The 56,425-nt window shown below is 64.2% G+C and carries 56 protein-coding genes and 1 tRNA gene (1 of these 57 only partly in view); 32 read left to right on the forward strand and 25 right to left on the reverse strand.

The genetic code is table 11. The features are described 5' to 3' along the window. Positions 1-19: 19 nt before the first annotated feature. From O7B34_RS20300 to O7B34_RS20315, 4 genes are all read left to right on the forward strand, one after another. Complete coding sequence (locus O7B34_RS20300; RefSeq protein WP_337147734.1) at positions 20-1,537, forward strand: sugar ABC transporter ATP-binding protein; 1,518 nt, start codon at positions 20-22, stop codon at positions 1,535-1,537. Between the two features lie 16 nt (positions 1,538-1,553). After that, positions 1,554-2,519: an ABC transporter permease gene (locus O7B34_RS20305; RefSeq protein ID WP_337147794.1), complete on the forward strand. Its 966-nt coding sequence runs from the start codon at positions 1,554-1,556 to the stop codon at positions 2,517-2,519. 3 nt (positions 2,520-2,522) lie between these two features. Then, positions 2,523-3,470, forward strand: a complete 948-nt coding sequence (locus O7B34_RS20310; protein ID WP_337131210.1) for an ABC transporter permease — start codon at positions 2,523-2,525, stop codon at positions 3,468-3,470. A 121-nt stretch (positions 3,471-3,591) separates the two neighbouring features. Further along, complete coding sequence (locus O7B34_RS20315) at positions 3,592-5,673, forward strand: 3-hydroxyacyl-CoA dehydrogenase NAD-binding domain-containing protein (protein WP_337147736.1); 2,082 nt, start codon at positions 3,592-3,594, stop codon at positions 5,671-5,673. 8 nt (positions 5,674-5,681) lie between these two features. On the opposite strand, the gene O7B34_RS20320 is transcribed toward O7B34_RS20315, so the two are convergent. After that, positions 5,682-6,494 carry a response regulator transcription factor gene (locus O7B34_RS20320; RefSeq protein ID WP_337147737.1) on the reverse strand — a complete coding sequence of 271 codons (813 nt, stop codon included), beginning with the start codon at positions 6,492-6,494 and terminating at the stop codon, positions 5,682-5,684. A gap of 119 nt (positions 6,495-6,613) precedes the next feature. Here O7B34_RS20320 and O7B34_RS20325 point away from each other — a divergent pair, with 119 nt between their 5' ends. From O7B34_RS20325 to O7B34_RS20350, 6 genes are all read left to right on the forward strand, one after another. Then, positions 6,614-7,750, forward strand: coding sequence for an ABC transporter ATP-binding protein (locus O7B34_RS20325; protein WP_337147738.1), 1,137 nt, complete (start codon positions 6,614-6,616; stop codon positions 7,748-7,750). Next, positions 7,731-8,894: an ABC transporter substrate-binding protein gene (locus O7B34_RS20330; protein ID WP_337147740.1), complete on the forward strand. Its 1,164-nt coding sequence runs from the start codon at positions 7,731-7,733 to the stop codon at positions 8,892-8,894. The genes O7B34_RS20325 and O7B34_RS20330 overlap by 20 nt, the downstream gene beginning before the upstream one ends. A 63-nt stretch (positions 8,895-8,957) precedes the next feature. Beyond that, a complete protein-coding gene (locus tag O7B34_RS20335; RefSeq protein WP_027144578.1) occupies positions 8,958-9,821 on the forward strand; it encodes an ABC transporter permease in 864 nt (287 codons plus the stop codon). After that, positions 9,821-10,633, forward strand: a complete 813-nt coding sequence (locus O7B34_RS20340) for an ABC transporter permease (protein ID WP_337147741.1) — start codon at positions 9,821-9,823, stop codon at positions 10,631-10,633. The genes O7B34_RS20335 and O7B34_RS20340 overlap by 1 nt, the downstream gene beginning before the upstream one ends. 10 nt (positions 10,634-10,643) lie before the next feature. Then, positions 10,644-11,405, forward strand: coding sequence for an SDR family NAD(P)-dependent oxidoreductase (locus O7B34_RS20345; protein WP_337147742.1), 762 nt, complete (start codon positions 10,644-10,646; stop codon positions 11,403-11,405). Positions 11,406-11,691: 286 nt separating this feature from the next. Beyond that, positions 11,692-12,519 (forward strand): hypothetical protein, encoded by an 828-nt coding sequence (locus O7B34_RS20350; protein ID WP_337147744.1) that lies wholly within the window; start codon positions 11,692-11,694, stop codon positions 12,517-12,519. A 148-nt stretch (positions 12,520-12,667) separates the two neighbouring features. On the opposite strand, the gene O7B34_RS20355 is transcribed toward O7B34_RS20350, so the two are convergent. The 9 genes from O7B34_RS20355 to O7B34_RS20395 form a co-directional block, all read right to left on the reverse strand. Continuing rightward, positions 12,668-14,176 (reverse strand): aldehyde dehydrogenase family protein, encoded by a 1,509-nt coding sequence (locus O7B34_RS20355; protein ID WP_337147746.1) that lies wholly within the window; start codon positions 14,174-14,176, stop codon positions 12,668-12,670. A gap of 83 nt (positions 14,177-14,259) precedes the next feature. Continuing rightward, positions 14,260-14,604, reverse strand: coding sequence for a cupin domain-containing protein (locus O7B34_RS20360; protein WP_095774732.1), 345 nt, complete (start codon positions 14,602-14,604; stop codon positions 14,260-14,262). Positions 14,605-14,626: 22 nt separating this feature from the next. Beyond that, complete coding sequence (locus O7B34_RS20365; RefSeq protein ID WP_337147747.1) at positions 14,627-14,968, reverse strand: cupin domain-containing protein; 342 nt, start codon at positions 14,966-14,968, stop codon at positions 14,627-14,629. Positions 14,969-15,068: 100 nt separating this feature from the next. Next, positions 15,069-15,419, reverse strand: a complete 351-nt coding sequence (locus O7B34_RS20370; RefSeq protein WP_337147748.1) for a cupin domain-containing protein — start codon at positions 15,417-15,419, stop codon at positions 15,069-15,071. Between the two features lie 157 nt (positions 15,420-15,576). Further along, complete coding sequence (locus tag O7B34_RS20375) at positions 15,577-16,914, reverse strand: glycosyltransferase (protein ID WP_337147750.1); 1,338 nt, start codon at positions 16,912-16,914, stop codon at positions 15,577-15,579. Positions 16,915-16,930: 16 nt separating this feature from the next. After that, positions 16,931-18,004 (reverse strand): ABC transporter ATP-binding protein, encoded by a 1,074-nt coding sequence (locus tag O7B34_RS20380; RefSeq protein WP_337147751.1) that lies wholly within the window; start codon positions 18,002-18,004, stop codon positions 16,931-16,933. Then, positions 18,001-18,795: an ABC transporter permease gene (locus tag O7B34_RS20385; protein WP_337147752.1), complete on the reverse strand. Its 795-nt coding sequence runs from the start codon at positions 18,793-18,795 to the stop codon at positions 18,001-18,003. The genes O7B34_RS20380 and O7B34_RS20385 overlap by 4 nt, the downstream gene beginning before the upstream one ends. Next, positions 18,788-19,630 (reverse strand): ABC transporter permease, encoded by an 843-nt coding sequence (locus O7B34_RS20390; RefSeq protein ID WP_337147796.1) that lies wholly within the window; start codon positions 19,628-19,630, stop codon positions 18,788-18,790. Before O7B34_RS20390 ends, O7B34_RS20385 begins: the two co-directional genes overlap by 8 nt. A gap of 100 nt (positions 19,631-19,730) precedes the next feature. After that, on the reverse strand, positions 19,731-20,795 hold the full coding sequence (locus O7B34_RS20395) for a polyamine ABC transporter substrate-binding protein (protein WP_337147753.1): 1,065 nt from the start codon (positions 20,793-20,795) through the stop codon (positions 19,731-19,733). Between the two features lie 229 nt (positions 20,796-21,024). Here O7B34_RS20395 and O7B34_RS20400 point away from each other — a divergent pair, with 229 nt between their 5' ends. From O7B34_RS20400 to O7B34_RS20450, 11 genes are all read left to right on the forward strand, one after another. Continuing rightward, the gene (locus O7B34_RS20400; protein WP_337147755.1) at positions 21,025-21,963 is read left to right on the forward strand and encodes a GntR family transcriptional regulator; all 939 of its coding nucleotides are present in this window, start codon (positions 21,025-21,027) and stop codon (positions 21,961-21,963) included. A 10-nt stretch (positions 21,964-21,973) separates the two neighbouring features. Further along, a complete protein-coding gene (locus tag O7B34_RS20405; RefSeq protein WP_337147756.1) occupies positions 21,974-23,257 on the forward strand; it encodes a glycosyltransferase in 1,284 nt (427 codons plus the stop codon). A gap of 5 nt (positions 23,258-23,262) precedes the next feature. Then, positions 23,263-24,627 carry a glutamine synthetase family protein gene (locus O7B34_RS20410; RefSeq protein WP_337147797.1) on the forward strand — a complete coding sequence of 455 codons (1,365 nt, stop codon included), beginning with the start codon at positions 23,263-23,265 and terminating at the stop codon, positions 24,625-24,627. A gap of 2 nt (positions 24,628-24,629) precedes the next feature. After that, positions 24,630-25,928, forward strand: coding sequence for an NAD(P)/FAD-dependent oxidoreductase (locus O7B34_RS20415; protein ID WP_337147757.1), 1,299 nt, complete (start codon positions 24,630-24,632; stop codon positions 25,926-25,928). Between the two features lie 308 nt (positions 25,929-26,236). Then, complete coding sequence (locus tag O7B34_RS20420) at positions 26,237-27,094, forward strand: CoA transferase subunit A (RefSeq protein WP_027144565.1); 858 nt, start codon at positions 26,237-26,239, stop codon at positions 27,092-27,094. Next, on the forward strand, positions 27,091-27,885 hold the full coding sequence (locus tag O7B34_RS20425; protein ID WP_337147758.1) for a CoA-transferase subunit beta: 795 nt from the start codon (positions 27,091-27,093) through the stop codon (positions 27,883-27,885). The genes O7B34_RS20420 and O7B34_RS20425 overlap by 4 nt, the downstream gene beginning before the upstream one ends. 1 nt (position 27,886) lies before the next feature. Next, positions 27,887-29,092, forward strand: coding sequence for a 3-oxoadipyl-CoA thiolase (gene pcaF, locus O7B34_RS20430; RefSeq protein WP_337147798.1), 1,206 nt, complete (start codon positions 27,887-27,889; stop codon positions 29,090-29,092). 151 nt (positions 29,093-29,243) lie between these two features. After that, a complete protein-coding gene (locus O7B34_RS20435) occupies positions 29,244-30,275 on the forward strand; it encodes a BMP family protein (RefSeq protein ID WP_027144562.1) in 1,032 nt (343 codons plus the stop codon). Between the two features lie 295 nt (positions 30,276-30,570). Continuing rightward, positions 30,571-32,082 carry an ABC transporter ATP-binding protein gene (locus tag O7B34_RS20440; RefSeq protein ID WP_337147759.1) on the forward strand — a complete coding sequence of 504 codons (1,512 nt, stop codon included), beginning with the start codon at positions 30,571-30,573 and terminating at the stop codon, positions 32,080-32,082. After that, the gene (locus O7B34_RS20445; RefSeq protein ID WP_337147760.1) at positions 32,082-33,137 is read left to right on the forward strand and encodes an ABC transporter permease; all 1,056 of its coding nucleotides are present in this window, start codon (positions 32,082-32,084) and stop codon (positions 33,135-33,137) included. Before O7B34_RS20440 ends, O7B34_RS20445 begins: the two co-directional genes overlap by 1 nt. Continuing rightward, complete coding sequence (locus O7B34_RS20450; protein ID WP_027144559.1) at positions 33,134-34,078, forward strand: ABC transporter permease; 945 nt, start codon at positions 33,134-33,136, stop codon at positions 34,076-34,078. The genes O7B34_RS20445 and O7B34_RS20450 overlap by 4 nt, the downstream gene beginning before the upstream one ends. 97 nt (positions 34,079-34,175) lie before the next feature. Here O7B34_RS20450 and O7B34_RS20455 read toward each other — a convergent pair whose 3' ends face one another. Further along, complete coding sequence (locus tag O7B34_RS20455) at positions 34,176-34,943, reverse strand: SDR family NAD(P)-dependent oxidoreductase (RefSeq protein ID WP_337147761.1); 768 nt, start codon at positions 34,941-34,943, stop codon at positions 34,176-34,178. Positions 34,944-35,241: 298 nt separating this feature from the next. Here O7B34_RS20455 and O7B34_RS20460 point away from each other — a divergent pair, with 298 nt between their 5' ends. Then, complete coding sequence (locus O7B34_RS20460) at positions 35,242-35,397, forward strand: hypothetical protein (protein ID WP_337147762.1); 156 nt, start codon at positions 35,242-35,244, stop codon at positions 35,395-35,397. Positions 35,398-35,530: 133 nt separating this feature from the next. Beyond that, positions 35,531-36,472: an LLM class flavin-dependent oxidoreductase gene (locus O7B34_RS20465; RefSeq protein ID WP_337147763.1), complete on the forward strand. Its 942-nt coding sequence runs from the start codon at positions 35,531-35,533 to the stop codon at positions 36,470-36,472. 6 nt (positions 36,473-36,478) lie between these two features. On the opposite strand, the gene O7B34_RS20470 is transcribed toward O7B34_RS20465, so the two are convergent. Continuing rightward, positions 36,479-37,165, reverse strand: a complete 687-nt coding sequence (locus tag O7B34_RS20470; protein ID WP_337147764.1) for a cysteine hydrolase family protein — start codon at positions 37,163-37,165, stop codon at positions 36,479-36,481. 296 nt (positions 37,166-37,461) lie between these two features. Between O7B34_RS20470 and exbB the strand changes: the two genes are divergently transcribed. The 3 genes from exbB to O7B34_RS20485 are packed head-to-tail and all read left to right on the forward strand — an operon-like array spanning position 37,462 to position 39,824. Then, positions 37,462-38,403, forward strand: coding sequence for a tonB-system energizer ExbB (gene exbB / locus O7B34_RS20475; protein ID WP_337147765.1), 942 nt, complete (start codon positions 37,462-37,464; stop codon positions 38,401-38,403). Positions 38,404-38,415: 12 nt separating this feature from the next. Continuing rightward, entirely contained in the window at positions 38,416-38,883 is a 468-nt protein-coding gene (exbD, locus tag O7B34_RS20480; RefSeq protein ID WP_337147766.1) for a TonB system transport protein ExbD, read from the forward strand. Further along, positions 38,880-39,824 carry an energy transducer TonB family protein gene (locus tag O7B34_RS20485; RefSeq protein WP_337147767.1) on the forward strand — a complete coding sequence of 315 codons (945 nt, stop codon included), beginning with the start codon at positions 38,880-38,882 and terminating at the stop codon, positions 39,822-39,824. The genes exbD and O7B34_RS20485 overlap by 4 nt, the downstream gene beginning before the upstream one ends. Positions 39,825-39,849: 25 nt before the next feature. Here O7B34_RS20485 and O7B34_RS20490 read toward each other — a convergent pair whose 3' ends face one another. From O7B34_RS20490 to O7B34_RS20510, 5 genes are all read right to left on the reverse strand, one after another. Then, the gene (locus O7B34_RS20490) at positions 39,850-40,173 is read right to left on the reverse strand and encodes a hypothetical protein (protein ID WP_337147769.1); all 324 of its coding nucleotides are present in this window, start codon (positions 40,171-40,173) and stop codon (positions 39,850-39,852) included. A gap of 115 nt (positions 40,174-40,288) precedes the next feature. Next, entirely contained in the window at positions 40,289-40,540 is a 252-nt protein-coding gene (locus O7B34_RS20495) for a hypothetical protein (RefSeq protein ID WP_140510785.1), read from the reverse strand. Positions 40,541-40,607: 67 nt separating this feature from the next. Further along, entirely contained in the window at positions 40,608-41,666 is a 1,059-nt protein-coding gene (locus O7B34_RS20500; RefSeq protein ID WP_337147770.1) for a SagB/ThcOx family dehydrogenase, read from the reverse strand. 410 nt (positions 41,667-42,076) lie between these two features. Further along, positions 42,077-42,826, reverse strand: coding sequence for a helix-turn-helix transcriptional regulator (locus tag O7B34_RS20505; RefSeq protein WP_337105570.1), 750 nt, complete (start codon positions 42,824-42,826; stop codon positions 42,077-42,079). Between the two features lie 319 nt (positions 42,827-43,145). After that, a tRNA-Ala gene (locus O7B34_RS20510) sits at positions 43,146-43,221 on the reverse strand. Between the two features lie 147 nt (positions 43,222-43,368). On the opposite strand from O7B34_RS20510, the gene O7B34_RS20515 reads away from it, so the two are divergent. Both O7B34_RS20515 and O7B34_RS20520 read left to right on the forward strand, forming a co-directional pair. Further along, a complete protein-coding gene (locus O7B34_RS20515; protein WP_015315112.1) occupies positions 43,369-43,662 on the forward strand; it encodes a YggT family protein in 294 nt (97 codons plus the stop codon). A 7-nt stretch (positions 43,663-43,669) separates the two neighbouring features. Beyond that, positions 43,670-43,993: a DUF167 family protein gene (locus tag O7B34_RS20520; protein ID WP_337147771.1), complete on the forward strand. Its 324-nt coding sequence runs from the start codon at positions 43,670-43,672 to the stop codon at positions 43,991-43,993. 7 nt (positions 43,994-44,000) lie between these two features. Here O7B34_RS20520 and O7B34_RS20525 read toward each other — a convergent pair whose 3' ends face one another. The 3 genes from O7B34_RS20525 to O7B34_RS20535 are packed head-to-tail and all read right to left on the reverse strand — an operon-like array spanning position 44,001 to position 46,742. Beyond that, positions 44,001-44,882 carry a MurR/RpiR family transcriptional regulator gene (locus tag O7B34_RS20525; RefSeq protein ID WP_027144548.1) on the reverse strand — a complete coding sequence of 294 codons (882 nt, stop codon included), beginning with the start codon at positions 44,880-44,882 and terminating at the stop codon, positions 44,001-44,003. A 16-nt stretch (positions 44,883-44,898) separates the two neighbouring features. Further along, positions 44,899-45,969, reverse strand: a complete 1,071-nt coding sequence (locus tag O7B34_RS20530; RefSeq protein ID WP_337147772.1) for an ABC transporter ATP-binding protein — start codon at positions 45,967-45,969, stop codon at positions 44,899-44,901. A 2-nt stretch (positions 45,970-45,971) separates the two neighbouring features. After that, entirely contained in the window at positions 45,972-46,742 is a 771-nt protein-coding gene (locus O7B34_RS20535; protein ID WP_337131863.1) for an SDR family NAD(P)-dependent oxidoreductase, read from the reverse strand. 182 nt (positions 46,743-46,924) lie between these two features. Between O7B34_RS20535 and O7B34_RS20540 the strand changes: the two genes are divergently transcribed. The 4 genes from O7B34_RS20540 (at position 46,925) to O7B34_RS20555 (ending at position 51,619) form a co-directional block, all read left to right on the forward strand. Continuing rightward, the gene (locus O7B34_RS20540; RefSeq protein WP_337147774.1) at positions 46,925-48,151 is read left to right on the forward strand and encodes an ABC transporter substrate-binding protein; all 1,227 of its coding nucleotides are present in this window, start codon (positions 46,925-46,927) and stop codon (positions 48,149-48,151) included. Between the two features lie 139 nt (positions 48,152-48,290). Continuing rightward, positions 48,291-49,160 carry a carbohydrate ABC transporter permease gene (locus O7B34_RS20545; protein WP_337147776.1) on the forward strand — a complete coding sequence of 290 codons (870 nt, stop codon included), beginning with the start codon at positions 48,291-48,293 and terminating at the stop codon, positions 49,158-49,160. After that, positions 49,157-49,981 carry a carbohydrate ABC transporter permease gene (locus O7B34_RS20550; RefSeq protein WP_140811112.1) on the forward strand — a complete coding sequence of 275 codons (825 nt, stop codon included), beginning with the start codon at positions 49,157-49,159 and terminating at the stop codon, positions 49,979-49,981. Before O7B34_RS20545 ends, O7B34_RS20550 begins: the two co-directional genes overlap by 4 nt. A gap of 78 nt (positions 49,982-50,059) precedes the next feature. Next, positions 50,060-51,619 (forward strand): M81 family metallopeptidase, encoded by a 1,560-nt coding sequence (locus O7B34_RS20555; RefSeq protein ID WP_337147777.1) that lies wholly within the window; start codon positions 50,060-50,062, stop codon positions 51,617-51,619. A 116-nt stretch (positions 51,620-51,735) separates the two neighbouring features. On the opposite strand, the gene O7B34_RS20560 is transcribed toward O7B34_RS20555, so the two are convergent. The 5 genes from O7B34_RS20560 to pdxY form a co-directional block, all read right to left on the reverse strand. Continuing rightward, positions 51,736-53,790, reverse strand: coding sequence for a M3 family metallopeptidase (locus tag O7B34_RS20560; protein WP_337147778.1), 2,055 nt, complete (start codon positions 53,788-53,790; stop codon positions 51,736-51,738). A 90-nt stretch (positions 53,791-53,880) separates the two neighbouring features. Next, a complete protein-coding gene (locus tag O7B34_RS20565) occupies positions 53,881-54,315 on the reverse strand; it encodes a nuclear transport factor 2 family protein (RefSeq protein ID WP_337147779.1) in 435 nt (144 codons plus the stop codon). Then, positions 54,312-54,956 carry a carbonic anhydrase gene (locus O7B34_RS20570; protein WP_337131869.1) on the reverse strand — a complete coding sequence of 215 codons (645 nt, stop codon included), beginning with the start codon at positions 54,954-54,956 and terminating at the stop codon, positions 54,312-54,314. The genes O7B34_RS20565 and O7B34_RS20570 overlap by 4 nt, the downstream gene beginning before the upstream one ends. A 147-nt stretch (positions 54,957-55,103) precedes the next feature. Continuing rightward, complete coding sequence (locus tag O7B34_RS20575; RefSeq protein WP_337147780.1) at positions 55,104-55,895, reverse strand: DUF429 domain-containing protein; 792 nt, start codon at positions 55,893-55,895, stop codon at positions 55,104-55,106. After that, positions 55,892-56,425, reverse strand: partial view of a pyridoxal kinase PdxY gene (gene pdxY / locus O7B34_RS20580; RefSeq protein WP_337147782.1) — the 3' portion only. The gene runs 351 nt beyond the window's last position; 534 of the gene's 885 nt are visible here — the last part of the coding sequence; its start codon lies off the right edge, out of view — the gene reads right to left on this strand; it ends in the stop codon at positions 55,892-55,894. Before pdxY ends, O7B34_RS20575 begins: the two co-directional genes overlap by 4 nt.

The raw sequence follows: 56,425 nt of genomic DNA on the forward strand, positions 1-56,425 counted from the left end.
TGAGCGGATATCGTTGAGCATGGCTGCAGGCAATACGGACATCAGACTGAGCGGCGCCGAAAAACAATTCGGCGCCGCCAATACATTCATCGTAAGACTTGACGGTGCCGAAAAGCATTTCGGCGCCGTCAGGGCGCTGGGCGGGGTGGATTTCCATGTCGGACCCGGCGAATGCGTCGGCCTCGTCGGCCATAACGGCGCCGGCAAGTCGACGCTGATGCACATGGTGGCCGGCACCTCGACGCCCGACAGCGGGACGATCGGGGTGCATGGCGGCATCGAGGAGAACTACTCGGTATCGCGGGCGCAGCAGCTCGGCATACGCTGCGTGTTCCAGGAGCTCTCGCTCTGTCCCAATCTCAGCGTCGCCGAAAACACGCGCATCAACCATGCTTCGCTCTCCGGCTTCGGCTGGCGGCGCAGGGCGGCCGAGCTGATCGCCGCCAAGCTCGATGAGATCTTCCCGGACCATGGCATCTCGGCCTGGGACATTGTCGGCGATCTCTCGATCGGCCGGCGCCAGATGGTCGAGGTGGCGCGCGCCTTCACGGTGACACGGGACCGGCTCGACCTGGTCATCCTCGACGAGCCGACCTCGTCGCTCGACGCGCACACGGCCGGCCAGCTGCTGGCTTTCGTGCGCCGCTTCGTCGCCGGCGGCAAAAGCTGCATCCTGATCTCGCACGTGCTGGGTGAAGTGTTGCGGAACGCCGACCGCATCGTCGTGATGCGCGACGGCAAGGTGGTGGCGTCGGACGCGGCTGGTGCCTTCGATCGCAACCGGCTGGTGACGGTGATGGGCGGAGCCGAGGCGCGCGAGAAGATCGCCGCACAGGCGGCTGCCGCCAAGCCAGGCGCCAGTCCGCTGCGCGTCCGGGCGCGGCCCGCCGGGCAGACTGACGGCAAGGACCTTGTCGCCCGCGTGGGCGAGATCATCGGCCTTGCCGGGCTGGCCGGGCACGGACAGACCGACTTGCTGCTGCGGATCTTTAATGCCGCCGCACGCGCCAAGCCCGGCATCGAGGTCACGGCGCCGGTGGCGCTGGTGGCGGGCGACCGCCAGTCGGACGGTATTTTCCCGCAATGGTCGATTGCGCAGAATATCGGCATCCGCTCGCTGGCGCGTCTGCGCAACGGGTTGCTGATCTCGCCGCGGCGCGAGGCGGAGCTCGCCGATGCCTGGAAGAAGAAGATCGGCATCCGCACGCCTGACATGAATAACAACATCTTCTCGCTGTCGGGCGGCAACCAGCAGAAGGCCCTGTTTGCCCGCGCACTGGGCTCCGATGCCGAAATCGTGCTGATGGACGATCCGATGCGCGGCGTCGACATCGGCACGAAGCTGGAGGTCTACGACCTCGTGCGCGAAGAAGCGGGTCGCGGCCGCACCTTCCTCTGGTACACGACCGAAACCGAAGAGCTCGACAATTGCGACCACATCTATGTCTTCAAGAACGGCCGCATCGTCGCCAATCTGACGCGCGACGAGCTGACCGAAGAGAAGATCATCCAGTCCTCCTTCGGCGATGCGGCCTGAAATGACGGCGACGCCAATGGACAATGGCTTCAAGGGGTCGGCGGCACGCAATGCGGCGGCACGGGCGCGGCTGTTGCGTGGCCTGCTGCCGGCGCTGTCGCTGGCGCTGGTGTTGGCGGCAATCGCCTGGCTCAACCCGCGCGCCATCAGCTATTTCGGCTTCAGCCTGATGCTGAACCTGGCGATTCCGATCGCGCTGGCGACGATCGCGCAGATGTTCGTCATCGCCGGCAACGAGCTCGACCTCTCGATCGGCACTTTCGTCGGCTTTGTCGGCTGCGTCACCGCGACCTGGCTGAAGGACGCACCGCTCATCGGCGTCCTCATTCTCGTCGGGTCGATCGGCATTTATGCGCTGCTCGGCGCGCTGATCCACATGCGCAACCTGCCCTCGATCGTGGTGACGCTCGGCATGAGTTTCGTCTGGCAGGGGCTGGCCATCCTCGTCCTGCCCAAACCCGGCGGCAAGGCGCCGGAATGGTTGCTGGCGATCATGTCCTTCAAGCCGCCCTTCATTCCGTTCCCTATCATCGCCGCGCTGCTGATCGCCGCGGTCGTGCATTTTGGTTTGATGCGCACCTCCTACGGCGTGATCCTGCGCGGGTCCGGCGGCAATCCGGCGGCACTGCGGCGCGCCGGCTGGTCGCTGCTCAAGACCAAGATCGTGCTGTTCGCGCTGGCCGGCCTTTTCGGCGTGCTGTCGGGCATGGCGCTGATCGGGATCACCACCTCGGCGGATGCCAATATCGGCAATGGCTACACGCTGCTGGCCATCGCCGGCGTCATCCTCGGCGGCGGCGAGTTCGTCGGCGGCCGGGTCTCGCCGATCGGTGCTGTCATCGGCGCGCTGACGCTGGCGCTGGCCGCCTCGCCGCTGCTCACCTTCATGCACATTCCGCCCGACTGGCAGGTGGCCGCCAACGGCGCCATCCTGATCATCGTGCTGGCTGCGCGGGTGCTGATCAGCCGCAGGGAAAGGTGAGCGATGGCTTCGCTGAAAACGCTGCTCACAAGACCCTGGATCTGGTCGTTTGTCGGCGCGCTGCTGGTGTGGCTGGCGACGATCGCCTTCACCGGCGGCTATGGCGGCGGCGGCATGGTCACGGCCGCATTGTCGCTTGCCGTGTTCACCGTCATCGTCGGCGTCGGCCAGATGTTCGTCATCACGCTCGGGCCCGGCAATGTCGACCTGTCGCTGCCGGCCAATATCGGCTTGGCAAGCGCAGTTGCCATGAAGGTGATGGGCGGCAGCGATGCCATGATCGTGGTCGGATTGCTGGCGGCGCTCGCCTGTGGTGCCGCGATCGGCGTCATCAACTATCTGCTGATTTGGGCGCTGCGCATCCCGCCGATCATCGCGACGCTGTCGGCGAGCTTCATCATCCAGTCGGTCGACATCAGCTATGGGCGCGGGCTGCAGATCAAGCCGCCGCCTGGCTTCGCCGATTTCACCAACTGGCAGGTGCTGGGCATTCCCGTGCTGGCGATCCTCACCGTGCTGTTCACCATCGGTGCGGCCATCGCCTTGCAGCGCATGATCTACGGCCGCTCGGTGCTGGCGATCGGCCAGAACATCCGCGCCGCCTGGCTCGCCGGCGTCAAGGTCGGGCGCATCCGCTTCCTCACCTACACGCTTTCGGGGGCACTCGGCGGCATCGACGGCGCGCTGCTCGCCGGCTATTTCCGCGGCGCCAATGTCGATATCGGCAATGAATATTTGCTCGCCTCGATCGCCGTCGTCGTCATCGGCGGCACGTCGGTGGCCGGCGGCAAGGCCAATGTGCCCGGCGTATGGGGCGCGGCGCTGTTCCTGGTGCTGCTGCTCACCATGCTCAACACATTCGGGGTCAGCGCCGGCGTGCGGTTGCTGCTGACGGGGCTGATCATCGTAGGGGTGATCACGGCGGCGGGTGGCGAGAAGGCGGTGCGCTGACTGCAACGTCTACGGCGCAACCCGCAGCCTGTTGGGCCAACAATTGGACTAGCCGGTTCCCATTCGCGGCGTGGCCTAGTAAACCGGTCCCCGATCTCAGTCGGTCTCGGGAGGCCTCCGCTTGTCCAGTTCTGTCAGTGTCGCGAATGACGGTGGCGTCGCCATCCTCACCATCGACAATCCGCCAGTCAACGCGCTGAGTTTTCACGTCCGCGAGCCACTGATGCAGGCGCTGATCGCTTTGCGCGATGAAGCATCGGTCGTGGCGATCGTCATTGCCTGCGCCGGCCGGACCTTCGTTGCCGGCGCCGACATCACCGAATTCGGCAGGCCGGTGCAGCAGCCTGACCTGCGTGCCATCGTGGCGGCGCTTGAAGCCATCGCCAAGCCGACGGTGGCCGCCATTCACGGCACCGCGTTCGGCGGCGGGCTGGAACTGGTGCTAGGCTGCCATTTCCGCGTTGCCGATCAAGGCGCAAAACTCGGCCTGCCCGAAGTGAAGCTCGGCCTCCTGCCTGGTGGCGGCGGCACGGTGCGGCTGCCGCGTCTGGTGGGCGCCGCCAAGGCACTGAAGATGATCGTCTCAGGCACACCGATCGGCGCGGACGAGGCGCATGGCGCCGGCCTGGTGGATGCCGTTTTCGAAGGCGATCTGACCACCCACGCCGTGAATTTCGTTCGCGAAATGGCCCGCAAGGGGGGTCCCTTCACGCCGGTGCGTGATCGCGACGAGGGACTTAGGGAAACCGATCTGGCGGCCTTCGATGCCGAGGCGGCGGATTTGGTGGGGAAGGCGCGGGGCCTGGAAGCGCCGATCGCCTGTGCGCAGGCGGTGCGCAATGCCGTCACGCTGCCCTTCGACGAGGCGCTGGCGGCGGAGCGGGCGCTGTTCGTCAAGCTCGTCGCCAGCGACCAGTCGCGCGCGCAGCGGCATCTGTTTTTCGCGGAACGCGAGGCGGCCAAGCTTCCCGGCAATGTCGTCAAGCGCAGGATCGCCCGCGTCGGCGTTATCGGCGCCGGCACGATGGGCGGCGGCATCGCCATGGCTTTCGCCAATGGCGGCTTTCCCGTCACCTTGCTGGAAACCAGCCAGGAAGCGTTGCAGCGGGGGCTGGCGACGATCGAGAAGAATTACGCCGTCTCGGTCGCGCGCCGCTCCTTGAGCGAAGACGCCAAGCGGCAGCGGCTCGGTCAGTTCAAAGGCTCGATCGACCATGCCGATCTCGCCGATTGCGACCTGATTATCGAGGCGGCGTTCGAGGACATGGCGGTCAAGAAAGAAATCTTCGGCAAGCTCGACGCAGTGGCGAAACCTGGCGCTATCCTTGCCACCAACACCTCCTATCTCGACATCGACGAGATCGCCGCCTCGACCTCGCGGCCGCAGGATGTGCTCGGCCTGCATTTCTTCTCGCCGGCCAACGTCATGAAGCTTCTGGAGATCGTGCGGGCGCAAAAGACGGCGCCCGATGCGCTGGCGACCGTGGTCGACCTGGCGCGGAGGATCGGCAAGGCGGCTGTCGTCGTCGGCGTCTGCCATGGCTTCGTCGGCAACCGCATGCTGGCGGCGCGTGGCTCGGAATTGGAAGCGCTGCTGCTGGAGGGCGCGACTCCCAGCCGGATCGACAAGGCATTCATCGATTTCGGCTGGCCGATGGGGCCGTTCCAGATGGGCGACCTGGCCGGCCTCGACATCGGCTGGCGCAACCGCAAGGCGCGCGGCCTGACGGCCGTCATCGCCGACACGCTGTGCGAACAGGGCCGTTTCGGTCAGAAGACCGGCCGTGGCTTCTATCTCTACGAGAACGGTTCGCGCACGCCGGTACCCGATCCCGAGGTCGAGGCGCTGATCCGTGACAAGGCAGCCGAGAAGGGCATCGCGCCGCGCACGATAGGCGCCGACGAGATCATCGAGCGCACGCTCTATCCCCTGGTCAACGAGGGCGCCAAGATTCTGGAGGAAGGGATCGCTGCCCGCGCCTCCGACATCGACGTCGTCTGGGTCAATGGCTACGGCTTTCCCGTCGGCAAGGGCGGTCCGATGTTCTGGGCCAGCCTGGAAGGCGGAGCCAGGATCGTCGAGCGGCTCGAATATTGGCACGAGCGGACCGGCAAGGATGTTTTCAGGCCGGCGCCCTTGCTGAAGCGGATGGCAGAGACCGGCTCCTGGGAAGCCGGGTCAACAGCCGGGATCCGAGGGTAGTCAGCGGCTCATCGGATACGCGCGTCGATGATCTCGACGAAGCGGGCGAAAAGGCCGGCCTGCGACTTGATCTTGAGCTTGCGGTAGATGTTGCGGCGATGGACCTTCACGGTTCCCGGCACGATGCGCATGGCTCTGGCAATCGACTCGGTGGAGTGTCCCTGCAGCACCAGATCGACGACGTGTTTTTCGCGCGGCGTCAGCGACAGGCTTTTCCAGATATGGGCACGGTCGAACTCGTTGACCGCGGCGATTGTCTCGTCCTGTTTCGCCTCGGCCGGCTCGTCGGCGGGAAGGGCAGGCCAGCGCAATCGGATGAAGCTGATCACCGCCGGCGCCATGTCGCGCAGCAGCCTGGCATCGGCGGTGCCGAATGGGCCGGAAGCGCTGAGCCGCATCAGCGACAGCACCAGCGCGTCCTTGCCCGGCAGCGGCACGAAGAAGCCGACTTCCTCGGCCAGCCTGGTCTGGCTGTAGTAGGAGCGGAAATATTCGCTGGCGTAGAAACGATCAGGCGCGAGTTCCCGCATGCGCCAGAACCCTTCCTTGCGCTCGACCGCCGCGTGATGGAACGGGTCGAGCAGGTAGGGCCCTTCCTGATAGAGCGCGACGAAGACGTGGCTTTCGGCCGGTGTGAACGTCTCGAACAGCAGTGGCGGTCGTGAGGCGCCGCGATAGCCGAAGATCACGCAGTGGTCGAAGCCGACATGCTGCCGCAGCCAGTCGACCATCGCCTGGCCGAAAAGGTCGCCGCTCGTCTCCCGCGTCGCCGCGACAAGGGTGGCGAGCCGGCTGTATTCGTCGCTGCGGGATCCACTCAACCCATACCCCCTCAAACGAGAAAATAGATCAGATATACCACCCGCGAGGTATATACTAGCTGCCATTGGCTCTGGTAGCGTCTTGAAATCACATCGTCCTGTCGCTGGAGCCCGCAGCCTTGACCGCAGTGCCCGACATCGAATTTCGCGGCGTCACCAAGCGCTATGGCGCGGTGACCGCGGTCAGCGGCATCGACCTTGCCGTGCCACCCTCCGCCTTCGTTGCCCTGCTTGGACCGTCCGGGTGCGGCAAGACGACTTGCCTGCGCATGATCGGCGGCTTCGAGCAGCCGAGCGAAGGCCAGGTGTTTATCCGCGGCCAGGACATGGCCGGCACGCCGCCCTACCGGCGGCCGGTCAACATGGTGTTCCAGCAATATGCGCTGTTCCCGCATCTCGACGTGGAAGCCAACGTTTCCTATGGCCTGCGCCAAGCAAGGCCACGGCTGTCGTCGCGCGAGATCGGCGGGCGGGCCGGCGAAGCGCTCGAAATGGTGCGGCTCGCCGGCTATGGCGGCCGCAAGATCCACGAATTGTCCGGCGGCCAGCAGCAGCGTGTCGCGCTGGCGCGCGCGCTGGTCAACAAGCCGGCGGTGTTGTTGCTCGATGAGCCGCTGGCGGCGCTCGACAAAAAGCTACGCACCGACATGCAGATCGAGCTGCAGAACCTGCAGCGCGAGATCGGCATCACCTTCGTGCTGGTCACCCACGACCAGGAGGAAGCGCTGTCGATGAGCGATTTCGTCTGCGTCATGAATGGCGGGCGCATCGTCCAGCTCGGCCAGCCGAGCGAGATCTATGACGAGCCGGCCGACCTGTTCGTGGCCGATTTCGTCGGCAAGACCAATCTTCTTGCCGGCAAGGTTGCCGGTCATGCGGGTGATCTTGTCAGCGTGGCGCTGGCGGACGGCACCGTCATTGCGGCGCGCAAGCGCACCGCCCTGCAGCAAGGCGAGGCCGTCTCGGTCAGCCTGCGTCCTGAATCACTCAGCCTTGGCGGGCCGACAAGCGGTCCGCTCAAGGGCGTTGTCCGCAACCGGATTTTCCTGGGCTCGACGGCGGAATACGCGATCGAGGTCCAGGGCATCGGCACTTTGCTCGCCAAGGCTGATCACCTGATCGGCCAAGGCAATCTCTTCAAGCCGGGCGAACCCGTCGCCATCGGCTATGCCACCGGAACGCCGCTGGCGTTTCCGGAAACCAAGAACAACGGGACCAACCAGAGGGTAAACAAACATGTCGAAATCATATCGTGACGGACTGCCGATAAGCCCCGAGAATTTCGTCGACCAACTGATGCGCCTGAAGCGTGGCTCGATCGGCCGCCGCGACTTCCTCGGCCTCACCGGACTCGGCATCGCGACGGCGGTGATGGCGCGCGAGATCGGCATCATGCCGACGCCGGCTTTCGCCGCCGAAAGCCTTGGCGACCGTATGTCGATCGCCACCTGGCCGAACTACCATGACCCGCAGACCTTCGAGAACTTCAAGAAGGACACCGGCGTCGCCGTCGAGGTCAACGTGTTCGGCTCCAATGAGGAGATGCTGGCCAAGCTGCAGGCCGGGGCCTCGGGCTGGAGCCTGTTCGTGCCGACCAATTACACGATCTCGACCTACAAGAAGCTCGGCATCATCGAGCCGCTGGAGATGACGAAGCTGCCGAATTTCGACGGCACCCAGGAAGATCCGCGTTTCACCTCCGAGGGTACCATCGATGGCACTATTTACGCCGTGCCGAAGAACTGGGGCACGACGGGTTTTGCGGTGAACACCAAGAAGCTCACCAAGCCGATGACGAGCTGGAAGGAGTTCTGGGATACCGCCATGGCCGAGGGCGACGGCCGGACCATGGTGCATGACTACCAGCTCACGACTATCGGCAATGCGCTGAAATATTACGGCTATTCGTTCAATTCGCTGAAACAGGACGAGCTCGCCAAGGCGGAGGAGTTGCTGCTGAAGGTCAAGCCGCACCTGTTCGCCGTCTCGTCCGATTACCAGCCGAGCATGCGCGCGGGCGACGCCTGGATGACGATGTGCTGGACCAATGACGGCGCGCAGCTGCATCGCGACATTCCCGAGATCGCCTATGTGCTCGGCAAGGAAGGCGGCGAGATCTGGACCGATTTCTATGCCATCCCGAAGGACGCGCCGAACAAGCCCGCCGGTTATGCCTTGCTCAACTATCTGATGAACCCGCAGGTCGCGGTGAAGGAGCACCTGGCCAATGGCGCGCCTTCGACCGATGCGCGGGTCAACAAGCTGCTGCCCAAGGAGGTGCTCGACAATCCGATCCTCTATCCGGCGGCGGACCTGTTGACGCCGCTCGAATTCGGCGCGGCGGCGACGCTGACCGATCCGGGCCGTGCCGAACTGATGGCGCGCTTCAAATCGGCTTGAGACTGGCCTGGACAAAGACAATCGACCGGCGGGCCAATGTCCGCCGGTACCGGGGCGGTTTCAATGCACGGCAACAGATTTCGGCATAATTTCCTGACCGCCTTGCTGCTCGCGCCGGCGACGGCATGGCTGGTGGTGTTCCTGGTGCTGCCGTTCATCGCCATCGCCGTGTTCAGCGTCGGCGAGCGGGCGCCCGAGGGCGGCTATCAGGCAGCCTTCACGCTGGCGCAATACGCCAATCTTCCGGCGCGGGCGACCGCGTTCTGGAACACGATGGTGCTGGCGCCGGTGGGCGCGCTTGCCTGCCTGCTCGTTGCCTATCCGGTCGCCTATTACCTTGCCTTGCAGGCGCCGCAGCGCTGGCGGCTGATCCTGCTCGCGCTGGTCGTCATTCCATTCTGGACGAGCCTTTTGATGCGGACCTATGCCTGGATGTACATTCTGGGCGGACGCGGCATACCGGCGCTGCTCGCCTTTGCAGGCATCGAGGATGTCAGGCTGATCAACACGCCGGGCGCCGTCCTGCTCGGCATCGTCTACGGCTATCTGCCGCTGATGATCCTGCCGATCTATGTCAGCCTCGAGCGGCTCGACCGAAGGCTGCTGGAAGCCTCCGCCGATCTCGGCGCGACGCCATTATCGACCTTTCTGGGCGTGACCCTGAAACTGTCGCTACCGGGCGTGATGACCGGCTTCTCGCTGGTCATGATCCTGCTGCTTGGCGAATATTTGATCCCGACGTTGCTTGGCGGCGGCAAGGTGTTCTTCATCGGCAATGCGCTGGTCGATCTATTCCTGCAGTCGCGCAACTGGCCATTCGGGTCGGCTATCGCGATCACGCTGGTGCTGGTTTCGGTAGTGGTGCTGATTGCCGCCAACCGCATCTCGACTCGGGTCTCGGGCGCCCGCAGGGTGGACCTGATCTGATGCGCGCCTTCGTCATTGCCGTCTTCGCCTTCCTCTATCTGCCGATCGTGCTGGTGGTGCTGTTCTCCTTCAATGCCGGCCACCATGCCAGCGAGTTCACCGGTTTCTCCGTGCAATGGTACGGCAAGGCGCTGTCCAACCCGTTCCTGGTCGAAGCGCTGAAGAACAGCCTGTTCATCGCCAGCACCAGCGCCCTGCTGGCGGCGGTGTTCGGCACCGCGGCAGCCCTCGGCCTGGCGCGTGTCAGCGTCAGAACCCGCGCCGTCTTCGACGGATTGCTCGGCGCGGCGATCGTCGTTCCCGGCGTCGTCATCGGCATCTCGACGCTGGTCGCGCTCGTCCAACTGTTCGCGGTCGTCAATCCGTTCCTCGCCTCGGTCTGGCCCGGTGACCAGCCGCCGCGCCTGTCGCTCGGCTACGGCTCGATCATCGCCGCGCATGGCCTGTTCTCGATGGCGCTGGTGACGATGATTGTCGGCACGCGGCTGGGCAGCCTCGACCGCAATCTGGTCGAAGCGTCGAGCGACCTCTACGCCACGCCGCTGACGACGTTCCGCTCGATCGTCCTGCCGCAGATCATGCCGGCGGTGGTCGCCGGTTTCCTGCTCGCCTTCACCTTCTCCTTCGACGATTTCATCGTCGCCTTCTTCGTCGCCGGCGCGCAGACGACGCTGCCGATCTATGTCTTCGCCTCCATCAGGCGCGGCGTGACGCCGGAGATCAACGCCATCGCGACCATCGTGCTCGTCGCTTCCGTCCTGCTCGTGGTGCTTGCCCAATGGCAGCTGCGCCAGCGCAAGCCATCAAACTGAAAGCCGCTCCATGATCCTCAAAGACCGCATTGCCGTGGTGACCGGCGCCGGCTCCGGCATCGGACGTGCCGGCGCCATGATCATGGGCAGGGAAGGCGCCATGGTCGTCATCGCCGACAGGGATGAGGCCAATGGCGAGGCAACGGCCTCAGGCATTCGGGCAATGGGCGGCCGGGCCGAGGCTATCGCCACCGATGTCGGCGAGGACGCGGCTGTTGAGCAACTCATAACCCGTACGCTGGAAAAGCATGGGCGCATCGACATCCTGCACAATCATGCCGGCATCCAGGTCGGCGGCACGCTGACCGAGGTCGAGACCGCCGGCATGGATGCCTCCTGGCGGGTCAATGTGCGGGCGCAATTCCTGGCGGCCCGGATCGTCATGCCGTCGATGGTCGCGCAGGGTGGCGGCGTCATCCTCAACACGGCTTCGAATTCGGGCGTCTTCTACGACCGCGAGATGATCGCCTATGCGACCTCGAAACATGCCGTGGTGGCGATGACCAGGCAGATGTCACTCGACTATGCCAAGCACAATGTGCGCGTCAACGCACTTTGCCCGGGCTGGGTCGACACGCCCTTCAACGAACCATTCATCGCCCAGATGGGCGGACGCGCGGCGATCGAAACCTATGTCCGCACCAAAATCCCGATGGGGCGCTGGGCCGTGGCCGAAGAGATCGCCGAGGCGATCCTGTTTCTCGTCTCGGACCGATCATCCTTCATGACCGGCCAGGCGCTGGTGATCGATGGCGGCGAAAGCATCGGCTGAGACCTCTGCTTTTATCTATCGACCTACCTATTTCAGCCCCCTTTTTCCTGCGGTTTCGCGTTGCGCCGGACGGCACAAGACCAAGGTCTGGCTGGCATGGGACTTCAGTGCCATTGCAAGTCAAAGGCAGTGAATTCCGTTGCTTTTCAGTGGCTTACGTTTCCTGATCGGTGCCCGCTCTCGGATTGCGACCGCATTTGTTTAAAGTTTACCGGGTACAATTAGCGATTTCTCATACGCAGATGGTTCAGCGGTGGGCGAGAACGCGATTCCCGAGGAGATTACCATGACAAACCGGAAAACTCTGTTCGCGGCGCTGGCCGCATTGGCGCTTCTGGCGTCTCCGGCGCTCGCCGGCAATGGGCATGGCAACGGCGGCGGCAATGCTGGAGGCAATGGCGGCGGCAACGGCAATTCCGGGGGCAACGGCAATAGCGGCACCCACGGGAATAGTGGCGGCAACAGCGGCGCTTCGCACGGCAAGTCGTCGTCGGCACCGGGACGGGCAGCCAAGACGGAAACGGACATCACGGCCAGCACCACGGTCGATACGACCACAAAGGTCTCGTCCGTACCGAAGGACAAGAACATCCACGCCAAACTCGGCCGGCTGAACTCGCTGCAGCGCAACATCAACGCCTATATGAACTCCAAGAGCAAGAAGTTCGGTGCCATTCAGGCATTCGTGACGCAATCGGCGAAAGCCAAGAATGCGCAGGCCGCGGCTGCGGCGGCCGCCACCACGGCTGCCGCTGCCCAGGCCCAGCTGGATGCGCTGAATTCGCAGCTGAGCGCACTGACGTCGCTGTCGCAGGCCGAGATCGACGCCATGACACCCGAACAGCAGGCGGCCCTGCCTGGGCAGATATCGGCCTTGCAGGCCGATGTCACAGCTCAGCAGGTTGTGGTCGCCGCCGATAATGCGGCTGCCGACGAAGCCGCGGCCGCGGCAACCGCGGCAGAGGTCGGCACCGATGACGCATCGCTCGACGCGGCGCTGACGGACATGGCCAACAAGCCTGTCGACGCCGAGGTCACGGCTTGGGCCCAAGGCGTCCTTGCCGGCAAGATCGACCAGACGGCGGCCAAGCTTCAAGCGGGAACGACGCCGTAGCGGACCGTCACTGAAACGGCGGTAGCCAGTCAAAGAAGATGCCGCTGGGCTTCGCCCGGCGGCATTGTTTTTCCTGCTCGCGCGCGCTGGTCGAAGCGATCGAGGCACAAGGGCACAACAGCCGCGTGGTGTTGCCGGGCGCCATTCTTCATACGTGTTTGCGGCCGCCGGTCTCGCGGAACCAGCTGTCGGGATAGGGATACCACCAGTCCTGGATGGCCGGCCTGTGGTCGATGATGACCATCTTGGAACGGCGGAAGGCATCGAGACCTTGGCGGCCGAGTTCGCGGCCGAGACCGGAAGCCTTCCAGCCGCCGAAGGGCAGGGCGTCATTGTCGATCAAGGGGTTGTTGACCCAGACCATGCCGGCTTCGAGCCGTTCGGCCGCCTCATGCGCTTCGGCAAGATCCGTGGTGAACACCGAAGCGCCAAGCCCGAATGGGCTGTCATTGGCGAGCCGGATAGCCTCGTCGAAATCCTTCACCCGGCAGATCGCGGCGACCGGGCCGAAACATTCTTCGCGCACGATCGCCATATCCGGGGTGACGCCGGTCAGAATGGTCGGTTCGTAGAACCAGCCGGTATTGTGCGCCGGCGGAATGCGGCCGCCGGTGACGGCCTTGGCGCCGTTGCGAACAGCATCGTCGACCAGCCGCATGACCTTGGCCCGGGCCGCCTCGCTGACCAGCGGGCCGATCTCGGTTTTGTCCATGCCGTTGCCGATACGTAGCGCGCGCGTCTTTTCGGCAAACAATTCGACGAAGCGGTCATGCACGGCGTCGACCACGAAGAAGCGCTCCGCCGAGGTGCAGACCTGGCCGGTAAGATGGAAGGCGGCGGTGACGCTGCCGGCCGCGGCCACCTCAAGCGGGGCGTATCGGCTGATGATCAGCGGATCGCTGCCGCCGGCCTCGGTGACGCAGGGCTTCATGCGTTCGGCGCAGGCCACCGCGACCGCCTTGCCAGCGGCGACCGAGCCGGTGAAGGCAACCGCGTGCGTGCGGTCGGACGCAATCAACGCCTGCGCGGTGGCCGCTCCGCCGGGCAGGCAGGAGACCAAGCCTTCCGGCAGCGCGCGGAAGACGGTCATGTACTCCAGCGTCGACAGCGTCGTCGCTTCCGCGGGCTTGATGATGCAGGCATTGCCGGCGGCAAGCGAGGCGGCGACGGTCCAGCACATCAGCAGGATCGGAAAATTGTAGGGCATGATGTGGACGGAGACGCCATAGGGCTCATAGCGCGCGTACTGGAACGAGCCGGCCTGCGTCGTGCCGGCAATCTTGCCGGCATCGTCGCGTGCCATCTCGGCATAATAGCGGAAAATCGGCGCGCAATTGGCGATCTCGCCAATTGCTTCGGGATAGGGCTTGCCCATCTCGCGCACCATCAGTTCGGCGCAGCGCGTGAAATCCGCCGCCTCGATGGCGTTGGCGACGGCGTGCAGATGCTTTGCCCGGCTCTTGGCGTCGAGCTTTTTCCAGGCAAGCTGCGCCCTGGTCGCGGCGGTGAGCACGGCGTCGATCTCGCCGTCGCTGGCCGAAGCGACGGCGCCGACGGTTTCCAGCGTCGCCGGATCAACCACCGGTTTGGTCACACCGGTCATCGGCCGGTAGTCCGGATTGACGAAGAAAGTCGGCCGGTCGGGTAAAAAATGCATGGTCGCTCCCCTGTGGTCAGAGCCTTCTTGAGAGTTCGTCCTGCCGCGTCAGCTGGCCGGCAGAGTAGAATTATCGGGAACGCTCAGCGGATCATGTAGACCTTCTTGATAGTCTCATGGACCGTGCAGACGCCTTTCCAGTCCTGCGGGAAGAAGGCCGCCGTGTCCGGCTCGATCTCGATGACCTCACCGGACTCGTGCACATAGGTGCAGCGGCCCTCCAGGAAGTGGCAGAACTCGTCGCGGGTAACGTGGCAGTGCCACTTGCCTGGCGTGCAGACCCAGAGGCCGCATTCGGAACGGCCTTCCGGCCCCTTGTGGAGCAGCTTGCCCGACGTGTGGGATTGCCCCTCGATCATTGTCGGGATGATGCCCCAGTCGACGAGGTCCGTGACGGCAAGCGGCGATTGCATGATCGGCGTGGTCATATCGAACTCCCTGGTAAAGTGCTTACCGGCACATGAAGGCCTTGGTCAGCGTTTGCGTGATGATGGAGATGCCGGTCCAGCCAGCGGGGAAGAAGACGAGCGTACCGGCTCCAACCGGAATGTCTTCGCCATCGTCCCTGACATAGCTGCCGTGTCCCGAAAGGAAATAGCAGAACTCGTCGGCGTCAAAGCTGACCTTGCGGGTGCCCGGCGTGCAAGACCACAGGCCGCACTCGCTCGATCCGTCCGGATTTTTCGAGAGGATCTTGCCTGAGGCCCGCGGCGCGCCGGCGAGCGTATTGGCGCCCGAGCCCCAATCCTCCAGCTCCACGGTCGAGGCCTCAGGCCAATGCGGTGTCGACATATCTTGCTCCTATGCGGCTGATTGTTGCTTGAGCATGATCTCGGACAAAGGAGAACCGTTTGTCCGAGAAAACCGGTTTCCACTTTTCGGGATCATGCTCTCAGGCCAGCATGTAGACGTTGCGCATGGTCTCATGCACGGTGCATTCGCCCGTCCAGCCGGCGGGGAACATGACCACGCTTCCAGATGACACTTCTATCACCTCGCCGACATCCGACCGGTAGGTCGCGCGGCCGGAAACGAAGTGGCACAGTTCGTCGCGCGGGATCGAGAGCCGCCAGCGGCCTGGCGTGCAGACCCAGATGCCGGATTCCGGCTGATTGTTCGGCCCTTTGTGCACGAGCTTGCCGGTGGAGTGGGAGACGCCCGACAGGGCGTCGGGCTGGACGCCCCAGTCGACGAGGTCGGTGCGGATCGAGGTCTGGTGGAGGTGCGGGGCGGAGGAGGTCATGAGCGGGCTCCATAGTTATGACGCCCAACTTCGATTCGTTGACGCTCTACGAGGCCCCCCTCTGTCCTGCCGGACATCTCCCCCTCAAGGAGGGAGATTGGCAGCTTAGCGGCCGGTTCTCCCTTGGCGATCTTGGTGATTGGCGAAAGTCGGGACGCTATCCGATCTCCCCCCTTGAGGGGGAGATGTCCGGCAGGACAGAGGGGGGCGCCTGGGCTCGGCACAGCAGCGCCTCCAGCAAACCCGCAGCCTTCTCCGGCCCGTTGTGCGCCCGCATCTGTGCCGATGTCTTCGCGAGCTTCGCCTGCATTTTCGGATCGGTCAGGCAGGCTTCGATCTTCGCGATCAACTCTGCATCGGTCCAATCATAGCGCGGCATGCCGAAGCCGTGGCCGGTTTCCTCGACGCGGGTGGCGTTGTCGTGGCCGTCCCAGACATAGGGCATGACGATCGCGGGCTTGCCGAAATAGAGGCACTCGGTGAACGAGTTGTTGCCGCCATGGTGGATGACGGCATCGACCTGCGGGATGACCGAAGGCTGCGGGAACCAGCTGCCGACGATGACGTTGCCGGGCATGTCGGTGTACTGGTCCTTGTAGCCGCCGACATTGACCAGGGCGCGATAGCGGGTCTTGCCCAGTGTCGCGATGATACGCTTCAAAAGATCGACGTCGCCGGCCCCCAGACTGCCGAAGGAGACGTAGAGCAGCGGGCCGTCACTGTTCTTAGCGAAGGTCGGGACGGTGTAGGGCTTTTCCTGCCGCACGCAGCCTTCGAGGTACTGGAATTTCGCCGGATCGAGCGGATAGCGGCGCTTGAACTTTGCCGCCTCGGGATAGAGCAGCAGGTTCAGATAGGGCGAAGCCTCGAAGAACTGGCCGATCGGATAGGGCGCCTCGTTGTTGGCGATGAGGAACGTGTTGAAGTCGTCATGGATCGGCTTGATCACCGCATTGAAATGGTCGCGGTAGCGTTGGTGCCCGGCGTGGTCGTTCTCGCCGCAACCGGAAAGATGCGGCGGGATGCCTTCGTCCTCGATCTCGTTTTCCGAGCAGGAGATGACGCGCACCCAGGGCTTGCCGTATTGCTTGATCGCCGGGAACAGGATGACGTTGTCGACGCAGATCACGTCAGGCTTGATGGCGGTGAGCACGCCCGGCAGATCCTTCTGGGCCCACTTGGCGCTGTCGACGATCGCCGTCCAGCAATCCTTGACGTAATTGTCGATCTGGTCGTAGGGCGATTTGCGGAAGTTCGGGATGTGGCCGTTGATGAAGTCCTCCCAGAACTTGGCCATCTGCTCGGGCGGCATCGGTTCGGAAAGGTTCACCGGATGCGCCTCGAAGCCATAGCCCTTGTAGACATCGACGAAGCCCGGGTCGGACAGGAACACCGCTTTGTGTCCGCGCGCCCCGACGGCTTGCGCGATGCCGACGGAATTGAGCGCCGGGCCGTAGGCGGCTTCGGGGAAAAACGCGATCGTCTTCTGCGCCATCAGGCTACTCCTCTAATCATTCCGCGAAAATCCTGACATCGGCGGCGTCCCAGCCGAGTTCGACCTGGTCGCCCGATGCGACCGGCCGCCGGTCGGCATCGTCGGCGGTGACACGCACCAGGAACGGTTTTTGGGACAGCGGCGTTCGGACATGCAGTTGCAGGTCGAGCCCTTGATAGGCCAGCGCCTCGACCATTCCGGTGGTGCGATTGGCGGTTTGCGCCGCCGGGAACAGCCGGACGCGTTCGGGCCGCACCGACGCGACGGCAGCCGCCCCGGAAGAAAGCGCGGCGGGAACCTTGCCGGCGATGCGCGCGCCGTTCATGGCCACGACGCCATCGGCTGACGCCTTGCCCGGAACAAAGTTCATCACGCCGATGAAGTCGGCGACAAAACGGTCGGCCGGATGTTCGTAGACTGCGTGCGGCGTGTCGCATTGCAAGAGCTTGCCATCCCTGAGCACCGCCATGCGATCGGCCATGACAAGCGATTCCTCCTGGTCATGAGTGACGATGACGAAGGTGATGCCGACCTCGTGCTGCAGCCGTTTCAGTTCCAGCTGCATGGCGCCGCGCAGCTTCTTGTCGAGCGCGCCGAGCGGCTCGTCGAGCAGCAGCAGGCGCGGGCGCTTGACCAGCGCCCGGGCGAGTGCCACGCGCTGCTTCTGGCCTCCAGACAATTGCTCCGGCTTGCGATCGGCGAAGGGGACGAGCTCGGTTGTCGCCAGGATGGCATCGACGCGCGAGCGGATTTCCGTAGCCGGCAAACGCTCCATCTCCAGCCCATAGGAGACATTGGCCCGCACGCTCATATGCGGGAACAGCGCGTAGGACTGGAACATCAAATTGACCGGCCGCCTGTTGGGCGGCGTCGTAGCGATGTCCTTGCCGTCGAGCAGGATGCGCCCTTCGCTCGGCGTCTCGAAGCCGGCCAGCATGCGCAAGAGCGTGGTCTTGCCGCAGCCCGAGGGTCCGAGCAGCGCGAAGAACTCGTTCTCACGGATATCCAGCGAGATGCCGTCGACGGCGGTGACCCGGCCGAAATTCTTCGACACATGATCGATGGCCAGCAGCGTGCGCGGTTCGCTCATTGGCCGATCATTCCCCGGTTGAGCCGCTGCGACAGGGTCAGCGCGGTGACGGAGACCGCCATGACGATGGTGGCCAGGGCGTTGATCTCCGGCGTGATGCCGAAACGGATCATGGCGTAGATCTGCATCGGCAGCGTGGTCGAGGCGCGGCCGGCGCCTGCGGTGAAGAAGGCGATGATGAACTCGTCGACCGAGAGCGTGAAGGCAAGCAGCGCGCCGGCGATCACCGCCGGCAGGATCACCGGCAGTGTCACCCGCCGGAAGGTGGTGATGGCCGAGGCACCGAGGTCGGTGGAAGCCTCGACGATCGACCAGTCGAAGCTTTTCAACCGGGCACGCACCACCGAACAGACGAAGGCGAGATTGAACACGACATGGGCGAGGATGATGGTGTGCAGGCCCATGGTGAGGTTGAGCATCGAAAAGAACGACAGCAGCGCGATCGCCAGCACGATGTCGGGAATAATCATCGGCGCGAAGATCAGCGCCTCAAGCCCCTTGCCATATTGCCGGCGCATCTCGATGCCGATCGCCAGCAAGGTGCCGAGCAAGGTCGCGATGGCTGTGGAGACCAGTGCCACGATCAGCGTGTTGAGCGCTGCCGAGAGGATGGCAGAATTGCCGGCCAGCGAGACGTACCATTTCAAGGAAAAGCCCGACCATGCCGTCGGCAACCCGCCTTCGTTGAAGGACAGCGTCACCAGCACGGCGATCGGGATGTAGAGGAAGGCAAAGACGAGGGCGAGCACAAACCAGAGCGTGCGCCGCGTGGCAGGGGAGCGCTCAGCCATTGGCGTCGCTCCTGACTTCGGCGGCATGGCCAGAGGCGCGATTGGCGACCAACGCCTGCGCCATCAGCACCAAGAGCATGATGGCGATCAGCGCCATCGCCAAGGCCGCGCCGAACGGCCAGTCATTGGCGGTCAGGAACTGGTCATAGACAAGGTTGCCGATCATCTGGAAACGGCCGCCGCCGAGCAGCGCCGGAGTGACGAAATTGCCGATCGACAGCACGAAGACGAAGACGGCGCCGGCGGCGATGCCGGGCACGGTCAACGGCAGGATGACACGGCGAAACGTCGTCAAGGCGGACGCGCCGAGATCGCGCGAGGCTTCGGCCAGTTCCGGGTTGAGCCGCGACAGCGGCGCGTAGCAGGCGAGGATGACGAAGGGCAGATAGTTGTAGACCAGGCCGGCGATGACGGCGCCTTCGGTATAAAGCATCGAAGGCGGCTCACCGGCATAACCGAACCAGCGCAGGAGCTGGGTGACAAGCCCTTCGCGGTTGAGCAGCACGATCCAGGCGTAGGTCCGGATCAGGTAGTTGGACCAGAACGGCAGCACGGCGAAGAACAGGAACACCGGCTGCCGGCGGCGCGGGGCCGCCGCGATGGCATAGGCGGCGGCATAGCCGATCACCACCGCGATCAGCGTGACGGTGCTGGCAATGCGCGCCGAGTTGAGGAAGATGCCGGCGTAGAGCGGGTCGAAGACCAGCCCGAAATTCTCCAGCGTGAAAGTGTAGTCAATGCCGCCATAGATGCCGCGCCGGAAGAAGGCGAGCGCCAGCACCAGCGCGCACGGCACCACCATCAGCGCGGTCAGCCAGACCAGCGCCGGGGCCATCAGCAAGGAGGAGCGAAGTCGGGGCTGTGACAATCTTTAAGGCACCGTTCAGGGCCGGCGACGGAAGCGCCGTCGGCCGTGATCTCTGGTTTGGGGTCGCTTACTGCGCAGCCTTGATCTCGCTGACGATCTTGGAATAGTCGCGCTGGGCCTCGCCGACGTCGCGCAGCTGTTCGAATTTGACGAGGTCGGCCACCGGCATCGCCATGTTGGGGAATTTTGCCAGGAAGTCGGCCGGCAGGCTTTCCATGGCCGGCTTGTTCGGCACCTTGTAGTCGATGTTCTGGGCCGCCCAGGCGTGGTTCTTGGCGTCGAGCATGAAGTTGATGAACTGGAAGGCGGCGTCCTTATGCTCGGAGGCCTTCATCACCACCATCGTGTCGACCCAGAGATCCGACCCTTCCTTCGGGATGACGTATTTGATCTCGGGCTTGTCGGCGATACCGTAATTGCACCAGCCGTCCCAGGCCTGCACCATCAACGCTTCGCCCGAGACCAGCTTCGAATAGAAGGTGGTGTCGTCATAGGCGAGCAGGGTTTTCTTGGCCGAGATCAAGAGGTCCTTGACCTCCGCCATCTTGGCCGGGTCGGTTTCGTTGACGGAGAAACCCTTGTCGAGCTGGCCGGCGGCGAGCAGCCAGCGATCGGTCGCCAGCATGGTGGTCTTGCCCTTGAGCTCAGCGGACGGCGCCAGCAGGTCGCTCCAGCTCGTAGGGGCCGTCTTGACCAGGTCGGAGCGATAGCAGAGGCCGGTCGTGCCCCAGGTATAAGGCACGGAGAAAGTGTTGCCGACATCGTGCGGCAGCTTGGTCGCTTCCGGATAGAGGTTGGCGAGGTTGGGGATCCTGGCGTGGTCAATCGGCTCGGTCAGGCCGAGCTTGTCCAGCACCTCGGCGAAGGGCGAGGAGACGAAGACCACGTCGTAGCCCTTGCCGCCGGCGGCAATCAGCTTGCCCATGATCTCTTCATTGGTGGCGTGCACCACGACTTCGCCGGAGACGCCCGTCGCCGTCTTGAAAGACGCCATGGCGTCGGGCGCCATGTATCCGTCCCAGTTGGAAATGACGAGGTCGGCGGCCATCGCCTGCGCGGACAGCGCCATGGCAAACCCCAGGGCGATCGAAGGCATTCTCAGCGCACGGCGCCGCAGGCTGGTTGCAGTCATGGCGGACTCCCATTCCGGTTGCTTCGTCGAATTCATGCCGGACCCGCGACATGCGCCGCTGCATCGGTCCTGTTCCCTCGGTCTTTTATCGCCGATTGCATGGACAGTACTATTGCAGAAAAAAGTACGTCAATCCATAATTTGCCAACAGGCCGAGGAATCTGGCCGATTGCGCTGGAAAGGCCGATCGGTCAAACCAGTGCTGTCACGTCCGTTCACGAGCCCAGTCATGCAAACCGCAGCCCGACGACCTCGCACCAACCATCTCGATCTGGCCCAGCGTATCCTGGATGTGGCGCGGCAGCGCGGCTTCGCGCCCGGCGCGCGCCTGCCCGAGCAGCAGATCGCCTCGCTCTGCAATGTCTCACGCACCCCGGTGCGGGCGGCGCTCAGCCTGCTCACGGAACAGGGTGTCGTGCGCTGGGAAGCCGACACCGGTTATGTCCTGGCGATCGACCTCGCCGCGCAGCCGGCGATGTCAGCCGAATTGCCCGCCGCCGAGGAAGACGAGCTTGCCGAGGCCATCCTGCGTGACCGGTCGGCGCGGCGCCTGGACCAGACAGTGACCGTCGCCGGGCTGATGCGGCGCTACAGTGCTGAACGGAAGACGGTACTAAAAGCTCTTAACAGACTGACGGAAGAAAACTTTCTCGACCGTGCGCCGGGGCAATCCTGGCTGTTCCGCCGCGCGCCGGACGATCCGGAGGTGCAAGGCGAAAGCTACGAGTTCCGGCTTTTGCTGGAGCCGGCGGCGATCCTGATGCCGGGCTTCAGGCTGGACGGCGCGCGCGCCGCGATGTTGCGCCAGGCCATGGAGGCGCTTTCGGCGCTGCCCGACGCCGCCTTCGACACACGCGAATTCCAGCGGCTCGACATCGATTTCCACGGCATGATCGCCGAGGGCTGCGCCAACCGCTTCGTCGCCGACGCACTGGCCGATCACCTCAGGCTGCGCCGGCTGCCGGGCATCTATGCCGGCGTCAACGTCTTCCGGCTGAAGCAATCGCTGCGGGAGCACCTGAACATACTCGACCATCTCGAAAGCCGGCAGTATGAGGTGGCTGCCGATCTGCTTCGCATCCACCTGCGGCTCTCCCGCAGCCAGCGACCGCAAGCTGCCAGCCGCGGCGCGCCCGCACTGTTCGGAATGATCAGCCGGCCGGATTGAAGAGGATTAATTGACGCGTAAAGCGAGCCCGATTATCGCGCTGTTTCCCGAAGCCAGTTTCGGGGCGGCGTTGAATTGCGTCGGCATCGCGCAGGCGCTACGCGCGAAGGGCGCGCGGCCGGTTTTCATCTGCCATGCCGGGTTTTCCGGCGTCTTTGCCGACTACGGTTTCCAGGAATACCAGCTGCCGACCGAGGAGCCGCTGAGCGACAGCGAGCGCCAGAGCTACTGGCAGGCCTTCGTGCGCCGGCACCTGCCGCATTTCAAGCTGAGCCCGATCGACCAGCTCGAAACCTATGTCGCGCCGACCTGGCAGGCGATCGTCGACACGGCGGTCAATGCCGAGGCGCCGCTGCGCCAATTGCTGGCGCGGCTGAAGCCCGACGCCGTGGTGCTCGACAATGTCATCATGTTCCCGGCGATAGCCGCAGCCGGTTGCCCGTGGGTGCGCGTCGTTTCCTGCGCCGAGACGGAGCTGCCCGACGCCGAAGTGCCGCCCTATCTGTCCGGGCTTGCCTCCGATGACCCGCAACGCGGGGCCTTCGAGGCCCGCTATCTCCAGGCCTCGGCTCCGGCGCATGACCGCTTCAACCGTTTTCGCGCGGATTGCGGCGTGGCGCCGCTGCCCAAGGGCCTTTTTCTGGAAACCTCGCCCGATCTCAATCTGCTCCTGACGCCTTCGATCGTGCGCCGCGAACGCGCCGAGCCGCTCGATCCCGATCGCTTCGTCTATCTCGAAGGCTGCGTGCGTTCGGAGGGGCCCTTCGAGGTGCCGGTTTTCCCGCGCAATGGCGGGCCGCTGGTCTATGTCAGCTTCGGCAGTCTCGGCGCCATGGATGTCGGCCTGATCGAGCGCATGCTTGCCGTCTTCGACCGGCTGCCGGCGCGCTTCATCGTCAATGTCGGCGGCCTGCGTGACGCCTATCGGGCGGTGCCCGACAATGTCTATCTCGACGCCTGGTTTCCGCAGCCTTCCGTGGTGGCGAAGTCGGACCTGTTCATCCACCACGGCGGCAACAACAGCTTTTGCGAGGCGCTGCGTTTCGGCGTGCCGTCGCTGATCATGCCCTATTGCTGGGACGGACACGACAATGCGCAACGCGCCGGAGAGACCGGCGTCGGCGACCATATCGGCCGTGACGGCTGGACCGAAGGAGGATTGGAGAGAGCCATTCTCGGCCTGCTGGCCGATGACGCCATGCGCGCCCGCCTCAGGAACAATGCAGCCGAGATGGCGCTGAAACCCGGAACGGACGTGGCCGCGCAAGCCATTCTCTCCCTGATACGGACATGAACGAAATGCTCGATAAGAACTCCGCAATCAACGACCCCAAGGCCTGGCTCACGCAGCACGGCATCAACGAGGTCGAGTGCCTGGTGCCCGACATGAATGGCGTGCTGCGCGGCAAGGCGCTGCCGACGGCCAAATTCCTCAAGGCGCTGGAAGACCGCGCGCTCTATTTGCCGAGCAGCGCCTTCCTGGTCAGCATCGATGGCCGCTATTCCGGCTCTATCGACGAGGGTTTTGCCTATTCGGACCCCGACATGCGCATGGTGCCCGATGTCTCGACGCTGTGCCTGGCGCCGGGCGCTGGCGCTGGCAAGGCCTATGTCTTTGCCGACGCCTTCCACATGGACGGCAGGCCATGGATGGCCTCGCCACGCCATGTGCTGCGCGCCGTGCTCGATCTCTACCGCAAGCGCGGCTGGCGCGCGGTGGTGGCGCCGGAGCTCGAATTCTACCTCACCGCGCGCAATCCCGATCCGGACAGACCGCTGACCGCCCCGCTCGGCGCCAATGGCCGGGCCGAGGGCGTGCAGCATCCCTATGACATGGCGGCGCTCGAGGAGTTCGAGCCGGTGATCCGGCGTATCTATGACTATTCAGCGGCGGCCGGCCTGCCGCTCGACACGCTGATCCATGAATCGGGCACGGCGCAGCTCGAGATCAACCTGCTGCATGGCGACGCGCTGCCGCTGGCCGACCAGGTGCTTTTGTTCAAGCGGTTTACGCGCCAGGCCGCGCAGCAATGCGGCATGCATGCGACCTTCATGGCCAAGCCGATCGCGGCCCAGGCCGGCAGTTCGATGCACCTGCACATGTCCGTCGTCGACGAGGCCGGCAACGCGCTTTTCGCCAGCGCTGACGATGCCGACACCACGATGTTCGGCCACTTCATCGGCGGCCTGCAGAAACACATTCCCGAAATCATGCCACTGTTCGCGCCAAACGTGAACTCGTTCCGCCGCATCCGGCCCAACCACAGCGCGCCGGCCAACATCGAATGGTCGCATGACAACCGCTCCTGCGGGCTGCGTGTGCCGGCGGGAGGGCGCGCCGCAAGGCGGGTCGAGAACCGTCTGCCGGGTGCCGATTGCAACCCCTATCTGGCGATCGCCGGTTCGCTGCTTGCCGGCTATCTCGGCGTCGAGCAGAAGCTTTCGCGATCGGCCGAGGCCTCGGGCAATGCCTACAAGATCAGGAGCACGCTGCCGAAGACCATGGAGGAAGCGCTCGACCGCTTCACCGCTTGCGACCCGGTGCGGGAATTGCTCGGCGAGGACTTCTGCCAGACCTATCTGCGCGTCAAGAGTGTCGAGCTCGACCTGTTCCAGAGCGTGGTGACGAGCTGGGAGCGCGACCATCTGCTGCTGAAGGTGTGACCGTGGCATCTTCAACGGGTTTCAATTCCGGTCTCGATATCGGCAAATCCTACAACGTCGCCACCGCCAATCCGGCGCCGGACCATCCGGCGCTCGCCGGCGATGTCGATGCCGACCTGGTCGTCGTCGGCGGCGGCTGCACTGGCCTGTCGGCCGCCCTTCACGCCGCCGAGCGCGGCCTGAAGGTGGTGCTGCTCGAAGGCGGCAGGATCGGTTGGGGGGCGTCGGGGCGCAATGGCGGCCAGATGATCCCCGGCCTGCGCAAGGGCGCCAAGGGTTTGGTCAAGCTCTATGGGCCTGAGCGCGCCAAGGTGCTGTTCGACCTTGCCTTCGAGGCGCGCGGACTGGTGCTCGACATCATCGAGCGCAACGCCATCGATTGCGATCTCAGGCTGACCGGCCATCTGGTCGGTGCGGTTAACGGCTCCGACCTCAGGGATCTGGAAGAGGAGGCCAGGTGCCTCGAGAGCGTGATGAAATTCCGCGATGTCGAGATACTCTCGGCGGCGGAGGCGCGGGCCAAGGTCGACACGCCTTATCACGGCGCCATGTATGAGCCGCTCGGCGGCCACATGCATCCCTTGAACTACACGCTCGGCCTTGCCCGCGCGGCCGTAGCTGCCGGCGTCACCATCCACGAGAATTCAGTGGCCGTGAAGCTGGAGCGGGAGCCATCGATCCGGGTTTCGACGGCAAAGGGATCGGTCCGTGCCAGACATGTCGTGCTGGCGGGCGATGCGCTGCTCAACGGGCTGGAGCCACGCGTCAACAGCCGCATCATGCCGGTCGGCAACTACATCGTCGCCACCGAGCCGCTGGAGGGCACGCGCAACGTCATCCCGGCCAATGTCGCGGTGTCCGACACACGCTTCGTCGTCAACTATTACCGCATGTCGGCGGATGGGCGCCTGCTGTTCGGCGGCGGCGAACGCTATACGCCGTCACCGCCGGCCGACATTGCCGGCTTCGTGCGGCCGCACATGGAAAGCACCTTCCCGCAGTTGAAGGGATGCCGCATCGACCACGCCTGGGGCGGACTGGTGTCGGTGACAACGTCGCGGCTGCCGCATGTCGGGCACTATGGCGAGGTCTATTTCGCGCATGGCTATTCCGGCAAGGGCGTCATCCTGTCGACGCTGTCGGGCAAGCTGCTCGCCGAAGCGATCACCGGCGATGCGTCGCGGCTCGACCTGTTCTCGACGCTGACACCAATGCCGTTCCCAGGTGGGACGGCCTTGCGCGGGCCGCTCTATGTGCTGGGAATGCTGTGGTACGCGATGCGGGATAGGCTCAAGCATTGAGGGGCTAATGATCAGATGCTGGCGGGACAGTGCCCCCCTCTGTCCTGCCGGACATCTCCCCCTCAAGGGGGGAGATTGGCAGTTTTGACTTCAGCGCCTCTTCTTCGGCGGTGAAAATTGGCGAGGCGATCGCGACATCCGATCTCCCCCCTTGAGGGGAAGATGCCCGGCAGGGCAGAGGGGGGCACTGTCCCGCCGACTTCGGGAAGTTCAGGCCCCTTAGACCACAAAGAAATCCTGCTAGAAAATATCACATACGGTACCTTTGTTCGCAATGCGAACTTTGTTGCATCTTGAGGATCGCCGCGATGGTCAAGTTCCTGCCGCTCAAACAGTCCGTGGCCGAGAACCTCAGCAATGGCGACACGGTCGCCTTCGAAGGCTTCACCCATCTGATCCCGACAGCCGCCGCGCATGAGGCGATCCGCCAGGGCTTTCGCGACCTGACCCTGATCCGCATGACGCCCGACCTGATCTACGACCAGATGATCGGCATGGGCATGGCCAAGAAGATCGTCTTCTCCTATATCGGCAATCCCGGCGTCGGCCTGCTGCGGCGCGCCCGCGATGCGATCGAGAACGATTTTCCCCGGTCGATCGCGATCGAGGAACACAGCCACGCCGGCATGGCCAACGCCTATGAAGCGGGCGCGGCCGGACTGCCCTGTGCCGTGTTTCGCGGCTATCGCGGTGCGGGGCTGGCCGACGTCAATCCCAACATCAGGTCGGTCACCTGTCCGTTCACCGGCGAGGTGCTGGCGGCGGTGCCTTCGATCCGGCCCGACGTCACCTTCATCCATGCGCAGAAGGCCGACAGAAAAGGCAATGTGCTGGTCGAGGGCATCATCGGCATCCAGAAGGAAGCCGTGCTGGCGGCCAAACGCGCCGTGGTCACGGTGGAAGAAGTCGTCGACAATTTCGACGACCTGCACCCCAATTTGACCGTGCTGCCGCGCTGGATCATTTCGGCGATCTCGGTCGTGCCCGGCGGCTCGCATCCGTCCTATGCGCACGGCTACTACGTCAGGGACAATACCGCCTATCTCGAATGGGACGAGATTGCCGCCGACCGCGAAAAGTTCCAGGCGTGGATGCAGGCGAACGTCATAGAAAGAACCGCCGACGATTTCGCGGCCCGCGTCGAACATCTGAGGAAATCGGCATGAGCGAGGTTGCCTTTACCCCCAACGAGATGATGACGATCGCCGCCAGCCGGGCGTTGAAGAACGACGATGTCTGTTTCGTCGGCATCGGCGCGCCGTCGGCCGCCTGCAACGTCGCGCGGCTGACGCATGCGCCTGATATAACGCTGATCTATGAGAGCGGCACGATCGGCACCGCGCCCGACGTGTTGCCGCTTTCGATCGGCGACGGCGAATTGTGCGAAACCGCCGTCACCACCGTCGCGGTGCCGGAGATGTTCCGCTACTGGCTGCAGGGCGGCCGCATTTCCATAGGTTTCCTCGGTGCCGCTCAGCTCGACAAATTCGGCAACATCAACACCACCGTCATCGGCGACTATTTCCATCCCAAGACGCGTCTGCCCGGCGGCGGCGGCGCACCGGAGATCGCGACATCGTCGAAGGAGATCTACATAACCATGGCGCAGACCAAGCGCGGCATGGTCGAAAAGATCGACTTCTTCACCTCCTTCGGCCATGGCGAGGGTGGCGACCACCGCAAGCGGCTCGGCATCGGAACAGCTGGCCCGACATTGCTCATCACCGATCTCGCCATCTGGAAGCCGGATCCGGTGACCAAGGAATTCACGGTCGTTTCGCTGCATCCCGGTGTCACCCGCAAGCAGGTGCAGGAGAGCTGTGGCTGGGTGGTTAAGTTCGCCGAGGCGCTTGACGAAACACCGGCGCCAAGCGAACTCGAACTCAAGACATTGCGCGACCTGCAGGCCCGCACCAAGGCGGCGCATGAAGGAATCGGAAAAGGGAAGGCTGCCTGACATGGCCGAGGCCTATATCTGCGACTACATTCGCACGCCGATCGGCCGCTTCGGCGGTTCGCTATCTTCGGTGCGTGCCGATGACCTCGCCGCAATCCCGCTGAAGGCTTTGCTTGAGCGCAATCCCGGCATCGACTGGCAGGCGGTCAATGACGTCGTCTATGGCTGCGCCAACCAGGCCGGCGAGGACAACCGCAACGTCGCGCGCATGGCGCTACTGCTGGCCGGCCTGCCCAAGGAAGTCCCCGGCTCGACCGTCAATCGGCTGTGCGGCTCGGGCATGGATGCGCTGACCATCGCCGCGCGTGCCATCAAGGCCGGCGAAGCGGAGCTGATGATCGCGGGCGGAGTGGAATCGATGAGCCGTGCGCCTTTCGTCATGCCCAAGGCCGACGCTGCCTTCTCGCGCAATGCCGAGATTTACGACACCACCATCGGCTGGCGCTTCGTCAACCCGCTGATGAAGAGGCAGTATGGCGTCGATTCCATGCCGGAAACCGGCGAGAACGTGGCGGAAGACTTCGCTGTTTCCCGCGCGGACCAGGATGCCTTTGCCGTGCGCAGCCAGGACAAGGCGGTCGCGGCCCAAGCCAACGGCCGGCTGTCGAAGGAGATCACCCCGGTGACGATCCCGCAGCGCAAGGGCGATCCGGTCGTGGTCTCGAAGGATGAACATCCCCGCGCCGGCACCACGGTAGAGACGCTGGCCAAATTGCCGACGCCGTTCCGGCAAGGCGGCACGGTGACGGCGGGCAATGCCTCCGGCGTCAATGACGGCGCGGCGGCACTGATCGTTGCGTCGGAAGCAGCTGTCAGGAAATACCGGCTGACGCCGCTCGCCCGTATCCTTGGTGGGGCCGCCGCAGGAGTCGCGCCGCGCATCATGGGCATCGGCCCGGCGCCGGCGACGCAGAAGCTGTGCGCGCGGCTTGGCCTGACGCCGCAACAGTTCGATGTCATCGAGCTTAACGAAGCCTTCGCCTCGCAAGGCATCGCCGTGCTGCGCGAGCTCGGCATTGCCGAGGATGCGCCGCACGTCAATCCGAACGGCGGCGCCATCGCACTTGGCCATCCCCTGGGCATGTCGGGCGCCCGCATCTCTGGGACGGCCGCGCTTGAACTGCGCGAACGCGGTGGCCGCTACGCGCTGGCCACCATGTGCATCGGCGTCGGCCAAGGCATTGCCGTCGCGCTCGAACGGGCCTGATCATCGGTTCTCGGCTCGACAAGACCATGGCCAGATTCGGCGCTCCGCCAAATTTGACCATGTGGACAAAAGTGCTGACCCGTTCCATAGTTCCCCGTCTGATTTTTGGAACAGCCGGCTCGACACGGCTGTCGAACAGAGGGGCACTTCAATGGAAAACCGGAAGAACAAATCCCATTCGATGCGCGAAGGGCTGTCGCGGCGCAACGTGCTGGAGCTGGGCGCTCTTGGCCTGGCGGCGGCGATGCTGCCTGGCGCGGCCTTCGCGGCGGGCAAAAAACTGAAGGTGGCGGCGATCTTCGCCACGCCGATCGAGGAGCCTTGGGACAACCAGATCCACGTCGCCTTGCAGAAGGCCGAGAAGGAACTCGGTATCGAATACAAATGGTCCGAGAAGGTGCAGACCGCCGACTTCAGCCGCGTCATGCGCGAATATGCGCAAGGCGGTTACCAGCTGGTGCTGGGCGATGCCTTCGCCGCCGAGCGTGAATCACGCCGCACCGCCAAGCAGTTCCCGAAGACCGCCTGGCTGTTCGGCTCGGGTGCCGGGCCGGCCGAACCCAATTTCGGCGTGTTCGACAACTGGATCCATGAGCCGGCTTATCTCTCGGGCATGATCGCCGGCAAGATGTCGAAGTCGGGCACGGTCGGCGCGGTGGCGGCGATGGGCATTCCGGAAGTGAACCGGCTGGTCAACGCCTTCTTCGCCGGCGCCAAGGAAGTCAATCCGAACGTCAAGAAGAAGGTCGCCTTCATCGGCTCGTTCTTCGATCCGCCGAAGGCCAAGGAAGCGGCGGTGGCGCAGATCGATGCCGGCGTCGACGTCATCTATGCAGAACGCTTCGGCGTCATCGAGGCGGCGGTGGAGAAGAAGATCTTCGCCATTTCCAACATGTCCGACCAGTCGAGCCTCGGCCCCGACACGGTCATCACCGGCCCGGTCTGGGACATGTACCCGACGGTCGAGCAAGCGATCAAGCTGGTCAAGGCCGGCGTCTACACGGCGCAGGATTACGGCGATTTCTCGCGCATGGCCAAGGGCGGCTCCTATCTGGCGCCCTTGCACAAGTTCGACAAGACCTTGCCCGCCGAGGTCAAGGATCTGGTCGAGAAGAAGAAGGCCGAGATCCTCGAGGGCAATTTCCGGGTGGATGTGGACGAGAACACGCCGGTTTCGGATTGAGGGTTGGTTGCGAGGGGCCGGTGCGTGGCGCCCCCTCCGTCCTGCCGGACGCTGGTCACTCGGAAAGCCAAGCAATTGGCTTTCCGTCCGCTTCGCGGACCACTCCTCAACCTCTCTAGGGGGAGATCGGCGGTTTCTCCGGCAGTGCTTGTTCTTAGAGGTTGGAGTGGCGAAAGCCGAAATGACATCCCATCTCCCCCCTTGAGGGGGAGATGGGCGGCAGGTCAGAGGGGGGTGCAGCGCATCCCTCTCAATCAAAGCTGCCGTGGTAAAGCCAATCCTCTCAGGAGCGCCCTTGTCCGCCCCCCTCATCGAAATGCGCGGCATCACCAAGACCTTCGGCGCCCTCAAGGCGAACGAGGCCGTGGATCTCAGCGTGGCGCCGGGCGAAATCCTCGGTCTGCTCGGCGAGAACGGCGCCGGCAAGACGACATTGATGAACGTGCTGTTCGGCGCTTACGCGCCGGATGCCGGCGAGATCCTGATCCAGGGCCGGCCGGTACGGATCACGAGCTCGGCCGATGCGCTGGCCGCCGGCATCGGCATGGTGCACCAGCATTTCCATCTGGCGCCACGGCTGACGGTGCTGGAAAACCTGCTCATCGGTATTCCGGGCAAGTTGGGGCGGATCGATCGCGCCAGCGGGCTGGCCCGGCTTGCTGAAATCAGCAGCCAGCACGGGCTGACGCTTGATCCCGATCTGCCGGTCTCGGCGCTGGCGGTCGGCGAGCAGCAGCGGCTGGAAATCGTCAAGGCGCTGTTTCGCGGCGCCAGGCTCTTGATCCTCGACGAACCGACGGCAGTGCTGGCGCCCAGCGAGGTCGACGGGTTGTTTTCGGCGTTGCGGTCGATGGCGGCGCAAGGGCTCGGCATCATCTTCATCTCGCACAAGCTCAACGAGGTGCGGGCGCTGACGCATCGCTGCACCGTGCTGCGGCATGGCCGCGTCGCCGGCCGTGTCGACGATCCGGCCAACACGACGTCGGCCGAAATGGCGCAATTGATGTGCGGCCATGAGATCGTGCCGCCGGCGAGGGGGCCGTCGACGCCCGGCGCCGGTGTGCTGACGCTCGATGGCATTTCAACCTCGCGGCATTCCGGCACGGCGCTGCGCGATGTGTCGCTTGCGGTTCGTGCCGGCGAAATCCTCGGCATTGCCGGCGTCTCCGGCAATGGCCAGCGGGCACTGGCGGAGGTCATCTCGGGCGTGCGCGCGCCCGATGCCGGCCTGATGACCATCGCCGGCCAGACCGTATCGCGGTTCTCGCCGCGCGAGGTGCAGGCGCTGGGCCTTGGCCGCATCCCGGAGGACCGCATGACGACGGGGCTGGTCACCAATCTGCCGCTCGCCGATTCCATGGTGCTGCCGCGCATCGGCACATCGGCCTTCTCCGCCAGGGGGCTGCTCAAGCCGGATGCGATCCGCGCTTTCGCCGAAGAACAGATCAAGGCCTATGATATCAGATGTCCCGGGCCGATGACGCGCGCCGGCGCGCTGTCCGGCGGCAATCTGCAGAAGGCGCTGCTGGCGCGCGAGCTTGCCTTCGACCCAAAGGTGCTGATCGTGTCGCAGCCGACGCGTGGCCTCGACATTGGCGCCGCCCGTTTCATCCACGAAAAATTCCTCGACATGCGCACACGGGGGTGCGGCATCATCGTCATCGGCGAGGATCTGGAAGAACTGCTGGTGCTCTGCGACCGCATCGCGGTGATGTATGAAGGCCGCATCGCCGGCACGCTGGACAGCGCCGACGCGACCGTCGCGCGGCTCGGCCTGCTGATGACCGGCGCGGAGGGGCACGGCTGATGTTCCGCCTCGAAGTCCGCACCTCGACACCCGCCTGGTTCAACCTCGCCTTGCCGCTGCTGGCGATCGCCGCCACGCTCATCCTGTGCAGCGGGCTGATCGCGCTGGCCGGCGCGGGTGTCCTCGAATCCTACGGAGTTATGTTCACGGCTTCGCTCGGCGACAGCTATGCCATCACCGAAACGCTGGTGCGGGCCGCACCGATGATCTTCACCGGGCTGGCGGTGGCTGTCGCCTTTCGTGCCAAATTCTGGAACATCGGCGCCGAGGGGCAATTGCTTGCCGGCGCGGTGGCCAGCTGTTTTGTTGGCGCCATCCCCATGCCGGGGCCGCTCGCCATGCTGCTGATGGCGCTGGCGGGTGCCGCTGCCGGAGCCACGGTCGCGCTGGTGCCGGCGACGTTGCGCGTAAAATTCAAGGTCGATGATGTGGTGAGCTCCTTGTTGCTCAACTCGGTCATCTACTACGCCTTGATGGCGCTGATCGAAGGGCCGTGGAAGGATAGCTTCAGCGGCTACCCGATTTCGCCGCCGATCGAGGATTCGGCGAACTTTCCGGTGTTGATCGAAGGCACGCGGCTGCATCTCGGTGTCGTCGCGGCGCTGGTTGCGGCCCCATTGATCTGGTTCCTGATCGTGCGCACGACGCTCGGCTTCCGGATCAGGGTTACCGGCGAAAACCCGGAAGCGGCCAGATATGGCGGCATCCATGTCGAGCGAGTGCTGATCTCGACGGCGCTGCTGTCGGGCGCGCTGGCTGGTCTTGCCGGCGTCGGCGAGGTCGGCGGCGTGCACTTCCAGGTGATGAGCGACATCTCGCCGGGCTACGGCTATTCCGGCATCGTCGTCGCCATGCTGGCGCGGCTCAACCCGCTCGGCGTCGTGCCTGCGGCGATCTTCCTGGCCGCCGTGATGACCGGTGCGGAGGCGATGTCGCGGGCGACCGGCGTGCCGGCCTTCCTCAGCGACGTCATCCAGGGCACGGCGCTGCTCGCCATGCTGGTAGCGCTGCTGTTCACCGCCTATCGCATCCGCCGCGTCGGAGCCATCGGATGAGCGCGGTGTTCGAACAGATTTTTCAGGTCGGCTTTCTCGCCGCCATCATCCGCATCGCCACGCCGCTGGCCTTTGCCACGCTCGGCGAAATGTTCTCCGAACGGGCCGGCGTGCTCAATCTCGGCATCGAAGGCATCATGCTGCTCTGCGCGATGACCGGCTTCACCGCCACCAGCCTCAGTGGAAGCCTGTGGCTCGGCGTGCTGGTGGCGGTGCTCACCGGCATGCTGATGGGCGCGCTGCATGCGCTGTTCACGGTGGCGCTCGGCCTCAGCCAGCATGTCTGCGGCATCGGCGTCACGCTGTTCTCGTCGGGCCTTGCCTATTTCCTCTACCGGCTGATCTTCGGCCAGCAATCGGTGCCGCCGAGCATCAAGGGTTTTCAGACGCTGCCGATCCCGGTCCTCTCAGATATTCCAGTGCTGGGACCTGCGGTGTTCAACCAGTTCGCGCTGGTCTACATGGCGATCATTGCCATCCCGCTCGCCGCCTTCGTGCTCTACCGCACACCCTGGGGCCTGTCGGTGCGCATGGTCGGTGAAAACCCGCGCGCCGCCGATTCGGCCGGCGTCAGCGTCATTGCCACGCGTTTCCAGGCCGTCATTCTCGGCGGCGCCCTGATGGGGCTCGCCGGCGCCTTCCTGTCGATGGCGCAATTCAATGCCTTCACCTTCGGCGTGGTGTCCGGGCGCGGCTGGGTGGCGATCGCGCTGGTCGTGTTCGGCCGCTGGGACCCGTGGCGCTCAGCCGGGGCCGCGCTGCTGTTCGCCTTCGTCGATGCCTTGCAACTCCGCATGCAGGCGAGCGGTTTGGGGCATATCCCCTACGAGGCGTTCCTGATGCTGCCGTTCATCTTTACCATAGTCGCCATGGCGGTCATGTCGCGCAACGCGGTGGCACCCTCGGCACTGCTGAAGCCGTTTCGGCGGGAAGAGCGGTAAGCGAATAGGAATTGGCATCCTTTCCTCTCCCCCGATCGACGGGGTAGAGGAAGGGCGCCAAGCTGTCCCTGGGACGAAGACCCAAAACCCGAACCCCTCACATCGCGGTAAACCCATTGTCCACGAACAGATGCGTGCCGTTGACGAAACTGGACTCGTCGCTCGCCAGGTAAAGCGCTGCCTTCGCGACTTCCTCCGGCTCGCCGATGCGGCCCTGCTGCGCGGCCAGTGCGGCGTCCGAGACATCGACGCCGAGCCTGCCGAGGTCGGCGACCTCGCGCAGGCCGTGCGGCGTTCTGATGAAGCCGGGACAGACGGCGTTGCAACGGATGTTGCGGTCACGGAACTCCACCGCGATGGCGCGCGCGAACATGTGGCAGCCGCCCTTGGTGGTGTCGTAGAGCACTTCATTCGGCGTCGCCGCTACCGCCGAGATCGACGAGGTGCAGACGATCGATCCGCCGCCGGCCGCGATCATGCCGGGCAGCACGGCGCGTGTCATCAGGAACATCGAACGCACATTGACGGCGTGCAGCCAATCCCATTCCTGCAGCGTCGTCTCCAGGAACGGCTTTATCACGATGGTGCCGGCATGGTTGAACAGCACGGTGACGGGCCCGAGTTTTTCGGTCGCGCCTGTAACCGCAGCTGCGACCTGGGCCTCATCAGAGACGTCGGCCACCCAGTGTTCGGCTATGTGTCCCCGCGCGCGTATCGCGGCCGCGGTTGCAGCGGCTGCTTCACCGTTGCGGTCGATGATCGCGACCCTGGCGCCTTCGGCGGCGAACAGTTCCGAAGCCGCGCCGCCCATTCCCGTCGCGCCGCCCGAAATGATGGCGACCTTGCCGGTCAGTCTTTCGCCCATTTTTCTGCTCCCAACGTCCTTTTGGACGATTTCATGTTGCCACCGGCAGCGATGCTATCCCTCCTGCATCGGGTGGCCAATGCAGGAAATAGGCGCAACGGCGACAAGCACATAGGTTCATTCAAAGCGCGTGAAGCGATGCCGCCATCCACCTCCGTCGACCGCCTGGATATGTCTCCACAGCAATTTTGTACCAATTTTCGGCCATCGATCAGAAAATAGTTTTGCCCAGGGCGTAAAAATAGCAATCGACAAAGTCTACAAGTTTTATAGATTAACCGGCGAGACGGAGGTCGATATGTCCTATATCCAGAACGCCCAGACCGACAGCAACGGCCAGAAGCTGGCCAATGCCCAGGGCTATCGCCCGGCCTATGCCGGCGCTTTCGCCTATCTCGTCTTTGCCCTTGCGTTCGTGTTCACAGGGGCAGTCGTGCTGGGCCTTATTCCCTAAGGGATCGACAGGGGCTGTTGCCCCACAGCTTTCAGGCAATCGGAGTTGAATGAACCGGATCCCGGAGCGCTTTCGCGCACCTGAGGGGCCGCATTTCACAGCATCAGTGATTCCAGAGATGGAGGAGATGACAATGCCGATCGAATTCACCCATATTCCCGGCAAGACCGCCGACGCGGCGGTTCCTTTTTTCTATGACTTCGCCGAGACCGCGACGAAGCTCGGGCTGATCGAGGACGGCGGTTTCCAGAAGATCGTCGTCGACGATTCGGCCGGGCTGCTGACCAACATGGATCTTGCGTCCCAGGTGCTCAACCGCACCGCTTCGCTGGAAGTGGTGCTCACTCATTGGGCCGGGGTGATCGACCCGACGGTGGCTGCCCGCCAGCTGGCGTCCATCGACAGGGAGAGCGGCGGACGGCTGGCGCTCAGGATGATCAGCGAGCCGCTGAACGATGACGATGCCGAGACACGGCCGGTCGGCCATGGCGTCGTCTGGCAGCGCATCGACGAATATCTGGTGCTGTTGAAGCGGCTGTGGTCGAACGACCGGCCCTTCGATCACGAAGGCGCGTTCTACAGCATCAAGGGCGGTTACGTGCCGCGCAAGGGTCCGCATGGCGCCGACCTCGTGATCCGCATGGGCGGGCAATCCGGAACGGCGCTGAAGGTGGCCGGCCGGCATGCCGATCTCTTCGAGCTGGCGCCGGGCTCGATCGACGATATCAGGCAATTGATGGAGCGGGCGCGGGGCGCCGCAGCTGAATATGGCCGTGCCGGCAAACTGCGCTTCGCGCTTCCGGTCAGGATTCACCAAGGTGTTTCCGCCGCCGGCCACAAGGCGGTCGACCTCTCCGGGCCACCGGCCCAGGTCGCACTGTCGTTGCTTGCCTATGCGGCTCTCGGGATCGATGAGTTCATGGTCGTCGGCGTCGACACGCCACACGAGATCGCGACAGTTGGCCGGGAAACACTGGCACTGCTGCGCAATTCCCTGGCGCGCCGGGAGGCCTGCGAATTCCAGCCTGGAGCTTATGCGCCTGGCGCAAGGTTGGAGACGCGAGCAGTGGGCTGAGACCCATCAACCGTCTGTTGCTTCATGTCTGCCGGAAAGCCGCGACAGCCCTTCTATGACGGCGTCCGAATCGGCCAGCACGCCGAAGACGCCGTCCTCGACCGTCACCATGTGCAACGCCGCTTCATGCGCTTGCCTGTCGCCGCTGGCGCAGGCGTCCGAGATCGTCAGGCACTGGAAATTGCGGTCACAGGCTTCGCGCAACGTGGTGTGAACGCAGACATCCGTCGTGCACCCGGAAAACATCAGATGGGTGATGCCTTGCGCGCGCAGCACAAGCTCGAAATCCGTATAGGTGAAAGCGCTGTTGCAGGTCTTGTCGACGATGATGTCGCGCGGGGCGACATCGATCTCCGGAACGATCTGGAACCCTGCGCCGGAGCGCAGCAGGACGTCGGTGCCGTCGAGGCCGGCGCGCTTGCGGCGCCATTTCTCGTAGGGCGTCATGTCGGCCGTGTCGGCGCGGTAGCCCTGTCTGGTGTGGATGATCATGACGCCGGCTTCGCGTGCGGCCGCGATCAGGCGGTTCACCGTCGGCAGGATCGCCCGCAGCGGCGAGGGGTCATACCCTTTTCTGGCGAAATAGCCCGATGTCGACAGGAAATCCTGTTGCAGGTCGATGACGATCAACGCGGTGTTTTCGGCAACCAGCCTGCCGTCATAGGGGTAGTCGAAAGGTATTGCCTTGATCATCCGGAACTCCTTGCCGCCGGATCAGTCTAGCGAGTCCGCATCGACACGGCGACCCCGGGTGCCTGTCATCGTGCAGCCCGGGGCGGGTATCGCAGACCGCCGGCGCCGTAGCGTTTCACGGATTTTGCGGCGCGTTCCCAAATTGTTGAGCATTGCAGTCGTCTTTAATGTTGACTAATAAGTTCATGTTTCATAGTCAGCCGGGTACCTTGCCTGGCGCAGCCGGATTGGAATGCGGCGGCCGCGCTGGAGAAATGCCATGACCAGGGGCCGCGGTAAGGACAAGGAAGAAGCTCGTGTCGAGACATGGTTTGTTGGCGGCATTTGTCGCATCGGTGATCCTGGCGGCGACCGGCGCGATGGCCCAGGAGCAACCGGCCGGCGCTGCTCCAGCAGTCGAGGCACCTGCCGCGCCGACCGAAGCGGCACAAGCTGCTCCAGCCGCACCGGCACCCGCCACGACGGCCGCACCTTCGACGCCTGCGCCCGCGCTGCCGGCGGGGGCGGCACCTGCGGGGGCGATGGAGTTGAACCTGCCGCACGACCTGTCGCCATGGGGCATGTTCATGGCCGCCGACATCATCGTGAAGGCGGTGATGATCGGATTGGCCTTCGCGTCGCTCGTCACCTGGACGATATGGCTGGCCAAATCGCTGGAGATTTTCGGCGGCAAGCTGCGCATCTGTCGCGCGGTTCGCGCGATCGGCGATGCCGCGACGTTGAAGCAGGCGAGCCGTGCGCTCGACCGCGGTGGCGGCCCCGGCGCGCTCCTGGTGCGGGCGGCGGAGGAAGAGACCGCGCTTTCGGCCGGTGCGCTCGACCATGTTGGGGGAGACGGCCTGAAGGAACGGGTCAATTCGCGCCTGTCGCGCATCGAGGCGGCGGCGTCGCGGCGCATGTCGCGCGGCACCGGCCTGCTGGCGACGATCGGTTCCACCGCGCCTTTCGTCGGCCTGTTCGGCACCGTCTGGGGTATCATGAACGCCTTCATCGGCATTTCGCAGGCGCAGACCACCAATCTCGCCGTGGTCGCGCCAGGCATCGCCGAGGCGCTGCTGGCCACCGCGATGGGCCTGGTCGCGGCGATTCCGGCGGTGGTGATCTACAACGTCTTTGCCCGCTCCATAGCCGGCTACCGGCAGATCCTGGCCGACGCCTCGGCGGGCGTCGAACGGCTAGTCAGCCGCGACCTCGATTTCCGCTCCGTCGCACCCGCGACGGCGGTGGCGGCCGAGTAACGGAGCAAGACCATGGGCAGCCGGATCCGCCAGACCATGGATGACGACCTCGAGGAGAGCCACGAGATCAATGTCACGCCGTTCATCGATGTCATCCTGGTGCTCCTGATCATCTTCATGGTCGCGGCGCCGCTGGCGACGGTGGATGTCAATGTCGACCTGCCCGGGTCGACCGTGACATCGGCGCCGCGGCCGGAGACCCCGCTTTTCCTGACATTGAAGGATGATCTCACGCTCTCGATCGGCAACGACACCGTGCCGCGCCCGGCTTTTGCCGCCACGCTCGACAGCCGCACCAAGGGCGACAAGCAGACGCGCATCTTCCTGCGCGCCGACAAGGCGGTCGCCTATGGCGACCTGATGGAGGCGATGAACCTGCTGCGTGCAGCCGGCTATCTGAAGGTCGCCCTGGTCGGCCTGGAGGCCGCTCCCGCCGGTGATGCCGCCGCACCGGTGCCAGGCGCGACGGCTGCCCCATGACATGCTCCGCCGCCTCGGCCACGATGGTCCTGTCGCGCTTCGGCTGGCGCGATCTTGGCCTGTGGGCATGTGCGGCCGTGCTGATGCTTGGGGCGCACGTCGCGGTCGCCTATGCCGTGCAGAATTTCAGTCCAGCCGACCTGCCGGATGGCGGACCGCCGCCAGCCCTGATGATCGAAATGGCGCCGATGATGGTGACGCCGGCGCTACCTGAACAGGCCGCGATGCGCGATGCGGCCATTCCCGACCAGACCGAGCCGGTTGAAGAGACCGAAAAGGTCACCAAAGCCGAACCCGACAAGGTGATCGAGCAAGCGGAGCCTGCTGCCGAGCCGGAGACGGTGCCGCCGGACGAGCCAACGGAGACGGCGAAAGTCGAACCAGTCGACCAGCCGCCGCTGGAGGAGGTCGTCCCCGATATCGTCGAGACCGTCGCGCCGGAGGTTGTCGTTCCGCTGCCGCAGGCAAAGCCGACGGAGCGCCGCAAGGAAAAGGAACCGGCCGAAGCCAAGGTCAAAAGGCCTGTCGACATGCCCAAGCCAAAGCCGAAGAAGCAAAAGGCGGAACCGCCGAAGACGGCAAGTGCCGCGAGCGCCGAGATCAAGTTCGCCGCCAAGGCAGCGACGCCGAAATCGGCGGCCGGGATTTCGGGTGTCAGCCCAGCCAAATGGGAATCGCGGCTGACGGCGTGGATCAACCGCCACAAGCGCTACCCGAGCGCCGCGAAATCACGACGCGCGCAGGGCAATGCCAATGTGGCCTTCACCGTGGATGCCTCAGGCCGGGTGATCTCGGCGCACGTGGTCCGTTCGTCCGGCGATGCCGAACTCGACCGTGCCGCGCTCGCGGTGCTGCAGGGCGCCACCGTGCCGGCGCCGCCGTCGGAACTAGGCTCGCGCGTCAGCCGTACGGCGCCATTTGTGTTCAGTTTGCGGAACTAGCAGCCGCCCAGGAGTTGAACGGTGTCTATCGCCGGCTCATCGACTGGCAGAGCGCCTCGACCTGTTCCAGGTAGAAGCGGCATTTGGTGCGCAGGATTCTAAGGTTGGGATCGCCGGCGCCATTGATGTCGATGGTCTGCATCATGAAGTCGAAATGGACGTGAAAGGCATCCGCCGCGCCCCAGAGGCTGTCGGCCTGCCACGTATCGGCCATTGCCATGGAAATCAGCTGCCGGGCCTCGAAGCGGGCAGCATCCGGCGAGGCCGGACGGCTGGCGATCAGGGCCTTCAGCCGGGCGAAGATGCTTTCGCCGGCGTCGGCGCTCCTGATGGTCACGATCATGTTCATTTGCTGGTCCCCTCAAATCTGTGCGCATGAATGTCCGTGTCGCGGGCTGCCGGCGATCAGGCCGAGGTCCGCGGCGACCTTTTCCAGCAGCGGCAGCAAGTTTTGCAGCACCGCGCTAGGCTGTCCTTGGCTGAGCGTGGTTGCCTTTCGCGTGTGCCTTGGGGTGCATAGGGTTGCCGCTGAGCTGCGCATGTCTGGCCGGCCGTGCGCCGCGCAAGACATCGAAGGCCTCGGCATAGGCCATGCCGAGCAGATAGGAGATCATGGGAAAACGGCTTGCTTCGGCCATCTGCACCAGCTCATTGGTCATCGTCGCGATATATTGGAGACTATCGAGCTCTGACTGACGTAAGGAATGATTTGACACGTGCTGCTCCTGTCATCGGATGGAACTCTGGGAAGGCGTATTGGCTACATCTGGCATGTTAAGTCGGCTAATTGATCGACCAAGCCGCCGAATGCGGATCAAGTTCCGGGGTTGAGAGGGTCAACGCATAGATGGGCGCGTCGGTGAGACGGTCGAGGCCCAGAAGGCGCTTGATCGCCGAATGGCTCAGCGCCGCTGTCGGGCAGGCCGACAGGCCATGCCCGGTCGCCGCGAGCATCATGTTCTGGCCGATATGGCCGGCCTCGATCAGCACGACGCGGTAGGCGTTGGCATCCTCATATTTCCACATGGTGCGGTCGAGCCTGGCGCAAAGCAGGATGAGGCACGGCATGGCGTCAGCCCATTCCTGTCCGCCGATCAGTTCCGAAATCTTCGGCATATGGTTGGCCGAGATCCTGCCGAGGTCATGATCGGCGGCGGAATAGTGATAGACGCCGGGCTCCAGCCCTTCGACGCCGAGTGCAACCACATAGGCCTCGTAGGGGTTTCGCGCACCGCCCGAAGGGGTCATGCCGAGCGGCAGGGCGCCGACGCAGTTGCCGGTCTCGCCGGTAATGCCCATGCCCGCGAACAGGCAATCGGAGAGCTGCCGCGAGGTGATGGTGGGTGCGCCCGCAGTGCGGTTGGTGCGGCGGCGGGCCATCAGGGCCAGAAGGTCGTTGTCTGCCAGCGCGTCCGGCAGCCGGATGGCGCCCGGATCATTCCTCAGCAGCAGGTCTGGCTGCGCGACATGGCCGGCGCGTTCGATCTGCCGAGCCTCCGCTTGTTCGATGGTCATGAACTCTGAGTCCTGGACGCAGAAATGCATCAGCGCGGTCGGCAGGCCCCAACCCCATTGCCCGGAGAATTGTGTTTCTTGTTCGGCCAGCGGCGAGCCGGCGGTGACGAGGGCGGAGAAATCGAGCAGTTGCGGGACGACGGCATTCAGGTCGGCCTTCGACCAGCCGTGGGCGCGCGCGATCTCCGCGGGGGAAGCCCATTCATCCCAGGAAGCGAGGAGGCCGACCACTTCGGGGCTGCATTCGAAGACGCTTCTGGTCAGGAAGTTGCAGGCCGTGACCTTGTTGGTCCCAGGGTAGAAGACGAGCGTTTTTGAAGAGCGCATTTTCATGATGCTGTATGCCGTTCGTGGATGTGGAGCGCCGACAGGCGAATGCCCGTCGGCGCCGAACGACTTCAGCGCTTGTTGTAGTGCATGCCCTGCGAGAAGAAGGCGGTCTGCGTGCCAGCGGCAACCGTCAGCTTCGGGGCATTGTTGACTTTCTTGGCCATTTTCGTCCCTTTCCCGACCCCCCAATGGGATCTGTTGAAGGATCCCCAAAAGGGATCCGCGAGAAGAAAGGTATGGTCCGAGGAGTTAATGCTTTGTTAAAATTGTAGTAAATCAAATATGATCTAAAATATCTTTCTTGACGGTAAAGTCTAAAAAATCGATTTTACTCAGATAAGGAGTAGGCAAACGCCAGCATACGCTTTTTCGGGATATTCTTGTTCTTATTTAGCGTAAGCAAGTGGCTAGCCCAGCCCATCCCGGGCGAGGCTGACGACGAGCTGATCGATACCGGGATCATCAAGCCTGATGACGTGCGCCATGCGGATCGCACGCCTGGGCGGGATATTGGACATGTCCTGCCGCATGATGACCGACACGAATGCCGGTCCGGTTTCGGTCAGAAGCATGGCCTTGCCTGTCAGCACCGGTTCGGAGATAGGCGCCCATTGCACCGAGATCAGCGACGGCTCGCCTGTCTGGCGGCGGTTGACGCCGCTGAAATAGATCCAGTTGAGACGCGAGATCGCCACGCCATAGTGATTGCCGCGCGCCCGCGCCCATGTCGAGCCGCGGCGCTCCGACCATCCGGTAACCCTGCGGAATGTGACCAATTCGGCCTCGCGACGCACGAAGGTCACCGAGCGCATCAGGAGGTCGGCGCGGGTCGGAATCGAAAAATAAGTGAAATAGGTGCCGCTCGCGATCGACGGGGCGGGCGGGCGGATCATCTGGGTGAATAGGCTTTCGGAAATCGGCGGCAGGCCGGGAGCCGAGAGCTCAGGCGTGCCGGGGTCCCGGTACAGTTCGGGTTCATCGACGCGGAAGTAGTCGCAGATCAGCTTGGCGGTGGTCTTGTTGGGAACGGTCTGCCCCTGCAGGTAACGCTCGAACTGCGTGCGGTTGATGCCCAGCTCGCGGCACACCGCGCTGACGGAAGCGTGGTCCTTGCAGAGCCGCCTGAGATTTGCAGCGAGATTCTCGCGAATGGACACTTTTTGCTTCCGAGGGCGGCTTCTTCATTTCGAGTCGGAATCCGTATAGCGCCTTCGGTCGCCCCTGCCGAAACGCCTTGTCACAACACACAGAAAAAACTGATTTGAGAACGCCAGTCTAATGGGGCTGCTTCCAAAAAAAATAGCGTCTACCGGACAGAGGCCATCGCCATAAGTCCAATTGACAACCATTTCGCCTTGGGAACGCGAAATCGCATCTGGCCATTTTTGGGGGCATTGACGCCGTGTGACGCATCGCAGGTATCGTGTGATGCTTGGGCGTTACCGCTCGGGAAAGGCGGACAATCGATTATTCCGCTGGTGGAGCTGAGGAGGATCGAACTCCTGACCTCGTCATTGCGAACGACGCGCTCTCCCAGCTGAGCTACAGCCCCGTCCAGCGGATGGCGCATTTATCGGGGGACGCGGTTTCCTGTCAAGGCGGCGCTTCACCGAAAACCCGACCGCCGGCCGCATGGCGGAACCTGCCCTTGCCGGTTTGGCGCGTAATGGCTACATGTCGGCAACAATTGGAGACCGGCATGCTCGCCCTCATTCAAACCATCGTCATGGCGCTCGACCTCTATTGGTGGGTCATCATCGCCTCGGCGATCTTTTCCTGGCTCTATGCATTCAACGTCGTCAACTCGCGCAACCAGTTCGTCGGCAGCATCGGCAACATGCTCTACCGGCTGACCGAGCCGGCGCTGCGGCCGATCCGGCGCTTCATGCCCGACCTAGGCGGCATCGACATCTCGCCGATCATCCTGCTGCTGATCCTGTTCTTCCTCAGGCAGTTCATTCTCACCACTGTGGCGCCGCTGCTGCTGGCCTGACGATCGCATGGGCGCGCCGTACCGCATTCGCGAGAACGGCATCGAGTTGTTTGTCCGGTTGACGCCAAAGTCTTCGGTGGACAGGTTCGAAAGTGTCGAGATATCGGCGGACGGACGAAGTCACTTGAAGGCGCGGGTCCGCGCCGTGCCGGAAAACGGCGCCGCCAATCAAGCGCTGGAGAAGCTGGTCGCCAAGGCGCTGGGCGTGCCGGCTTCGGCCGTTTCGGTCGTTGCAGGCGGCACGGCCCGGCTCAAGACGCTGCGCATTGTTGGCGAACCGGCTGCGCTGGCAAGACGTGTCGAAGCGGTCTGCGATCAATCCTCTGCCTGAAGTTCAATCAATCGCCCAGCGGCAAACGCGGATCGTCGACCTTCAGCGTGTTCACGCTCTGCTTGATGCGGCGCAGGTTCTCCAGCACCTTCGGGCCGCGCGTCTCGGCGACCGATGTCACGATCATGTCGACGATCGCCAGCAGCGCGTAGCGCGACGATGTCGGCTTGTAGATGTTGCCGTCCTCGAGCGGCTGCAGGTGGATGACCGTGTCGGCGGCCTTGGCCAGTGCGGAGTCGGGCGCGGTGACGGCCACCGTGGCGGCGCCATATTGCTGGGCGACCTGCACCGCCTCGATGACCGAGCGGGCATAGCCGGAGACCGAGAAGGCGACCACGGTGGTGTCCGGCGTGGCGACGGCGGCGTACATGCGCTGCAGTTGCCCGTCGATCTGCGCCAGAACCGGCAGGCCGAGCCTGAACAGCCGGTTCTGCATTTCGGTCGCCATCATCGAGGAAATGCCACCCGAACCGATGCACAGCACATTGCCTGACGCAGCAAGCCGCGCGGCGACATCGACCAGCGTCGTCATGTCGAGATTCTCGCTGGCGCGCTGGATGGCTGTGACAGCCGCTTCGGTGATGGCCGACGCAATGCGCTGCTCGCGGGCGTCGCGGCTCAGCGGCTCCGGCGACAGATACTGGCCGCCGATGGCAATGGCCTGCGCCAGGTGGAACTTGAAGTCGCGCAGGCCCTCGCAGCCGAGATTGCGGCAAAAACGGGTCACCGTCGGCTCACTGACGCCGACGCGCGCGGCAATCTCGGAGATCGCGGCCTTCGAAGCGAAGTCGAGGTCGGACAGGACGAGGCTTGCCAGCCGGCGATCCGACTTGGTGCCGTCCTGCGACATCAGCTGCAGCCGGGTGATGATGTCGGCAGGCGTCTTCATATCCGAGTTTCCGTCGTCATCTCAGAGGCAGGCCCGTCGCCGTGTCGAACAGATGGATGTTGCCGGGATCGACGGAGACCGGCAGCAGGTCGCCTGGCCGGACCGGCAGCCGGTCGCGGAACACGGCGCGTACCGTATCAGTGCCAATGGCACCGTAGACATGGGTTTCGGAACCGGTCGGCTCGACGACGTCAACCTTGAGCGTCATGGTGCCGGTGGCTTCACCGACGATGAAATGCTCGGGCCGGATGCCCGCCTCCACCGCACTGCCTGCCGGTACCGGCTTGCCGGCAAGCGCAAGCCGCCCGCCGCCGACCGACTCGAACCAGGTTTTCTCGGGCGTCGTCTTGAGGGCCCCGGACACAAAACTCATCGACGGCGAGCCGAGGAAGCCGGCGACGAACTTGTTGGCCGGCCGGTCATAGAGCTCCAGCGGTGCCCCGACCTGCTGGATCCTGCCGCGGTCCATCACCACGATGCGGTCGGCCATGGTCATGGCCTCGATCTGGTCGTGGGTGACGTAGACGATGGTCGATTTCAGCCGTTGGTGCAGCGCCTTGATCTCGGTGCGCATCTGCACGCGCAACTGTGCGTCGAGATTGCTGAGCGGCTCGTCGAACAGGAACACCGAGGGTTCGCGCACGATGGCGCGCCCCATGGCGACGCGCTGGCGTTGGCCGCCTGAGAGCTGGCGGGGATATCGGTCGAGATAGGAGAACAGGTTGAGGACGCCGGACGCCTTCTTGACCTTCTGGTCGATAGCCGTGCGGTTCTCGCCCCGGATTTTCGGGCCGAAGCCGATATTGTCCGAGGCCTTCAGGTGCGGAAACAGCGCATAGGACTGGAACACCATGGCGATGTTGCGCTGCTGCGGCGGCAGGTCGTTGGCGCGCATGCCGCCGATCAGGAGATCGCCGGAACTTATGGTCTCCAATCCTGCCAGCATGCGCAGCAAGGTCGATTTGCCGCAGCCAGACGGGCCGACCAGCACCACGAACTCGCCGCTCTTGATGTCGAGGCTGATGTCCTCGAGGATCTTGTGCTGGCCAAAGGATTTCGACAGGTTGCGAAACTCGACGTCGGTCATGGTCAGGCTCCCAATATGTCGTCGATGAACGGCAGGCAGCCGGCGGTCAATCCCGCATCCACGGGCATCACCACGCCTGTTACGCCCGAGGCCCGGTCGGAAGCAAGGAAAGCCACCGCTTCGGCGACTTCCGAGGCGTTGACGATGCGGCCGAGCGGATAGAGCCGCTGCAGCTTGCCCAAGATCTCAGGGTCCTTGGCAAGGCGATGGTCCCAGGCGGCGGTGCGGATCGATCCGGGGCAAACCACATTGGCGCGCACGCCGCGGCGGCCGAGCTCGACGGCGATCGATTTGGCATAGGCGTTGATGCCGGCCTTGGCGGCGGCATAGGCGGGGTTGCCGAAATGCGCGATGGCGTTGACGGAGGAAATGAAGACGACGCTGCCCGAACCGCGCGCGGCCATCGCCTTGGCAATGGGATCGGCGAACATCATCACGCCGGTCAGGTTGAGGTCGAGTTCGTGCTCGATCCTGTCCGCCGTCAGCGCATCAAGCGTCTCGGCGCGGGTCCAGCCGGCATTGTTGATCAGGATGTCGGGGACGCCGTCCTTTTCAAGCACGGCGGCGATCGCGGCTTCGACCGAGGCCCGGTCGAGAAGGTCGAAGACATGGCGCGAGGCAAGGTGCGGGCTCGCCAGCGCCTCTTGCGACTGGTCGCAGCCGACCACCCGCGCGCCTCTGTCGGCCAGCAGTGCGACGATCGCCGAGCCAAGGCCGCCACCGGCGCCGGTGACTATGACGGTCCTGCCTTCGAATTCGGCTCTCGAAACCACGGCGCTTGCTCCTCCCGCAGGGTCAGGCAGATGCCGGGAGGCTAAAGAACAAGATGTAATTAAGCAACATATTAATCCGCTTGCATGCGGCGAATTCATCAATAATGTAGGAAAGTCACATAAATCTTGTGTCAGCACCGGCACAAGGAGCGCGAATGCGCGAAACAAATGGGAGAGATCGGATGAACCTTGCAAAATGGACTGCCGGCCTGATGGCCGGAATGGGCATGCTGGCCTTCGCGGCGCAGGCAGATGCCGGCGAAGTGCGGGTTACCGTCGCTGAGTACAGCGCCAAGACCGGCCCCTACTTCGAGCAGGTCAAGAAGGAGTTCGAGGCGAAGAACCCCGGCATCACTGTCAAGTTCGAGGTGGTGCCGTGGGATGTGCTCTTGCAGAAGCTGACCACCGACATCACCGCCGGCACCAATGCGGATCTCTCCATCATAGGCACGCGCTGGCTGATCGATTTCGTCCAGCAGGATGTCGCCGAGCCGCTCGACAGCTATATCACGCCCGAATTCAAGGGCCGCTTCATCGACACCTTCCTGTCGCCCTCGATCATGGGCGGCAAGACCTACGGCCTGCCGATCGCCGCTTCGGCGCGCGCCATGTATTACAACAAGGAGCTGTTCGAGAAGGCCGGCATCGCCAAGCCGCCGGCAACCTGGACCGAACTGCAGGAGGACGCGCGCAAGATCAAGGCGCAGGGTGCCTTCGGTTTCGGCCTGCAGGGCAAGGAGATCGAGACCGACGTCTATTACTATTACGCGATGTGGTCGCAGGGCACCGAGATCCTCAACAAGGACGGCACGTCGGGCCTCGGCACGCCGGGCGCGCTCGAAGCCGCCAAGCTCTACAAGTCGATGATCGACGAGGGGCTGACCGAGCCCGGCGTCACCTCCAACAATCGCGAGGACGTGCAGAACCTGTTCAAGCAGGGCAAGGTCGGCATGATGATCACGGCGCCCTTCCTGTCCAACCAGATCAAGGAGGAGGCGCCGAGCCTCAAATACGGCGTGGCCGCCATTCCGGCCGGTCCGACCGGCGCGCGCGGCACCTATGGCGTCACCGACTCCATGATCATGTTCAAGAACTCCAAGAACAAGGACGAGGCTTGGAAGCTGATGGACTTCCTGTTCACCACGGAGCAGCGCGCCAAGTTCACGCAAGGCGAAGGCTTCCTGCCGGTGAACAAGGAAGAGGCCAAGATGGATTATTACGTCAACAACGCCGATCTCGCCGCCTTCACCGCCCTGCTTCCGGATGCCCGTTTCGCGCCGGTCATCCCGGGCTGGGAAGAAGTTGCCCAGATCACCTCGGATGCCATGCAGAAGATCTATCTCGGCGGCGATCCCGAGGCAGGCTTGAAGGACGCCGCGGCCAAGGCCAATGCGGTGCTGAAGAAATAGGGCGTATCTCCCTGCGCCCGTGGCGCGCCCCCGACTCAGGCGGGGCGCGCCACACCTTGATTTCCTGCCGGGTGCAGCGGATCCGAAATTCGCATAAGCAGAAACTCAGATCCAGCGCACCGGGACTCAACCCAAGCCGATGCAAAATCGCTTCCTGCCCTATCTCCTGACCTTGCCCAGCCTGTTCCTGGCGGCGGTGGTCATCTTCTGGCCGGTCTGGGACCTGATCCAGATCGCGACGCATGACGTCAACCGCTTCGGTCAGTTGCGCGAGTTCAGCGGCCTTGCCAATTTCGCCGCGCTGACGGCCGATCCCGATTTTGTCGCCGCACTCTGGCGCACGGGGGTGTGGACCGTGCTGGTGGTCGGCGGCGCGCTGCTGCTCTCGATACCGGTGGCGATGATCCTCAATACCGATTTCTATGGCCGGGGCCTTGCCCGTGTCATCATCATGCTGCCCTGGGCGGTGTCGCTGACCATGACGGCGGTGGTCTGGCGCTGGGCGCTGAGCGGCGAAAGCGGCATGCTGAATTCGGCGCTGATCGGGCTTGGCCTGATCGACCACAACATCCAGTGGCTGGCACAGGCCGGAACCGCCTTTCCGATGCAGGTTCTGATCGGCATCTTGGTGACGGTGCCGTTCACCACCACGATCTTCCTCGGCGGCCTGTCGTCGATCCCGGACGATCTCTACGAGGCGGCCGCACTGGAAGGGGCAACGCCGCTGCAGCAGTTCCGCGAGATCACCTTTCCGCTGCTGAAGCCGTTCATCAACATCGCCATCGTGCTCAACACCATTTACGTCTTCAACTCGTTCCCGATCATCTGGGTGATGACGCAGGGCGGGCCGGCCAACTCGACCGACATCCTGGTCACCCATCTCTACAAGCTCGCGTTCCGCATCGGCAAACTCGGCGAGGCTTCGGCGGTGTCGCTGGTGATGTTCGCCATATTGCTGATCTTCACCATGATCTATGTACGCCTGGCGATGCGGGAGCAGCGCGCATGACTGGCAAGCTGAAGCGCACCGTCATCGCCTGGCTGTTGCTGGCGCCCTTGATCGTGGTGACGATCTTTCCCTTCGCGGTGATGTTCCTGACGGCGGTCAAGCCACGGACCGAGGTGCTGACACCCACATGGTGGCCGAGCGAGTTCCGCTGGTCGAATTTTTCCGACATGTGGGTGGCGACCGGCTTCGGCCAGGCGCTGGCCAATTCACTCTATGTCTCGGTGATCGCCACCGTCGGCGCCATCTTGATCTCGGTGCCGGCGGCTTACGCGATGTCGCGCTTTCGCTTTGCCGGTTACGGCGCCTTTCGCCAGTTCCTGCTGATCTCGCAGATGATCTCGCCGATCGTGCTGGTGCTCGGCCTGTTCCGGCTGATGGCCGCCTGGGGGCTGGTCGAATCGACCACCGCGCTCGGCTTCATCTACATGGCCTTCAACGTCGCCTTCACGGTCTGGATGCTGCAGAGCTATTTCGACACCATTCCGCGTGACCTCGAGGAGGCGGCCTGGATGGAAGGCGCCGGCCGCTGGCTGACGCTGCGCAAAGTGTTTCTGCCGCTCTGCCTGCCGGCGATCGCGGTGACGGCGATCTTCACCTTCATCAACGCCTGGAACGAATTCGTCGTGGCGCTGACCATGCTGCGCAGCCAGGAGAGCTACACGCTGCCGATCCAGGTGTTCTCGTTGGTCGCCGGCCGCTACACGATCGAATGGCATCACGTCATGGCCGCGACGCTGCTGGCCACTTTGCCGGTGGCGATTCTGTTCATCTGGCTGCAGCGTTATCTCGTTCGGGGGCTGGCGCTCGGGGCGGTCAAGTAGCGATCCCAGCAAGTCCAGGAAAGTGCGCAGCGGTTTTCCGTCCGGAATTGCGAAAAACAAGAAGTCCATGGAGCTTTCATGCGCGTCTTCACCGCCTCGCTGGCGACGGAAACAAACACTTTCTCGCCGGTGCCGACCGACCGGGCCTCGTTCGAGATGGCGTTCTATGCCGGGCCGGGCAAGCATCCGGAAACCCCGACCCTGTGTTCCTCGCCGATGGTGGCGCTGCGCCGTCGCGCGGCCGCGGAAGGTCTGACCGTGATCGAAGGCACCGCGACCTGGGCCGAGCCCGGCGGTCTCGTGCAGCGGCAGACTTATGAAGCGCTACGCGACGAGATACTCGGCCAGCTCAAGGCGGCACTTCCGGTCGATGCCGTCATTTTGGGCCTGCATGGCGCCATGGTGGCGCAGGGTTATGATGATTGCGAGGGCGATCTGCTGGAGCGCGTGCGCGGCATTGTCGGGCCTGGCGTGGTGATCGCCTGCGAGTTCGATCCGCACAGCCATCTGACGCCGAAGCGCGTGGCGGCGTCCGACATCATGGCCTACTTCCTCGAATTCCCGCACACCGATTTCTACGAGCGCGGCGAGCACGTCGTCGAACTTGGACTTGCCGCGGCGCGCGGCGAGATCAAACCCGTCATCTCGACCTTCGACTGCCGCATGATCCAGGTGCTGCCGACCAGCCGCGAACCGATGCGCTCCTTCGTCGACCGCATCAAGGCGCTGCACGGCAAGGACGGCGTGCTGTCGGTCTCGGTCATCCATGGCTTCATGGCCGCGGACGTGCCCGAAATGGGCACGCGCATCCTTGTCGTCACCAACGATGACAAGGCCAAAGGCGATGCTCTGGCGGAGCGGCTGGGACGCGAGCTCTATGCCATGCGCGAAACGACGGCGATGACCATGCTGAGTGCGGCCGACGGCATCGATCGGGCGCTGGTCGTTCGCGCCGAAAATCCCGGCAAGCCCGTGGTCATCGCCGACATCTGGGACAATCCCGGCGGCGGCGTTCCCGGCGACGGCACCATCGTGCTGCGCGAACTGCTGGCGCGGGGCATCACAAGCGTCGGCGTGGCGACAATCTGGGATCCGATCGCGGTGACCTTCTGCCAGGCGGCGGGCGAGGGCGCGGTCATCGCCCTGCGATTCGGCGGCAAGGCCGGGCCTCAGGCGGGCGAGCCGATCGACGCGCGCGTCACTGTAATAAAGGCTGTCAGCGAAGGCTGGCAGAGTTTCGGGCCGAGCCGCGTGACATTGGGACCGTCAGCGGTGGTGCGCATCGAAGGTACCGAGGTCGATGTGATCCTGAACACCAATCGCACGCAGACCTTCGAGCCGGATGTCTTTTCCAACATCGGCGTCGATCCGCTGACGAAGGACATACTGCTGATCAAATCAACGAATCATTTCTACGCCGGCTTCGAGCCGATCGCCGCCGAGATCATCTATGTCGCGGCGCCGAGTTCGTATCCCAGCAATCCGGCGGCGACGAATTACACGAAGCTGACCCGGCCAGTGTGGCCAAGGGTGGCTGACCCTTGGGCGGGTGCCGCGGGCGACGCTGCCAATCTCCCCCCTCGTGGGGGAGATGCCCGGCAGGGCAGAGGGGGGCGCGAAGGATCGCGGCACCGATAGTCTTGGGACAACAAGAAACCTGCGAAGGTCGAAATTGCAAACAGCGACAGGCTGGCGGGACAGCGCCCCCCTCTGGCCTGCCGGCCATCTCCCCCACGAGGGGAGAGATCGGCTAATCACACCAATCCTCGCTTGACCATCATTGCTTCCGGCGAAGGCATCTTGCCGCGAAACGCCGTGTAAAGCTCTTCGGGGTCCTTCGAGCCGCCGGCTGCATAGATGTTCTTCCTCAGCCGCTCGGCCAGCGCCGGGTTGAAGGGATCGCCGGTTTCCTCGAATGCGGCGAAGGCATCGGCGTCGAGCACCTCGGACCACATGTAGGAATAATAGCCGGCCGAATAGCCCTCGCCCGCAAAGACATGGCCGAAATGCGAGGTGCGATGGCGCATCGCGATCGTGTCGGGCATGTCGAGCTTTTCCAATGTTTCGGCCTCGAAACGAAGCGCCTCCTCCGGCGCATCGGGCCGTGCATGGTAGGCCATGTCGATCAAGGCAGAAGCGGTGAACTCGACGGTGGCGAAGCCGGCGCCGAAAGTGCGCGTGGCCAGCATCTTGTCGAGCAGCGCCTGCGGCATCGGCTTGCCGGTCTTGACATGCAGCGCGTGCTTTTCCAGCACCGCCGGCACCGTCAGCCAGTGCTCGTAGAGCTGCGAGGGCAATTCAACGAAGTCGCGGCTGACCGAAGTGCCGGACACCGACGGCCAGGTAACGTCGGTCAGCATGCCGTGGAGCGCATGGCCAAACTCGTGGAACAAGGTCTTCGCCTCGTCGACCGACAGCAGGGCCGGTTCGCCCGCCGGCGGCTTGGCGAAGTTCATGATGTTGTAGATCACCGGCTGCGAGCCATGTCCGAGCTTGTAGCCAGACTTCAGCGCGCTCATCCAGGCGCCGGAACGCTTCGAGGGCCGCGCGAAATAGTCGGCCAGGAACAGGCCGCGCTCGCTGCCGTCGGCGTTTTTCACCACGAAGACACGCGCGTCCGGATGCCAGGCGGCGATGCCCTTCTTCTCCTGGAAGGTGATGCCGAACAGCCGCGTCGCGACGTCGAAGCAGGCATCGATGACGCGGTCGAGCTGCAGATAGGGTTTCAGCTCCGCCTCGTCGAAAGCGAACTTTTCCGCGCGCAGCTTCTCCTGGTAGAAACGCCAGTCCCAGGCTGCGAATTTTTCGTTGCTGCCGGCTTCGGCCGCCAGCCGCTCCAACTCCTTCTGGTCGGCGGCGGCTTTTTCCAGCGCCTTTTCCCAGACCGGATCGAGCAGCGCATGCACTGCCTCCGGCGTCTTGGCCATGGTGTCGTCGAGCTTGAGCGCGGCGAAGGAGGCGTAGCCGAGCAGCTTCGCCTTCTCGGCGCGCAGCTTCAGCATGTCGCGCACCACGGTCGTGTTGTCGGACGCGCCGCCATTCTGGCCGCGCATGGTGAAGGCGCGATAGGCGATCTCGCGCAGGTCGCGGCGTTCCGAGAAGGTCGTGAACGGCTCGTAGATCGAGCGCGATAGGGTGACGGCGTAGCGGCCCTTCTGGCCCCGCATCTCGGCGGCCTCGGCCATCGAACTTTTCACGAAATCCGGCAGGCCGGCGAGGTCGGCCTCGTCGAGGAACAGCGCCCAGTCGCGCTCGTCGGCCAGCACGTTCTGACCGAAAGTCGTGCCGAGCGACGACAGCTCCTCGTTGATCTTGGCCAATCGTATCTTGCCGTCGGCGTCAAGTTTGGCGCCGGAACGCACGAAGCCTTTCCAGGTCTTCTCCAGGACGCGCAGCGTCTCGGGATCGAGCTTCAGAGCTTCGCGGCGCTGGTAGAGGTCGTCGATGCGGGCAAACAGCTTCTCGTTCATCGAGATCGCTGAGAAGTGCCTCGATATCTTCGGCGAAATGTCGCGCTCCAGCGCCTGGATCGTCTCGTTGGTATAAGCGCCGGCGCGGCACCAGAAGATCGACGAGACATGATCGAGCGCCTCTCCGCCAAGTTCCAGCGCGGCAAGCGTGTTCTCGATGGTCGGCACTTCCTTGTTGGTGGCGATCGCGTCGATCTCCGCCTCATGCGCCTTCAGCGCGGCGTCGAAGACGGGGGGAAAATCACCGTCGCCAATATGGGCAAAATCGGGCAGACCTAGCGGGCCTCGCCACGCGGTCAACGGATGGGCGGCAAGATCGACGACTTTCGTGGAGGGCATGGAGGGTCTTTCGCTGGCGTCAGGAAGGAGGGTATCACCGATGTAGGACGCTGCCGGCTGACCCGCAATATACCAGTTGGCCGCTCCGCCTCAGTAGCCCTCGCAGGTTTCGGCGATCGCGGCTTGCGAGCTGGCGGTGATGCGGTTGTCGCTCACCGCGAAGGTTTCCTGCATCAGCATGTCATTGTTGGGGAAATCGTAGCAGGCGATCACGGTGGTGACCCCGCCTTCGCTCTTCTCGATGCGGTGGCGGATAGCAGCACCGGCAACCGCACCTTTCCATTCGTCGAGCGAAGCGATGAATTCCTGTTTGCTCTGGACGACGCCGAGGTCGTCGAGCTTGATGCGGACGTCGTCGGCGAGCAGGTCCGCCAGTTCGGTGCGATCGGCGACCAGCAGCGCCGAATACCAGCGGCTGATGATGGCGCGGTCATCGGCGCGCGCGGCCATGATCGCCAACAGCAACACGGCCGCCGTAAAAACGACCGGCCCGCCGTCCGTCAGCCGGCGCGCGGCCCCGTTCATTCCAGCACCGGCCGCTCGAAATCGCCGGTCTCCTTGTTCATCACCCAGAGCTCGCCGGTCGAAATGTCGAACCACGCTCCGTGCAGCGACAGTCGCCCCTTGCCCTCGAGGATCGAGACGCAGGGAAAGGTCCTGAGATTGGCGATGGAATAGCGGACCGAGATGCGCTCGAGGGCCGTCTGGCGCTCCGTCGCCGTCATGAAGGTGCTGGCCGACACCGTCTCGGCGGCCGGCGCGATCAGGCTCATCCATTTGCCGATGAAGTCGCCGGGAGACAGCGGCGCGGAATTGGGGTCGAGCGCGGCGCGGATGCCGCCGCAGCGGCCGTGGCCCATGACGACGATGTTCTTGACCTTGAGGCTCTGCACGGCGAATTCGAGCGCCGCCGAGGTCGAATGGAACTCGCCGTCCGGCTCGTAAGGCGGCACCAGGTTGCCGACATTGCGCAGCACGAAGAGCTCGCCGGGGCCGGCGTCGAAGATCGCCTCGGGGGCGGATCGGGAGTCGCAACAGGCGACGATCATGGTCTCGGGCGCCTGACCTTCGCGGGCGAGCTCGCGATAGCGACCGCTCTCGGTGGGGTAGCGGCCGTTCATGAAATTGCGGTAGCCGGCGAGGAGATGGTCGGGAAGATGAGGCATGGGCGGCTAAGGCCTTTCCGGTTGGAGGCGGAAGCTCGTTGCGGTCGACGAAAGGCTCTAACGGTAAAAGGCCGCTACGAGCAATGCAGAATTGCGGGGGCTGGCCATAAATGCCATGCGCCAAAGCGGGAACGCCCGCCGACTTGGTCACGCCCAGATGGCGACCGGTATGCCAAAACCGTCAGCAAGCGGCGGGTTGGGAAACGGCTTTGCTTCGCCACTGGCGATGCGGCCGGCGATCAGCATCATGGCCGCCGCATCGAGGAAATCGTCGGCGGCCGCACCATTTGGCGGCGGCTGCTCGAGGAAATCCATGTCATAGCCGTGCCGGCAAAGCAGCGCCTTGCGTTCCGCCATGCCGGCTGGATTGACGCTGCCCTTGATCTTCTTCGGCAACAGCATGGCCCGATCGCCGTTCAGGCGGCAGAAGGCGACTTCCGGGTGCGATTCGAAGACACGGCCGCGCAGCTCGGGCCGCGCGATCAGCAGCTCGTCGATCTCGCGGATTTTCGAGAAGATGCCGAAGGCCTGGATGGAAACGCCGCGCGGAGGGTCCGATGTGATCCTGGCCACCTCGCTTGCCCTGATATGTGCCGCGTACCAGGCTTCGGTCGTGGTGAAGCCGCTGGTGTCGGCATAGAGCGCGGCTCGCGACGGGATCGAAACGACGCTGGACTGGCGCGCACCGAGCAGCGGCCGCACCAGCGCTTCCGGCCCGCGCCCACCTTTGCTGGAAAACTCGGGCAGGCCGATCGGCATGTCGACGGCGACGATCGCGTCGTCGGGAATCGCTGCCAGCAGGGCGGTGAAGGTGGGGAAGACATCGACCGAAGGCGCGGCGTCGGGGTTACGAGGTGTCGAACCGGGTTCGCGCAGCACGGCGATCCAGCCGGCCTTGCAGCCATCGGCGCCGACGAGCACGACTTTGGCCGGGGTCACGCCCGGCGGTCCCGCCCCGGATGCGTGAGGTGGCGCAGCTGGACCATGGCCATCGGGTGCGACAGGCTCTGCGCATCGGTCTCGAGTTGCAACTCGTCGCCGCCGCGTTTTGCCGTGCGCGCCAGGATCTCGTAGACCGCCGCCGTGGTCGACTGCAGCGCCTTGATCGCCGGCTGGCCGGACAGAATGCGCGCCAGGTAGACCGCCGCGGTCAGGTCGCCCAGGCCGTTCGGCGGCTTGTCGATCAGGCGGTGTTCGGCGAGCAGCGCCTGGGTGCCGTCGAGCAGCAGATTGCCGGTGCCGCCTGAAATCATCGACGGTGCCGAGGTGACCAGCATGGTCGACGGTCCGGCATGGAGTGCCGCCGAGATCACCGATTTCAGGTCGGGCAGCGGTGCGCCGGTCATCCATTCCAGCTCATAGCGGTTTGGGGTGGCGATGTCGGCGATCGGCATCAGCCGGTCGCGCATGGCGGCGGCGGTGGGCTCGGGCACATAAAGGCCACCGGAATCGCCCATTACCGGATCGCA

Source organism: Mesorhizobium sp. Cs1299R1N3, assembly GCF_037179625.1.
In the GTDB taxonomy this organism is placed as follows: domain Bacteria; phylum Pseudomonadota; class Alphaproteobacteria; order Rhizobiales; family Rhizobiaceae; genus Mesorhizobium; species Mesorhizobium salmacidum.

Excerpts from the sequence above, each read along its gene's own strand:
- O7B34_RS20300 (WP_337147734.1), top strand. The coding sequence starts at position 20 with ATGGCTGCAGGCAATACGGACATCAGACTGAGCGGCGCCGAAAAACAA.
- O7B34_RS20305 (WP_337147794.1), top strand. The coding sequence starts at position 1,554 with ATGGACAATGGCTTCAAGGGGTCGGCGGCACGCAATGCGGCGGCACGG.
- O7B34_RS20310 (WP_337131210.1), top strand. The coding sequence starts at position 2,523 with ATGGCTTCGCTGAAAACGCTGCTCACAAGACCCTGGATCTGGTCGTTT.
- O7B34_RS20330 (WP_337147740.1), top strand. The coding sequence starts at position 7,731 with ATGTCGAAATCATATCGTGACGGACTGCCGATAAGCCCCGAGAATTTC.
- O7B34_RS20335 (WP_027144578.1), top strand. The coding sequence starts at position 8,958 with ATGCACGGCAACAGATTTCGGCATAATTTCCTGACCGCCTTGCTGCTC.
- O7B34_RS20340 (WP_337147741.1), top strand. The coding sequence starts at position 9,821 with ATGCGCGCCTTCGTCATTGCCGTCTTCGCCTTCCTCTATCTGCCGATC.
- O7B34_RS20345 (WP_337147742.1), top strand. The coding sequence starts at position 10,644 with ATGATCCTCAAAGACCGCATTGCCGTGGTGACCGGCGCCGGCTCCGGC.
- O7B34_RS20350 (WP_337147744.1), top strand. The coding sequence starts at position 11,692 with ATGACAAACCGGAAAACTCTGTTCGCGGCGCTGGCCGCATTGGCGCTT.
- O7B34_RS20355 (WP_337147746.1), bottom strand. The coding sequence starts at position 14,176 with ATGCATTTTTTACCCGACCGGCCGACTTTCTTCGTCAATCCGGACTAC.
- O7B34_RS20360 (WP_095774732.1), bottom strand. The coding sequence starts at position 14,604 with ATGACCACGCCGATCATGCAATCGCCGCTTGCCGTCACGGACCTCGTC.
- O7B34_RS20365 (WP_337147747.1), bottom strand. The coding sequence starts at position 14,968 with ATGTCGACACCGCATTGGCCTGAGGCCTCGACCGTGGAGCTGGAGGAT.
- O7B34_RS20370 (WP_337147748.1), bottom strand. The coding sequence starts at position 15,419 with ATGACCTCCTCCGCCCCGCACCTCCACCAGACCTCGATCCGCACCGAC.
- O7B34_RS20375 (WP_337147750.1), bottom strand. The coding sequence starts at position 16,914 with ATGGCGCAGAAGACGATCGCGTTTTTCCCCGAAGCCGCCTACGGCCCG.
- O7B34_RS20380 (WP_337147751.1), bottom strand. The coding sequence starts at position 18,004 with ATGAGCGAACCGCGCACGCTGCTGGCCATCGATCATGTGTCGAAGAAT.
- O7B34_RS20385 (WP_337147752.1), bottom strand. The coding sequence starts at position 18,795 with ATGGCTGAGCGCTCCCCTGCCACGCGGCGCACGCTCTGGTTTGTGCTC.
- O7B34_RS20390 (WP_337147796.1), bottom strand. The coding sequence starts at position 19,630 with ATGGCCCCGGCGCTGGTCTGGCTGACCGCGCTGATGGTGGTGCCGTGC.
- O7B34_RS20395 (WP_337147753.1), bottom strand. The coding sequence starts at position 20,795 with ATGACTGCAACCAGCCTGCGGCGCCGTGCGCTGAGAATGCCTTCGATC.
- O7B34_RS20400 (WP_337147755.1), top strand. The coding sequence starts at position 21,025 with ATGCAAACCGCAGCCCGACGACCTCGCACCAACCATCTCGATCTGGCC.
- O7B34_RS20410 (WP_337147797.1), top strand. The coding sequence starts at position 23,263 with ATGCTCGATAAGAACTCCGCAATCAACGACCCCAAGGCCTGGCTCACG.
- O7B34_RS20420 (WP_027144565.1), top strand. The coding sequence starts at position 26,237 with ATGGTCAAGTTCCTGCCGCTCAAACAGTCCGTGGCCGAGAACCTCAGC.
- O7B34_RS20425 (WP_337147758.1), top strand. The coding sequence starts at position 27,091 with ATGAGCGAGGTTGCCTTTACCCCCAACGAGATGATGACGATCGCCGCC.
- pcaF (WP_337147798.1), top strand. The coding sequence starts at position 27,887 with ATGGCCGAGGCCTATATCTGCGACTACATTCGCACGCCGATCGGCCGC.
- O7B34_RS20435 (WP_027144562.1), top strand. The coding sequence starts at position 29,244 with ATGGAAAACCGGAAGAACAAATCCCATTCGATGCGCGAAGGGCTGTCG.
- O7B34_RS20445 (WP_337147760.1), top strand. The coding sequence starts at position 32,082 with ATGTTCCGCCTCGAAGTCCGCACCTCGACACCCGCCTGGTTCAACCTC.
- O7B34_RS20450 (WP_027144559.1), top strand. The coding sequence starts at position 33,134 with ATGAGCGCGGTGTTCGAACAGATTTTTCAGGTCGGCTTTCTCGCCGCC.
- O7B34_RS20455 (WP_337147761.1), bottom strand. The coding sequence starts at position 34,943 with ATGGGCGAAAGACTGACCGGCAAGGTCGCCATCATTTCGGGCGGCGCG.
- O7B34_RS20460 (WP_337147762.1), top strand. The coding sequence starts at position 35,242 with ATGTCCTATATCCAGAACGCCCAGACCGACAGCAACGGCCAGAAGCTG.
- O7B34_RS20465 (WP_337147763.1), top strand. The coding sequence starts at position 35,531 with ATGCCGATCGAATTCACCCATATTCCCGGCAAGACCGCCGACGCGGCG.
- O7B34_RS20470 (WP_337147764.1), bottom strand. The coding sequence starts at position 37,165 with ATGATCAAGGCAATACCTTTCGACTACCCCTATGACGGCAGGCTGGTT.
- exbD (WP_337147766.1), top strand. The coding sequence starts at position 38,416 with ATGGGCAGCCGGATCCGCCAGACCATGGATGACGACCTCGAGGAGAGC.
- O7B34_RS20485 (WP_337147767.1), top strand. The coding sequence starts at position 38,880 with ATGACATGCTCCGCCGCCTCGGCCACGATGGTCCTGTCGCGCTTCGGC.
- O7B34_RS20490 (WP_337147769.1), bottom strand. The coding sequence starts at position 40,173 with ATGAACATGATCGTGACCATCAGGAGCGCCGACGCCGGCGAAAGCATC.
- O7B34_RS20500 (WP_337147770.1), bottom strand. The coding sequence starts at position 41,666 with ATGCGCTCTTCAAAAACGCTCGTCTTCTACCCTGGGACCAACAAGGTC.
- O7B34_RS20515 (WP_015315112.1), top strand. The coding sequence starts at position 43,369 with ATGCTCGCCCTCATTCAAACCATCGTCATGGCGCTCGACCTCTATTGG.
- O7B34_RS20520 (WP_337147771.1), top strand. The coding sequence starts at position 43,670 with ATGGGCGCGCCGTACCGCATTCGCGAGAACGGCATCGAGTTGTTTGTC.
- O7B34_RS20525 (WP_027144548.1), bottom strand. The coding sequence starts at position 44,882 with ATGAAGACGCCTGCCGACATCATCACCCGGCTGCAGCTGATGTCGCAG.
- O7B34_RS20530 (WP_337147772.1), bottom strand. The coding sequence starts at position 45,969 with ATGACCGACGTCGAGTTTCGCAACCTGTCGAAATCCTTTGGCCAGCAC.
- O7B34_RS20540 (WP_337147774.1), top strand. The coding sequence starts at position 46,925 with ATGAACCTTGCAAAATGGACTGCCGGCCTGATGGCCGGAATGGGCATG.
- O7B34_RS20545 (WP_337147776.1), top strand. The coding sequence starts at position 48,291 with ATGCAAAATCGCTTCCTGCCCTATCTCCTGACCTTGCCCAGCCTGTTC.
- O7B34_RS20550 (WP_140811112.1), top strand. The coding sequence starts at position 49,157 with ATGACTGGCAAGCTGAAGCGCACCGTCATCGCCTGGCTGTTGCTGGCG.
- O7B34_RS20555 (WP_337147777.1), top strand. The coding sequence starts at position 50,060 with ATGCGCGTCTTCACCGCCTCGCTGGCGACGGAAACAAACACTTTCTCG.
- O7B34_RS20560 (WP_337147778.1), bottom strand. The coding sequence starts at position 53,790 with ATGCCCTCCACGAAAGTCGTCGATCTTGCCGCCCATCCGTTGACCGCG.
- O7B34_RS20565 (WP_337147779.1), bottom strand. The coding sequence starts at position 54,315 with ATGAACGGGGCCGCGCGCCGGCTGACGGACGGCGGGCCGGTCGTTTTT.
- O7B34_RS20570 (WP_337131869.1), bottom strand. The coding sequence starts at position 54,956 with ATGCCTCATCTTCCCGACCATCTCCTCGCCGGCTACCGCAATTTCATG.